Raw genomic sequence first — 57671 nt, 5'->3', positions numbered from 1 at the left:
TATCCTGTCAATATCCACGGCATCGCCTGCTGCCTCTAGAGCCTCAGCCAGCGCCGAGAGCTTTTCTGCTCCGATAATTCGCGCTGAGCTCTTAAGGGCATGAACCTTGATGGTGTAGTTTTTAATGTCCTCATCTTCAAGAAATTGCTCTATCGCTTCGTAGTTATCATCCATGGAGTCCTTGAAGGTTTGGGCCGCCTGCACGAAGTTCTCCGCAGAACCGCAGTTTTTCATTCCGGTCTTTACATCGATAGGCGCTTCCTTAAGCCAGCCCGGAAGCTCTTTTTCCTCATCGTCAAAATTATCCTTATCGCTCGAAGACGCTACCATGCAAACCTTATCCTCCGGCAGATACAATACCATCATAGCCTCCAGTTTTTCTGCCATGATGGGCTTTGTCATATAGTCATTAAAACCGGCCTCGATATACATATCCCTCGCCCCCGAGATCGCATTGGCTGTAAGACTTATGGCAGGCGTATTCCGGTTAGGATTATCCTCCTCACTCTTTAGCTTTGTAAGAGTCTCTATTCCGTCCATAATGGGCATTCTGTGATCGAGGAAAATGAGATCATATTTCTTCAGCCTTGTCTTCTCAAGGCATTCCTCACCACTCTCTGCCGTGTCAATCTGCACCAGGGTTTTCTTAAGGAGTCCCTCAACCACAGTAAGATTCATGGGTGTATCGTCGACCACAAGAACTTTTGCCTCAGGCGCAGTAAATTTCTCGTGATACTTTTCCTTATCGATAACAGCCCTCTTGTAGGCATCCATGTAATCGCCGATGGGCTCATCCTTTATTACCTTCTGAGTGATCGTAAATGAAAACTCCGAGCCCTCACCGTATTTACTTTGAACCTCGAGCCTGCTGCCCATAAGAGCAAGCAGCCTCTTCGTTATGTTAAGACCAAGTCCGGTTCCTTCGATGGTCCTGTTTCTGACCTCGTCAACTCGCTGGAAGGCATGGAAAAGTCTCTCAATATCCTCTTCCTTAATACCTATTCCGGTATCCTTAACCCGGACTGTGAGATCAATCAAATCCTCTGCGATTTTTTCATAGGTCACGATAAATGATACGCTGCCCCTCTCCGTATATTTGACAGCGTTGGTGAGAATATTCGTTATAGCCTGCTTGATTCTGATCTCATCTCCGAAAAGCACGCTCGGAAGATTCCTGTCCACATCTACTACAAGTTCGATACCCTTAGCCGTGATCCTTGGTATGATCATGTGCACAAGGTCATTAACAAGTGATGAAAAATCGTAGTCCACGGGAACGATGTCCATTTTTCCTGCTTCAATCTTGGAAAAATCGAGGATGTCATTGATAAGTCCAAGAAGTGTATTGCCTGCAGACTTGATATTCTGCGCATACTCCACTATCTCAGGATCTTTGCACTCGCGAAGAATCATCTCATCCATTCCCAGCACAGCATTTATAGGTGTCCTGATCTCATGAGACATATTTGATAAAAACGCAGACTTAGCTTCATTTGCAGCCTCTGCCTCGTGTACAGCCTCAACAAGCTCACCTGTCATAGCCTTCAGGAAATGGGCAAGTCTTGCCGAAAGTGGAATCAGCCCCTCCCTCTGTGCAAGGTCATTCCGCTTGTCGTTTATAGGCTTGTAGGTCGCCTCCCCTCCAAGTCCTTCTCTCATTCCGATAGCAACAAGCGCAGAGTTTAACAGTCCGCCTTTTCCGTTAAAGCGATAAATTTCACCCATACCAAGGCAGAGCACAGGTTTCTCATAGCGTCCCTCTGCATAGTAGTCTATCTCAAGATGATAATCATCCTGAAGGAAGTTAAGTCTGTTGCCGCAGATGATAAGATTAAGATATTCTGCACCAAAGGCCCTCATTCTCTCTGCCCCGGCCTTTGTTCCTTCAAGGATCCTGTCATATTGTCCAAATGAAAAGCGCACCTTCTCACCCTCAAGGATATCCGCTTCGAGGTAAAGCTCACCATTTTTCCCAAGTGTAGCAGGTGTTCTTCCTATGGTGATTCCGTCACGCTCCACCACAAGCGGAAATTCACCGATATTCATGACAAAATTCTTATTCTCATTTACTCCAAGATATTTCTTATAAACTTCAGCCGGCTTTACTCCGTCAAGACTTGTTGCAACAATAAGCCCCTTACTGAAATCCGTCGAGACCTCTATATCCATGGTTCTTCCTATAGGTTCCCACCCAAAGAGATAATCCACATAGGTATAGAGCTCTTTCCCGTGAAAAATGGCTATTGCCGCACCTCTGCCCATCTCTTCACCTGCTATTACAAAGGTATCCTCCTTGTTAATAGCGGAAAAATAGCCGTCTGTACTTTCTCTTTTATTCACCCCTGCTATCGCACCGTATATCGGAATATCCGGGAGTTCCTTGGAGAGCTCTCTTATAAGCACAGGCGATGGCGCACTTCTGCCTGCAAGAAGGATCTGAACCCCCTTGGCATATTCTATATTTCGTATAAATTCTGCTACTTTATGGGCATATTCAGATGCAACATCCAATATTTCTTTGTTGTCCTTATACACATCTGCGAAGTAACTGAGTACTGTAACGGCGGCGTTTTTCATCAGTGTAAAGGACAGCACAATTCCCTTCTCGATGTGATAAAGCGCATAAACCGTAGGAATCGAGGACATCCCGACAACTTTAAAATTCGGAAAAGAAACAGCAAGTTCCTTAAGAACCGCCTTTATCTCTTCCTCATCTATATTTCCAACCTGCATTTCAATCAGGCCAGAGTTATACTCATGTGATTCAAACTCCATCTTGATAAACGGAGCTTTCTTCTTGAGGTCATCCAGACTCTCAATGATTATATTCTTTTGAAACATGGGCATTCCTCATTTTGCTACATGGAATCAATCGCCGGGAATCTCTATGTTTATTCAATCATCTCTGCAAGCCTGTCTCTCTCTGCAATAACTTTTGTGATATATTCCGTGTAGTCCATGTCTTTGCCGGCACGAAGGAGCTCGGTCATCTCACTTGCAGGCTCATAGATAGGAGTAAGTGCAAGGTTTCCCAGTACCCCCTTAAGGGCATGAGCTGCCTCGAAGGCTGCCGGTATGTCCTTTTTTTCCAGAAGTTCCTGAAGCTCCTCATAGCGCTCGCGCTCCAGTGCTTCAGGGATGAGATCAAGATAAAATTCCTCATCGTCAAGGCATCTTGCAAGTCCTTCCTTTGTGTCGGCTCCAAACTCGTTAAGTATGTCAATTGTTAGCATTTTATACCTCCTATGCCAGTGCTTCTTCAACTTCGCGTGCCAGTTCCTCGTTTTCCTTCTCGATCAGTTTTTCGAATTCAGGTCCTGCGCAGGGCATCGAGAAGTAGAAGCCCTGGATTACATCGCAGCCTGCTTTTTTCAGAAGGTCGTATTGTTCCCTGGTCTCGACGCCCTCGGCGACAACCTTGACCTTGAGGGATCTGGCTACGTCCATCATCAGCTCCACCATCTTCATGTCCTTGTTGCCCTCATGAATGTTTTTAACAAATTGCATATCGAGCTTCAGGATATCGATAGGGAGCGAAGTAATCATGTTCAGTGAAGAATAACCTGTTCCGAAGTCGTCCATTTCAATGGCGAAGCCTCTTTCGCGAAGTCCCTTCACAACCTTTATGATCTGATCCGAGTTCTCGGTGTAGGCCGACTCGGTTATCTCGAGGTTCAGCATTCCCGGGGATATCCAGTTGTTCTGGACCACAGTGAAAATCTCTTCCTCGAGGTCCGGCGCTCCGATATCAACTCGGGATACATTCACTGATACGGGAATCTTGAGATCGTATTTGACCATCCATTCACCGATTTGTTTTGAAACCTCATCCCAAACATAGTGATCAAGTTTGTGAATTAGTCCGTTTTCCTCAAAAAGCGGAATGAATTTGTCAGGTCTAAGAAGCCCCAGTTCCGGATGCTCCCATCGTACCAGAGCCTCTGCGCTGTACAGGGAATCTCTCTCACCCTGTATTGCATACTTTGGCTGATAGTAAATCTTGAACTGTCCTTCTTCGATCCCGGCCTCCATATCGTTAATGAGACGCTCATTCAGTGTCTCCTTTTCATTCATTTCCTCGTCATAAACCGCAAGCTTCTCGTTATAACTACCGCGTATGCTGTTGCAGGCTACTCTCGCTCTGTCAAAGCGGTGTTCAACGGACAGGTCTCTGTTTACCTTTTTATAAACTCCCATCCTGAGGTAAACTCTGGAGTTATTGAGCAGGTCCTGAAGTCCCTCCTCTATTTTGCCTAGGAGTTCTGTCGGATCCGATCCGCTCGGAAGATAGAGCATGAATTCATCAGCTCCGCCTCTTCCTGCGATTCCACCCTTTTCCTCTGAGATGCGCTTTGCACTGTCCGCAATTTTTATAAGGACGTCGTCGCCCGCACGCCTTCCCTGTAGTTCGTTTATCAGGTGGAATCTGTTGATATTAAGGACTATGGCGTCCATGTCGTGATTGTTATAATGCAAATCTCTGAAATGGGAATATTCCATGAAAAAGTCATGGGTAAGAAGCCCCGTCAGTGAGTCATTCTGGGTCGCATGAATAAGACCTCTGCCCTCTCTGAATTCGATGGCTCTGTCAATTCTGGCTTTTATGACCGCAGGATGATCATAGGGCTTTGTTATGAAATCAGCGGCTCCAAGCTGAAAGCATTTGATTTCGGCTTGTTTTTCGGATGTACATACTATCACCGGGATGAGCTTTAATACTTTGTCCTCCCGCATAAATTCAAGCACTTCGAAGCCGTCCATATCGGGCATCATAAGGTCGAGCAGCACAAGCGAAAGGGTATCGCTGTTATCCCTTATAAGCTCAATTGCTTCGACGCCATCCCTGGCAAAAATGCCTTCATAATCTTTTTTGATTATGTTTTCAAGGATTTTCCGATTTATCGGTTCATCCTCAACAATGAGTATTTTTCTTTTTACATCAAGTCCACTATCCATAGTGTTTCCCCCGAACTGCACACATATTACCGATAACACTATTCTACCATGATATAGTTTCCAAGTAATTTAACTCCCTGTGAAATAAATATAAATTTTTGGAGAAATATACGCCCGTACAAAAATATATGTGTGATTTTTATCTCGTTGCTTAAGCATAATCGATAAAAATCACACATATATTTTTTTCGGGCTTAGGTTTTCCAAGAATTATCATTTGATGCCGCGTTTTTTTACAAAGAATAGGTAATACGCAAGGAACAGTAGAGAGGTGGCGCACCAGGTTACGCGATAGCTCATTTCTATCATTTCCACGGTTCGGTTCATGGGGAAAACAACCAGAATCCAGAGTACGCGGAGTATGCAGATTCCGCACAGGGTGATGATCATCGGAACGAAGGCATCTCCCATTCCCCTAAGGACTCCAGCAAATATCTCAACAAAGATATATGTTATATAAAACGGAGCGAGGTAGAATATCATCTGGACTCCGATATTTATTACGTTTTGATTCACCACAAATATCTTAAGAAGAACATCTCCGAACATACAAAAGAAAGCACTCATCGGAACCGTGATGATTGCTGCTATTGCCAGTGCCTGTCTGGTGCTCTTTCGCACTCTGTCATATTTTCCCGCACCGTAGTTCTGACCCGCAAAGGTGGTAGCTACTGTTCCGAGCGATCCGATGGTCATCCAGAAAAGTACGTCAATCTTCCCGTAGGCCGCCCACGCTGAGGCCACATCTTTGCCCAAACTGTTGATGGATACCTGAATAAGAGTATTAGACAGTGTGTAGGTCGTAGTCTGAAAACCGGCGGGTATTCCGATTTTTATAATCTTGTATAACATCGGAAAATCTAAGCGGATTTTCCTGATATCAAGTCTGTAGCTGTCGCTGCTCTCAGCAAGGAGAATGAGCACTATTGCAGCGCTTATAAACTGGCTGAGTATGGTTGCAACCGCAACACCTGACACTCCGTAGACGTCTCCTCTTCTGCCAAGTCCGAGGACGATCACGAAGAGTACATCGAGGATGATGTTCACGATGCAGCTTATTACCAGGACGATCAGAGGTCGTCTGGAATCTCCGACTGCTCTTAGTATTCCGGCGCCCATGTTGTAGACGAGGTTCGGAATCATTCCAAGGAAGAAGATTCTAAGATACATTGTGGCTGCTTCCGCCTGCTCTACCGGTGTATCCATCGCGCTGATGATCCATGGTGATATAGCCACGCCTATTATGGTGAAAATTGCGCCGCCGACTATAGAGAGGGCAATCGCGGTGTGGACCGCTTTTTCTATCTCTTCGCGCTTACCTGCCCCGTAAAACTGGGAGATTACAACTGTAGCTCCTGAAGACAGCCCAAGGAAAAAGCCCAGAAAAAGGTTGACCACCATCGCTGCGGATCCGCCGACCGCTCCGAGCGCATCGCTTCCCACAGTTCTTCCGACAATGATCGCATCCACAGTATTATAAAGTTGTTGAAAAAAGGCTCCAAGAAGAAGAGCAAAAAAGAAAGACAGCATGTTCTTCCATATAGAGCCTGATGTGATATTTTTATTTTTCATAGCCATAGTATACTAACACTTTATGCTGCCGAATGCATCAAAAAATATAAAGAAACAGACTCAAATATATTTACAGTTTTCGAGAAGAAAAGGCTGTATATGCTATTTGAGTCCGTTATATTAATTCATCCTTAGTCCACTATTTTATATAGATATTCTGTATTGTAGGTTAGAACATAGAGGTATTCCTCTTGTACTATAAAGTAATATGGCGCTGATTTTACTTTGATTTTCTTTTGCACTTTGCCGTTATTCCTGTTCAGGATATAGATATAATCCGGCTCGTCGGTAAAGCCGTAGCCGCAGACTATGCTGTCACCCAGAATCACGAAATTATAGGATCCGCAAACCTGATCGTCACTTCTCCAGAGTGTCTCACCTGAAACAGTATCAATAGCGACGATGTAGGATTTGTGCGGGTTGGCTGACGCATAGGTTCTGTGACCGAGTGAAACGTAAAGTATGTTGTCTTTTACCAGCGCATATTGAATAGACGGCTCCGTAAAATCAGCAAACATCCCTTCTCCCTGATTGGGAGGGCTGATGAATTCATCAAAGTAATAATTGCCGTTTAGTGTCGAGGTCGACTCGTCAAATACCGTGAGCGACATCTCGCCGCCTTCCGCATTGTTTACTACGCTGTACTTGTATGTTCCATCAGAATACGGAAAACTCTCGGGGAGCGGTATTCCGGTATCCTTGGACCACTCATTCTCATTAAGCCAGTCTGTGGAATTTGTTTTTACCTCGCTAAGTTCAATCGAAGGTTCTCCCGCATTGGTGCTGATTCCATCCGCTGTCCACGCGCTCCAGCCGGGGTTCTTTACAACTGCATGATACCACCAGTCCTCGCCGTAGCCTTCCTCTTCACCCTCTGCGCTGCTGTCGTTATCTGCATTTTCGATATAGGGCTCAGCATCGATTGTTTCTATCTCAGCTTCCTTCAGTTCCATAGCAATCCTTGTAATATCAGGGATTTCTCCATCCTTATAATTATCATAGGTGTCTGTGAAAACATCCGGATAATCAGCGAACTTGATATAAACTGCACGCGCGCCTGCCGCATAAGTTCCCATAGCATAGTCTTCAAAATTTATCTGTATGCCATCGAAGCCAAGTGTCCACGCAAGAGCTCTCGCATTGTCCTTTAGTCTGTCGGGAATTCCGTTAACCAGGTTTTCCCTGTCCCCGGGACAGTCTTTAAAATATTCTTGCAAGTCATCATTTTGTTTTTCAATCTCAGTTGCGATGATTTCCGGAAGATCATCTGTATTCTTAACTACGTCAGAAAAAGCAATCTCTTTTCCTGTGACCGGATCATAGTTGTAGTTCGTATAATCCGCGTATCCGTGGGCGCCCGCAAGAAATGTGTAGTTTTCTACAACAAAAGAAAATACCCTTCCGTCTGCCCTGATGGGATAGAGATTATGAACAAACTCGTACGGCAGTCCCCAGCCGCTTTCAAAAATCCCATCTATTTCCGGAGCGCTTTTTGTGAGATTCTCTTCGATATCTTTCTTGCCATCTTCGCCGAATTTCTCAAGTATTTTGATAAGCTCGGGATATTTATCCTCCACACTTCTCTCGAGTTCGATGGTGTAATAATTTCCGGTGCCATACTCGGTAGTGTCCTTCATGAGTGCAATCGGATGGCTCTTATACATGCAGTCAATCGGATTATCAAGGTCGGCTTCTGTGAAAGATGATTTTGGTTCTTCAGTAGCTGGTACATCTCCGGGGTCAACATCGTTGGTGTCTTCGTTGTTGCCGCTATTACTATTATTGCCGCTGTTTTCATCGGTCGCGCCATTATTATCTCCGCTGCCCTCCGCTGATCCGTCTCCGTTATCAGCCTGCGTCCCGGCTTTAAGTCCTCCGGCATTCTGTCCGGCATCTCCCGCGCCTGAAGAATTTGCATCACCTTTTCCGCATCCGGCTGTCACCACCAGCGCAGCTGCCATGGTAATTGCCAGCATTTTTCTTAGTTCTAATAAAGCTCTCTTTCGCATATCCCCCTCCGAATGTGAATGATTGCATTACTTTGAATGATTGCATTACTTTTTCCCGGTTAGTATTCTGTCATTTTAGAATCAATATTCTGCCATCTCAGGATTAAGGGCGTTCATGTAAATCCCGCCAAAATCAGAATCCTGCCAGGTATCCCCGCCTGTATCCCAGGCATCTATAAAGGCACCGGTATTTTCATCATAGGTTACATTTTTATAAGTAACATCTATTGTGCCGGCCAGTTCTTCTTCCTTGGAATAGTTAACGTTAACTATACCGTTTTTCCTATAGAGGATATTATCAACCTGATATCCTTCCTTCTCTATCTCCAAGGCCAGATCAAAGCCCACTATCTTCTCGAGTTCTTTTGCGGTTATCTCTTTTCCTCCATACTCCATGAAATCCTTCTTGTCACTGTCATAGTAGAAATAGTAGGGCTTCCAGGTATGTCCCGTCCACTCGCTGGAGTCCTCTTCGCCTTCGGTGTAAGTGCAGAATCCATCATAGGTGCTAAAGGACATCTGAATGTTCTGAAGGTCTGTCGCAGAATTGATGTCGCCAAACCTTGAAATATTGGACTCCTTCAGTCCTGACTCATCAATGTAATAAACATAAGACACCTCAGCCGTAACATAAGCTTCATTAAAGATGATGAATTTCCTGTTCCCGGCATCAACAACTCTGAAAACATTGCCATTTGTCATGGTAAAGGTTCCATCGTATATCTTTTTGCATTTTTCACCGCTGACATAGTATACCGCGCCTTCACACCACCCGAATTCATCATCAGGTCCTGCGCCAACATAAACCACGCCCTCGTATTTTCCATCTTCGTTGAAATCATCAATGGCGCAGCATCGCACATCCGCGGCATCAGCGTCGGTTTCTGTAATCACAGTATCCAGGAGTGCTTCCATCTCTTCCTCGGAGATAGTTGTGCTCTTCATTTCCGGCCCAGATGTCTTCGGAACCTTTTCATCAGATATATCAGCGGTACCATTTTTACCTGCATTTTTACCTGCATTTTTGCCGTCTGTATCCGTAGTTTTGTCATCTATACCCGCAGCTGTACTGACAATCTCAGCCTGCGCATTCAAAGTCTGTGTCGGCTCAGTATCACTTTTAGCCTTAAGTCCGCATCCTGAAAATAAGCCTGCCGTCAGCAATGTCATTGGAATAATCAAACATATAGTCATTTTTCCGGATTCATATCTGCCAGTCATCATCTACCCCCTCTCTTTACTGTTTTCCTATGCTTTTTACCTATCCTTTTATTTCACAGATACCCTAGCAACTGTTCATCTGTGGTTTTCATCTTTTTCTTCATTCCACAGATTCTACCTCAACCAACATCTGTGTTTCTCACTAATCCTTCAATCCCACAGATATCCTACCAACTGTTCATCTATGGTTTTCATTTTTTCCTTTATTCCACAGATATGGCCGCTACAGGCTTCTGTGTTTTCGACTTTTCTTCCTATTTCACAGATACCTCAGCAACTATTCATCTGTGGTTTTCATCTTTTCCCCTATTCCACAGATTCTACCTCAACCGGCGTCTGTGTTTTCAGCTTATCTCTCTATTTCACAGATATCTTGACAACTTAATCCTACATCTACATCAAGAAAAGCACGGAATCTCATCTATCTTGGTATTAAAAGCCTACCCCTCATGCCCAGATATCCGCTATATCTCTTCTATCTTGGCATCACAAGCACAGCCTCATACCCAGATATCTGCCATATCTCATCTATCTTGGTCTCAAAAACCAAAATCCGTACCCATATCTCTTACATATCTCAACTATCTTGGTACTACAAGCCAAATCTCATACCCAGATACTCACAATATCTACTCTATCTTGGTCCAACAAACCAAAATCCATACCCATATATCTTCCATTTATCAACTATCTTGGTATCACAGACCAATCTTCATGCCTAGATATCCGCCATATCTCAACTATCTTGGTACCATAATCCCAATCTCATACCCATATATCTGCCATATCTCTTCAATCTTGGTCTAACAAGCCAAAATCCATACCCAGATATCTTCCATTTATCAACTATCTTGGCATCACAAGCACAATCTCATACCCAGATATTCACTATATCCACTCTATCTTGGTACAACAAACAAAAATCCATACCCAGATATCCCACAATGCACAGATATCTTGGCTCAAGAGCCTCCACATACGTGAAAAACCTCCATATACGTAAAAGCCTCCACATACACAAATAGCCTCCCCACGCGCCACATTGTTCCTAGATTCTGAGCCGGAGGTAATAACCCAGCCACCGCATAGCGGCTTTGCCCTTGATGGCACGAAAAATAACTGCTACACTGCTGCTATCGACGGAAAAACCTATTGTTCCTGAGTTCTTCGCCGTCGGTGATACACCCACAGCAGTTATTTTTTGCGCTGTCAAGGGTGGCGTCCGCACACCTAAACACTAATCATTAATCACAAGCCCCAGTGTTCTTGCCTTAACCGCGAGCTCCAGCCTCGTGTGATAGCCCGTCTTCTGCAGCATATTTGAGATATGCATCTTCACCGTGGATGCTTCAACACACAGCTTCTCGGCAATTTCCTTATTAGAGGCACCGGTCACAAGTTCTCTTAGAATCTCGGTTTCTCTCTCAGTAAAATCAGTGCTCTGCGCGTTTCCGACCGTGACCTCCATATGTTTGCTTGGATAGACGGATTCGCCTTTCATCGTGCGCTCCATTATCTCGCGTATCGGCTGCTCCTGAACCTCCTTTTGCCAGAAGCTCTCGACTCCGATTTCCTTAGCTCTCTTTTCGTAGGAAAGCTCCGGCATGGATGTCACGATGATAATCTTTATACCCGGTTTTTTCTTCTTTATTATCTCTGCAGCCTCAAGCCCGCTCATGCTCCCCGGAAACAGTACGTCAAGTATCACAAGGTCTGCGTCATGCGCTTCAAGAAAATCAAGTGCTTCTGTGGCTGTGGCAAAAGAAGCTCGCATTTCATAGCCTTCCATGCCATCCACAGCGCTCTCGAATATCTCTCTGATCATCCTGAAATCTTCAGCAATCACAACCCCGTACGACACTGACTAATCCTCCTTGGGCAAAATAATCTCCATGCAAAATTCGGGTGATGTGTATATCTTCAAACTTCCGCCCACGCTCTCAATATCATGTCTGAGATTCCTTAGGCCACCCTTTTCCTCAATCTCTTTCTCCGGTTTCTTTCCATCATTTAAAAATGTAAGGATATAACTTCCGCCGGTTTCCTTAACCTTTATTGTAGCAAGTTTTCCGTCCGCGTGCTTTAACGTATTTCCAATATGTGCTGATATCGCAGAATCCACCACCGGAATGAGCTTAGTTTCCTTTGGCAGTTCACCGACTATCTGCAATTTAATGCCGAGCTTGTCAGCCTCCTTGGAAATCACATAATAGGGAAGCTCCCATTCTTCCTGTTCTTCGTTCAAAAGATGCCTGATATTATCCTTCCAAAGGTAAAGAAGTTCATCCCTGTCAACGCTCTGCGGCTCCGCAAGGTACCTTCTTGCTATGAGAATGCTCTGACCTATATTGTCATGAAGCGCAACCTTGAGCTGCAGCAGCTCACGGCTCATGGTCAGGTATTCTATAGTTCTAAGGAGCGCCTTAAGTCTGGTGTTTAGCTGCGCTGCCTTTGTTCGCCTCTCCTCAAGCTCCTGAGTAAGAGCATATTCTCTGCTGACATCGGCCGCAATTATCTCAGGTATTTCCTTATTTTTTATGAAAAGCTTCTGCTGCCTTATGCTATAGGTTCTGCCATCTGAGCATCTTACAAGAGGTGCTTTCCCCTCCGAAACAGCCATTGCAGTTTCTGTTTCATTCAGCCTGTTGCAGAACTCTTTTCCATCGGTAACCCCTTTTCCGAAAAGATCCACACTTATGTCCTGCATAGTCTGATTGACCATAAGCGGCATACCATCATTATCATTGTAATAACAAAGGCCTGTCGGAAGCATGTCAAAAGCTTCCTTCACCGACATTGCAGAAATATGTGTCTCCTGCCATTTTCCTATCATATATTGCTGTGCTACCGCGATGAGGAGAAGTAGTATCTGAATAACCAAAAGAATCGGAAGCGGAAGCTCAAGCTTTATCACATATAAACCTATATGGTGCATATCAAGAATCTGTAACAGCAGATTAGTAATAAGTGTCGCCACAATTGAAGCTACAATGTTTAGCCTGCTTCTCTTTAAAAACAGAGACCTTATCGTGTTATATATAAAAGTCATCAGAATAATATATGTTACAGCGAGTATCATTCCTCTTGAGGCTAACGAAAGATTTCCAAAGGTCATGCTTCCACCTCCTTTGAAACAGTCACATAGAAAGTATCATCTTCGTTTCGGATAGAAAGCCTGCTTCCAAACTCCGTAAGCTCGCTCTTCTTCCAGTCCTGAGTAATAGTGCATACAGGCGAGTCAAAGATTATGGTAATCTCAAAGCGTTCGTTTTTCTCAAGTCTGACCATGCAGGAATGGATGCTGTTCCATGCGTCTTCCATCAGTTTCTCAAAAAGATCGTATGTAAATATTATAAACGAAGATGGCATATCTTCCACCATGTATTCCATAAGTTCGCAGCTAATACCGTTAAGCCCCATATAGTCCATAGATTCCCTGATAGCCAGGCAGAGCTCCGCGGTTGAAACAGTGGGGCTCTCATCGGATATAAGCATAAGATTTCCCATACGCTTTATGAATGCACTTAAGAAAGTAGCATAAATCAAATTCGCCCTTGAAACAGTTCCGCTTTCGTCCTTTTCCAAAAGCTCATAGACACGTGCAGCCTGCGGCCTTACAGCATTAGCTATACTGTTGTAAAGTCTGTTCTTGGTCTCAAATCTCACACGCTGGGCTCGAACTTCATTCTCCTGTCGGATCAGATCATTTTCTTCCTCAAGCTCCTCGGTTACCTCCGAGATTTCTTCGTTCAGCCTGTTTATAGATGACATGTCTACAACCCAGTTTATGTATCCTCCCGAAATAAATTCCTTTTTTATTATATGATCCTTGTCCTTTTCATCGGGATTCCAATTTTTAGAAGTCAAAATTGCCCTGCCGTCAGCATCGCAGATAGCCGCATTTATTCCGGAGTAATCAAACAAAAGCTCATACCCAGTGTTTGCGGGAATAAAGCCTATCTGAATTCCACTTTCAAAAATCGTGATAAACGGGAAGCAGAATGCTTCCTGAAGATGATATATTTTTTGTCCAAAAAGAACCGGCGAACCGCCTACAACAATATAAATAACAAGCAGGGACATTCCTATCACAAGCCATATTGCAGGAATATACCAGGATTTTCTGGCTGATGAAATGCTGCATCTTTTCATGAAAACAACAAGTGAGCCTATACCCAGTACTGCCATCCATGCAAAGACAAGAGCATATCCCCATTTTCTGCTGTATTCAATAGGTTCCTCACCGTAGAAACTGAATACCTGCTTATGAAAAGAATTCGTCATGACAAATATCACCAGCATGACCTCTGCGACTATTAGTATCCGCTCAGCTATCCGGACACGCTTTATGCTTCTGACAGGCTCAGTGTACAGTGCAGCCATCATGCCAAGGAGCGGAATTGCCGTCATAGGAATATAGTAACCATACCAGATATATGTGCTTATAACAGGGCAATCATCAAAAAAATTAAATCTGGATACGCGCAGAACAAAAAGGATGACCATAAAGGCGCAGACATAGAGAAGTCTTTTTTTGATTGCACCATTAAGGATTCTGCGCCTGACCATCAGTCCCCAGGCGATGAACAGCATGCTGTACAAAATGGATGAAATATGATCAATATATGGATAAAACGGCCTATAGATTTCGAAAACAACAGCAGCTACAGCTATCCCGCAAAGGATAGCCAGCACTTTTTTATTTGTTAACCCAAATCTGTCCAATCACACCCTCCCCCGGCAATAATAGCCTTCCACAATATTGTATCACTAATACTTCGTCGATAAAATTTCGATATTTAGTATAGAATGATATATAACCATTGTAAAAGAATCTATTTTTTCTTACTACCGCCAAATGGTGGTAATTGGGTGATTAAACTGTTTTTTCATGCTATATCGAAATGCTCTTCAATCGAAGGAAGCTCATTCGCAGAGATTTCAAGCGTTACCTGGCCTTTTTCATATCCGGCGCGGATAATAGCCATCGCCCGGCCGCGGAATGTTACGGTTCTTCCATCGGTGTAATTATCCTCGGTTACCGGATTTGCTGAGCCAAACCCTGAAAGGACTGCAATATTATGCCTCTCCTCATTTCGCTCGGTCTCAGCATCATCCGTCAGTTTAGCTTCTATTGCAATTTCTGCATCGGGAATTATATTTCCTTCGCCATCAACAATTTCTATTCCGACGTAAATAAGATCGTGACCATCAGCCTTCATCTCTTTCTTTTCAGGAATAAGACGTATATGGTCAGGCTCTCCTGTAGTCGTTAAAACATCCCTGCTTACTTCCTTTCCGTCTAAGAAGCTTATTGCCTCAACTTTTCCCGGTTCATAAGTTGTATCAAAGAATGCACAATTCGGCATAGGGCGTTCAACAGATACAGGCTTTCTTCCGAGTGTTTTGCCATTCACGAATACTTCGACCTCATCCGCATTCGAGAATACGGCAAGTCTTACCGGTTTATCTTCATATCCTGCATAATTCCAACATGAAGCCAGTGCCGGGAATCCCCATAGTGTCATCATCTCGGTCTTTCCATAAGTATCAGGATGCATTGAAAACAGATGTGTTTTCCCGCTTCCCCAGACGATGCTTCTGTACGCACCTTGTGGCAGCATGTGTCCCGTAATATCAAAATCGGCATCATTGGCAAGACGCCAGGGATATGGTGATCCGCTCGGAGGCATAAGATACCAGCCACCTGTCTTTACACGCTCGTCATCGGCTTCAATATAATCAGCCTTTCCTATTCCGGCTTCTCCGATATAATCCCATGCAGTCCACGTGAACTCACCTATTACATAGGGCAGTTTTTCCACAAGAGGCCATCTAAAGCCTATTTCTTTAGGAAAATTCTCTGATCCCAGTATTACTCTTTCAGGAAACATCTTATGATCGCGCTCATAGATATCCTCCATGTAGTTGTATCCCACTACATCAAGTCCGTTGGTGAAGGGTTCCGTCATCGTCTCCCAGCTTCCGTCATTAAGACCATTTGCGGAATTCTGCTCCTGACTCTGATTTTTCATAAGTTTGTCATCCAGGCCACTCCAGAAGGAACAAATTCCGTTGCTTACAGGTCTTGATCCGTCCAGTCTTCTGATAGTCTCCGCAAGCTGCGTTGCAAGTGTATAGCCGTTATCAAGTCCCCCTCTCTCCGGTATCTCATTTCCCGTTGACCATAGGATAACAGCAGGATGATTTCTATCTCTTCGGACAAAATCAGTCAGATCCCTTTTCCAGTCTGTATCAAAGAACTGACTATAATCTCCACCTCTCTTTGCCATTCCCCACGCATCAAAGGCCTCATCGAATACATACATTCCGAGTCTGTCACAGGCCTCTATCAGAGCTGCAGATGGCGGATTATGCGCAGTTCGTACAGCATTGAAACCTAATTCCTTGAGCTTTTTTATCTTTCTTGCTTCAGTCTCATATAAAGAAACAGCGCCTAGAAGTCCATTGTCATGATGAAGGCAGCCACCTTTGAGTTTTACTGACTTCCCGTTAATCCTTAGTCCTCTTATTGCATCCGCAGTGATTGTTCGAACTCCAAAAAGAGTCTCAGCCTCATCAATCTCATCGGTTTCCTTTGGAATGAAATGCGTGCGGTATACTCCAAGGCTCTTAACACTTGTCTTTACTCTGTATAGATTCGGATTATCCGCATCCCAAAGTTTTGGATTATTTAAAATCATTGCCATTCTGGCGTTCTCTGTTTTTCCGGGATTTATCTGTATAATACGTTTCGTAGTAGTCTTTACAGCACCGGTATCCTCTTCACAAATTGACACATTAACTTCAACCAGTCTGTTTTCTGTCGTGAAATTTTGAACTTCCACATTGGCCTCCAGAAAAGCGTTTCCCTCGGCCACTTCCTTCGTAAATACAAAAACTCCGTTCTGAACAACATGCACCCTGGGCCCGCAGCAGATCATAACTCCTCTGTAAAGTCCTGATCCTGTATACCAGCGTGAGTTAACATGCATACTGGTATTGCAGTTTATCGTTATCCGGTTTTCCTCTCCAAAGGTTACGTAATCCGTAAGATCTACATAAAACGGAGCATAGCCATAGTGCCGGCTGCCAACCTTACACCCGTTTACATCAACTGTCACATTCATCATTGCGCCGTCAAAAGAAAGACCTGCGCAGCCTTTTTCCCATTCCTTGGGAATAAAAATGTTTTTAGTATAATTTGTGAGACCGCCTTTGAAATACCCGCTGTCAGACTTAGCAGGCGCATCCGGTGAAACCGGTGTTCCTATCATTCCATCATGAGGAAGATTAACTATTTCACCCGGGTCCTCCTCCAGCATTCCAAGTGAATCAATAAAGCTTCTTCTGAAAATCCAACTGTCATCGATGCATATACTCTTCATTTTATCCCCCAACCTCAGATTAATATGCAATGTCTGTTTTCTTGCTTTATATAATTATCCTAAATTATCAGTCAAAGCAGTCCTCGCCAAATCTGACTCTTGCGTAGGCCTTGATAGCTTCAACGCACTTTTCAAAACCAAGCTTACCACTGTCGAGACAGAGGTCGTAGTTCAAAGCATCGGTCCAGACATGGCCTGTGTGATATTCATAATAGTCTGCTCTTGCTTTGTCAATCTGAGCAATATATTTTTCAAGGTCCTTTCCCGTAAGGGGCTGAACCTTGCCTGCTTCCTGCATGAGGAAGTCCTGATCAGCATGAACAAATACGCTCATGACATTGTCGTAATCCTTCAGCACAAAATCTGCACAGCGTCCGATGATTACGCAGGGCTCTTTCGTTACGGCAAGCATCTTAAGTGCATTTGCCTGATAGCTGAAAATGTCCTCATCAGAAGCAACATTATAATCGCCGGGCTTTTTTACTTTTCCGTCATAAACCTTGGGGCCCAGAGCAATCTTGTTCTTCCAGTTGTTTCGTACTTTCTCGTCGGCATCAACAAAATAGCTTTCGTTTATTCCACTGATGTCTGATGCAACCTTGGAAAGTTCCTTATCATAATAGTGAATGCCAAGCTCTTCGGCGAGCATTTTTCCTACGGTGCGTCCGCCGCTTCCGTACTGTCTTGCGATGGTGATGACGATATTCTTCATGTTTATTCTCCCAGATATGCCTTCTTAATTGCTTCGTCGTTGAGAAGATCGCTTGCAGGACCTTCCTTGACGATGCTTCCTGTCTCGAGGACATAAGCTCTGTCGGCGATAGTTAATGCTTTTCTCGCGTTCTGCTCAACAAGGAGTACGGTAACGCCGTCCTTGTTCACGTCCTCGATGATACTGAAAATCTCATTTACAAATATCGGTGAAAGTCCCATTGAAGGTTCATCCATTAATATTATATCAGGATGTGACATGAGTGCGCGACCCATTGCAAGCATCTGCTGCTCACCGCCTGAGAGCGTTCCCGATATCTGGTTCTGTCTCTCCTCAAGTCTCGGGAATCTCTTGAATACCATTTCAAGGGTTGACTGAAATTCCGCAGCATCGTTTCTGGTATAGGCTCCCATTTTCAGATTCTGTAAAACGGTCATATCCGCGAAAACGCGTCTGCCTTCAGGTACCTGCGCCATTCCCAGAGATACGATTTTGTGCCCCGGTGTTGTCACAAGATTTTTATCCTTATAGATTATCTCACCCTCCGAGGGCTTAAGAAGTCCCGAGAGTGTATGAAGTGTTGTTGTTTTTCCGGCGCCGTTTGCACCGATAAGAGCTACGATTTCTCCCTTATCTACATGAAAAGAGATGCCCTTGAGGGCCTTTATAACGCCGTAGTTTACGCTTAAGTTTTTTACGTCTAGTAGTGACATGTTATTCTCCCAAATACGCCTTAATTACTTCCGGATCCTGCAAAACTTCTTTTGTCTCGCCTTGTTTTAATACCCGTCCGAAGTTGAGTACTGTTAGCTTCTCACAGATTCCGGACACGAGCTTCATATCATGCTCGATCAAAAGGATCGTCATGTCGAATTCCTTGCGGACAAGGGCGATGGTCTCCATGAGCTCTGCTGTCTCGTTGGGGTTCATACCTGCCGCGGGCTCATCGAGAAGAAGGAGCTTCGGTGATGTTGCCATAGCTCTTGCGATCTCGAGCTTTCTCTGCTTACCGTAAGGGAGGTTGCTTGCAAGGACGTCCCTCTCCTTATCAAGATCGAATACCTTGAGGAGCTTTAACGCCTCCTCGTCCATTTCTTTTTCCAGCTTCCTGTATTTTCCGAGATGCAAGACACTTTCAAGTGTGCTGTACTTAAAGCGCTCGGTCAGTCCCACCTTAACGTTATCGATAACCGACATCTGGTGAAACAGTCTGATATTCTGAAAAGTTCTTGCGATTCCGGCGTGATTTATCTCGATGGTATTTTTCCTGGTGATGTCCTCACCGTCGAGGCGTATAATACCCTCGTTCGGCTTGTAAACGCCTGTAAGAAGGTTGAATACCGTGGTCTTACCTGCACCGTTCGGGCCAATGAGTCCGTAGAGCTCGCCCTTTTGTATCTCAAGGGAAAAGTCGTCAACAGCGCGAAGTCCGCCAAATGCAATACTTAAATTGTTAACCTGAAGTAATGTCATAATTACGCATTCCTTTTAATAAATTTGTGAGCTACTTTTTCTCTCCACTCTATCGCTGCGGGTGCCCAGTTAAAGAGCATCATCGCAATAAGCACGATTGAGTAGATCAGCATTCTGTAGGTGTTAAGACCTCTGAGCATCTCGGGAAGAAGGTACAGGATTGCAGCCGCAATGACCGAGCCCCTGATATTTCCGATTCCGCCAAGCACAACGTATACAAGAATCATGATTGATGCGTTGTAGCCAAAGTACTGTGAGGTCGCCGTAAGTGACGTGATATTGTGTGAAAAGAGCACGCCTGCGGCACCTGCAATTGCAGCCGAAATTGTGAAGGCAAGCATTTTATACTTGGTGACATTGATGCCTGCGGATTCAGCCGCGATGCTGTTGTCACGAACCGCCATGATCGCACGTCCGTCCCTCGAGTTCATGAGGTTTAGTACCACGAAAAGCGAGAGCAAAAGTACAACAATTGCGATGGTAAAATTCGCATCTCTGGGGGTACCTGTGATTCCCATGGCTCCGTTTATTATTACCTGTCCGTCTGGCTCCATTCCGAGATCCATTACATTATTCAGTGAAATGTGAGGTCCCTTTGAATCAACACCGAAGTAGATTGCATTTATAACGTTTTTGATAATCTCACCAAACGCCAGAGTGACGATGGCGAGGTAGTCTCCCTTAAGTCTTAGTACGGGAATTCCTATTAAAAATCCGAACAGCGCAGCAAATGCGATTCCCACAACAAAAGCGAGGAAAAATCTCGGCGCTGCCGGCAGAGTATTCTGAGTCAGTTTTGAGAAAACAGCACTCGCAAACGCACCTATACACATAAATCCGCAGTGACCTATACTTAACTCTCCGAGGATTCCGACGCAGAGATTAAGCGCAACAGCGATAACCGCGTAATAGGTCATGGGTACGAGTAGTCCCTTCAAATGGCTTGAAAGGTTGCCGGTTTTCATAAGGATCTCCATTATCAGATATAACGCGATCACGATTCCGTAAGTTATAAATTGGTCTTTGAATTTTTTCTTTGTCATGGCGGTTACACTTTCTCTTGAATTTTCTTTCCTAATAATCCTGTAGGTTTAACGAGCAGCACTACAATGAGGATTCCGAAAACAATCGCATCCGAAAGCTGTGAGGAGATGTAGGTTCTGCTGAGGATCTCAACGATACCAAGCACCAGTCCTCCGATCATTGCACCGGGAATTGATCCGATTCCGCCAAATACCGCTGCCACGAAGGCTTTGATTCCGGGCATCGCGCCAAGGTAAGGTGAAAGCGACGGATATGCTGAGCAAAGAAGTGCTCCCGCGATAGCAGCAAGAGCTGAACCTATAGCAAAGGTAAGGGAAATTGTTTTGTTTACGTTTATTCCCATGAGCATAGCTGCGCCCTTGTCCTCGGCAACAGCAAGCATAGCCTGTCCTTCTCTTGTCTTGTGGATGAAAAGCTGAAGCACGATAAGGATTACCACACTTGAAAGGATGGTAATTATTGTTACTCCCTGGATTTTCAGATCACCACCTGCAAAGGAAAGTCCCTGCCATGAAACAACCGATGAAAATGATTTGATATCCGCTCCGAAAATAAGAAGAGCCAGATTTTCAAGAAAATAACTGACACCAATTGCAGTTATAAGAACAGCCAGAGGAGAAGCTGCGCCTCTCAGGGGCTTGTATGCCACCTTCTCCGTTGTGATTCCGAGCAGTGTACACAGAATCACTGCGGCGATAAGTCCCACGACGGTATTGCCACTAAAAGTGGAACAGATTGTAAAAATGACATAACATCCCACCATGATGAAATCACCGTGTGCGAAATTCAGCATTTTGGCAATTCCGTATACCATAGTGTAGCCAAGGGCGATAATAGCATAGATACTCCCCAGACTAAGTCCGTTAATCAGATAGATCAAGAAGCTCATATTTCCTCCAACAAAGATTTGTAAATATGGAACGAGGAATGCCTTTGACAGCATTCCTCGCCACCTCGCGATATGAAAATTATATCAAAAAATAATCTTTTATAACACTATTATTCTGCTGTAACGTAAGCGCCGTCCTTAATAACAACAGCCTTAGGCTCCTTGTTGGGCTCGCCGCTTGCATCCCATGTCATAGTGTCTGATGTAAGACCTGAAGCTGTGATTGTAACAATCTTGCCCTTTACAGCCTCGCAGAGATCGCTGACACTCATATCAGGTGTAGCACCTGCCTCTTCAAGGCACTGCTTAATGATGTAAACTGCATCGTAAGCGTCTGCTCCGAACTGGTTAGGTGTCTCGCCGTATTTTTCCTTGTAGTTCTTAACGTAGTTAACTGTGAGATCATCTGTTGCATCAGCTGCGAAAGGTGTAAGAAGCATAAGTCCTTCTGCAAGTGATGTATCGAAGTTCTCAACTGTAAGGATACCATCCATACCGTCTACACCGAAGAATATAGGAGCATATCCCATTGTGTTAGCCTGTGTAAGGATAAGTGATGCCTCTGTATAGTAGATAGGAAGGAACAGAAGCTCTGCGCCTGCGTCCTTAGCCTTCTGAAGCTGAACTGAGAAGTCTGTCTTGGAATCAGCTGTGAAAGCCTCAGCAGAAACTACGTCAAATCCCTGATTAACAGCTTCCTGTGCAAATGTCTGATAGATACCTGATGAATATACATCTGAGCTGTCGTAGATGATGGCAACCTTAGATGCAAGCTTGTGGCTTCCGATGTACTGTGCGGAAGCAAGACCCTGGTTAGGATCTGAGAAGCATACACGGAAAACATTGTCATAAGCTACGCAGTCAGCAGCTGAAGCTGAAGGTGTAAGCTGGAACATGTTGTCCTCATGTGTGTTCTCACTAACTGCGAGTGAGCAAGCACTTGTTGTTGAACCAACAAGGAACTGCATACCCCAGTCCTTAAGTGTGTTATAAGCGTTTACGGACTTCTCTGCGTTAAGCTCGTCGTCCTCGCCCTTCATCTCAACCTGATAGCCGTTGATACCACCGTTAGCGTTGATCTCATTTACTGCAAGCTCTACCGAGTTAACAACAGCAAGACCATATGCAGCAGCGCCACCTGTAAGAGGTCCGATTGAACCGATTTTAAAAGTAGCTCCGCTTGCTGAACTCTCAGTAGCTGTGCTCTCTCCTGTAGATGCTGTGTTTCCGCCTGCATTGCCGCCGCAACCTGCAATTGTTCCTGCAAGAAGTGCTGATGCTGCAAGTAAACTGATCACACTCTTCATCTTCTTCATAATTTGTCCTCCTCGTTTTTACGAATATTACATATACTATGTTACGCAAATTAATAGTTGCTTATACATGTATACAATGTAATTAGTTAAAACTTTACAGTATTAAAGTAATTATGTCAACTACCATTTGGGCCGGCAGCGATTTACGAATCACCTTATCATGCCAACCGCTTCCTGAATTGAAGAAACTCCGATGATCTTAATATCCTTGAAAGCGCTCTTAAGCTTTGCCTCTGCGGACTTTGGAACAAGGCAGGTCTTAAAGCCCAGTCTTGCAGCCTCTGATACTCTGATGTCGGGCATATTGACCGAGCGCACCTCTCCCGAGAGTCCGACTTCACCGAAGGCAATCACATCATCGGGGATAGGTCTGTTGCGGAAGCTCGACACAATTGCCATGCACATCGAAAGATCAAGGGCCGGTTCAATGAGCTTCATTCCGCCTGCGAGGTTTATATAGCAATCGTATGATGAGAGTTCAAGTCCCACTCGTTTTTCGAGAACTGCCATAAGCAGGTTCACGCGGTTGTAATCGGTTCCGTTCGCCTGGCGCCTTGGGAAATTGAAATTGGTGTGGCTTACCAGCGCCTGAATCTCTATGAGAATAGGTCTTGTGCCCTCGATGGAGCAGGTAACCACTGAGCCGCTGGCGTTTTCCGGTTTTCCTTCCAGCATGAACTCTGAAGGATTCTCGACTTCCGCAAGTCCCTCCTGCCTCATCTCAAATACCCCGATCTCATTTGTTGAACCGAAACGGTTTTTCACAGCTCTCAGGATTCTGTAGGAGGCATGTCTGTCACCCTCGAAGTAGAGCACTGTATCCACCATGTGCTCGAGGACTCTGGGACCTGCCACGGTTCCTTCCTTTGTCACATGTCCAACAATGAAAATCGAGACCCCAAGCTGCTTAGCAATACGCATAAGAACAGCCGTTGACTCCCTTACCTGGGATACACTGCCGGGAGCAGAGCTCACGTTTTCATTGAACATCGTCTGAATTGAGTCGATAATGACGACATCCGGATTCTGCCTTCTTATAGTCTCCTCAATTGTTCCAAGATCTGTTTCACACAGCAGCGACATGTCGTCTGTAAATTCGCCTATTCTGTTTGCACGAAGTTTAATCTGCTGGAGCGATTCCTCTCCTGAGATATAGAGAACTTTTCTCTTATCAGCAGCAAGAAGCCTTGCCGTCTGAAGAAGCAGGGTTGATTTACCGATTCCGGGATCGCCGCCCACAAGTGTAAGAGAGCCCTTAACCAGGCCTCCTCCGAGAACTCTGTTAAGTTCACCGATGTGGGTGTCGAATCTGTCCTCTTCATTAAGAGTGATTTCCGAAAGCTTCATAGGCTTATTCTGCGCCTCGCCGCTTCCTGCAATACCGCTTATGTTTCTCTTGGATGTTTTTCCTGTCACCGAGGGCTTTATTGTCTCCTCAACGAAGCTGTTCCACTCCTTACAGCCGGGACACTGTCCCATCCATTTTGCAGACTCATAGCCGCAGCTCTGACAGAAAAACACTGTTTTAATCTTTGTTGCCATAATTTATTTCATTACCTTTTCTTTTAAATTTGTGTTTTTGAGAAAAAGTAAATATTTGCGGTTTTTCAGCACTTTGGTATACATTTGGGACCTGTTTTGCATGGATTTTAACAGAAAAGTAAATGAGAAGGATTTTTAGAGACTTTGGTACCCATGATTTCTCAAAACAGGGATACCAAAGTAGAAAAATCGACTTCATATTTACTTTTCAAGATAAATTCCATGTAAAAAGCTCCTAAAAGGTATACCAAAATGCCGGAAATCGTGTTTTATTTACTTTTTCTTTAAATCCGTAGCTAAATTATCATATAACTAAATATAGTTTATCTAAATAACGATAATATCAGTCTGTCATACTCGGGATAGATATATGCTAACACATTCTGGTGAGTATAAACCATCGGCTCTGTACTGGGGAATGAATGCGTCAGCCGCCATACATATACACCTATCGTTATGCATCCAACTATTATCAGCGGATATTTCAAAGAATTAAAACTCTTCCCCTGAACATATCGCTGATAAGCTCCGATTATCAGGACCACAATCCAAAACGGATACGAGGGATTATACTGCATCGCCCTTATCGGATGGAGCGTGATGAAACTGATAAGAGCTCTCGTCATCCCGCACCCGGGGCACGGAAAGCCTGTCACAATCACCATGGGGCAGAAACGATGAAAAATCAAAGTAACCGCAAACCATGCAAACACAATTACCAATATCGGAAGGCCATTATGCCGGATATCCTCTTTTATGCGATTTTTAATGAGTGCCATTTTTTCTCTCGGCATATAATATCCTTATATTTCATAGTGTTTAAAATACATTATAGTGTTCATTCTACACCAATCTTGCATCATATATAAAGAGGGCCGCATCTGCAGCCCTCTTTCATATTTTATTTATGAATTTCTACTTTTGATGAAGCGTTTCCAAGCGGAACACTGAAGCTCAGCTTGCCTCCTACTCCTGTTTGCATCGGTCCGATATTTTTACCGTCCACAAGAATGTGGTAATCAGTATTCTCCTCCAGTCCGACTGTTATCTGTGCATCTCCCGGTCCTTCAACCTCAAAAGAAACACCGTCCTCCTTTTCCTTGAAGTGTGTAACCGTTGTCCCCGGAACTGATTCATATAGGAACATCTCATTCTGCTCAAGCTTGGTAATGTCCTTGAAGGTCTTAACCTTTAAAATATTGCCCTCATACTCGAAATTGTCGAGCTTTTTCTTCTCCGGCAACTCATAATTACCAAAGCTGAAGGTTCCATCAGCTTCCGTCCTCAGCAACTGCTCTACGACAGCCATTTTCTACCTCCTGTTTTGATTACTCCGGGCATCAGCGGCATTTGAGGAACTGCTGACGTCCTTTGTAATAGTACAAAATGTTTTTACTGATATAATTATAAAGCATCCGAATCAATAATTATATTAAATATTTATGAATCATTTGGTTTTCTTGGAGACAGTTTTCTTAGCCGCGGGCTTCTCCGCATCCTTCTGCGTAAATACTACCTTTTCATCCTTAAGGCCGATCGTAACCTTGCTGTCGCGCTTAATCTTGCCCTTCAAAAGCTCCTCTGCCATCGCGTCCTCAATAACGGACTGAATAGCTCTCTTAAGAGGTCTCGCACCCATCTTGGAATCTGAGTACTTCTTTACAAGGAACTGTTTTACAGCCTGTGACATCACAAGGTCGATGCCAAGCTGGTCCTTACATCTCTTGGAGAGATTCTTGCTAAGCAGGGTAACGATTTCCATCATTTCCTTCTCGTTGAGAGGATGGAATACCATGATCTCATCGATACGGTTTATGAACTCGGGTTTGAAAAGTCGTTTAACCTCCTCCATAACCCCGCTCTTCATGTTTTCATAATCCTTCTTCTCATCGGAAGCGGTGTCAAAACCAAGTCTCTTGGGCTCAACGATTCTCTGGGCTCCGACGTTTGAAGTCATGATAAGGATCGTATTCTTGAAGCTCACCTTGCGTCCCTTAGCGTCAGTTATATGTCCGTCGTCAAGCACCTGCAGCAGCACATTGAAGATGTCAGGGTGTGCCTTTTCTATCTCATCAAAGAGGATTACGGAATAGGGATGGCGTCTGACCTTCTCTGAAAGCTGGCCGCCCTCGTCATAACCCACATATCCCGGAGGTGAACCGATCATCTTGGATACGGAATGACCTTCCATGTACTCCGACATATCAACTCTTATAAGAGCGTTCTCGTCGCCGAACATTGCCTCTGCAAGAGCCTTTGACAGCTCTGTCTTACCTACACCGGTGGGTCCCAGGAAAAGGAAGGAACCTATAGGTCTGTTGGGATCCTGAAGGCCTACCCTGCCTCTTCTGATTGCCTTGGAAACCGCAACAACTGCGTCCTCCTGGCCGATGACTCTCTCGTGAAGGATTTTCTCAAGCTTGAGGAGTCTCTCGGATTCCTTCTCCGCAATCTTCTTAACCGGAATCTTGGTCCACATAGCAACAACTTCCGCGATGTCATTCTCGGTAACGATGTAGTCGGAATCCTTCTCTCTCTTATTCTCAGCGTTCTTCTTACGGTTGTACTTCTTGATAAGGGCTTCCTGTTTGCGATGCACTTCTCCGGCACCTGCGAAATCCTCTTTCGCCAGAAGATTCTCAATCTCAGAATCCATCTCCCTAATCTGCTGCTCCATCTCACGGATACCCGAAGGCGCTCCGGTTAAGCGAAGCCTTACTGCGGAAGATGCCTCATCTATAAGGTCGATGGCCTTATCCGGAAGGTTTCTGTCATTTATGTAACGGCTGCTGAGATCAACCGCTGCCTGAATTGCTTCAGGTGTAATTTTCACATGATGATGCTCCTCGTACTTGCCCACAATTCCGTTGAGGATTGCAAGAGATTCGTCTCTGTCGGGCTCCTCGACGTTTACGGGCTGGAAACGTCTCTCAAGAGCGGCATCCTTCTCCACATACTTGCGGTACTCAGTGATGGTGGTCGCACCGATCATCTGGATCTCGCCTCTCGCAAGTGAAGGCTTTAAGATATTGGATGCGTCGATAGCACCCTCAGCACCACCCGCACCGATAAGTGTATGCATCTCGTCAACAAAAAGGATGATGTTGCCGTCATCGATAACTTCGCGAATAACTCTCTTGATTCTCTCCTCGAATTCTCCTCTGTACTTTGAACCTGCGATCATTCCTGAAAGATCCAGTGTCAGAAGACGCTTATTCTGTACTGTAAAGGGAACATCTCCTGCCACAATTCTCTGGGCAAGTCCCTCAACCACCGCCGTTTTTCCTACACCGGGCTCACCGATAAGGCAGGGATTGTTCTTGGTTCTGCGGCTGAGTATCTGGATCACGCGCTGAATCTCATTATTTCTTCCGATGATGGGATCAAGCTTGTTATCTGCTGCTAGTGCTGTAAGATCGCGGCTGTACTGCTCAAGAGTTGAGGCCTTTTTCTTGGAATTGTTTTTCCTTCCGAGGTCTTCTTTTACCAGATTGGCGTCCTCACCCATTGCTGCCAGCGTCTCCGCATATATCTTCTGGATAGACACATTCATGGTGCCGATAAGGCGCACCGCAACATTCTCGCCTTCCTTAATAAGTGCGAGAAGGATGTGCTCTGTACCGATTCTATCTGCATGGAATCTGTCCGCCTGTCTCTCGGCCTCCTCCAGAACATTCTCGGCTCTGGGGGAAAAGCCCTCCTTATCAAGAAGCGTCAGATTGCCGCCCTCAACGATCAGGTCCCTTATGATGTCCATCATCTTATCTTCATTGATGCCGTTATCGATAAGGATTCTGGAAGCCACACAGCCTCCGGTTTTTATAAGTCCTATGAGAAGATGCTCGGTACCCACATAGTTGAGCTTTAAGGTTCTCGCTGTCTTCCTTGCGAGCTTAAGCGCTTCCTGGGCCTTCTCTGTATATTCTTTATTCAAGTAAACTCCTTCCTGTTACCTGTATCAGGGTTCTCTTATGAAAAAATGTCCCGTGGGTAACCTGTTCAAGTATTTTTTCTTAGAATTGTTTGATGAGATATTCATCACTCATACTGCTCGTAGATGCTGTCAACGAGCTCGTGAATCTCATTCCTGGTGACGCCCTTGCACATGGCCCTCGCCAGAACGACGCTTAGCATGTCATGCGCCTCATCCAGTGCCTCGAGCTTGTTCAAGTCGATTGCAATGATGGCACCTCTTCTCCTGTCAATCTTGACGAATCCCTCCTGCTGCAATATGGAATACGCCTTATTGACGGTATGCATATTTATACCAATCATCTCAGCAAGCTGTCTCACACTGGGGAGCTGCTCACCCTCCCTGAACTGAGACGTGGCAATTCCCATAATAATCTGATTGCACAGCTGTACATATATCGCTTCATCACTGTTAAAATCAATCTGAATTACCATTTTCGCCTCCTTTTCTGTGATACATCTAGTATAACAAAGAGGGATTTAAAGTCAATATAAAAAACCGCACGGCGCGCCGTGCGGTAAAAGAATACTTCGTGTAATTAGTACCTCGTTAAGTATTTAGGATTTGTCATCATCATCCAGATCCAGGAATTCAAACTCGAAATCCTCATCATCAAGAAGGAAGTTACGCGAGCCTCTACCCTTATTATTAGGTGTGATGGTCTGTCCCGGTTTGGGTTGTTCTGCACGCTCACGTGAAGGTGCGGGACGCTCCGGTTTTACTTCAGAAGCCGTTCTTCCTGACGGTCTGTCGGGTGTAAGAAGAGAAGCTGCGGAACCCATAGGTGCGCTCTTTCTGGGAGCTGAAGGGCTTACTGTTCTCTTGCTGTCAGCTACTGTTCTGCCGTTGCTGCCGCGATCTGTCTCACTTCTTTCAAAGAACTTCTTAGCAGGTTTCTGGGACGGAATATCGTCATACTTGTGCTTCTTCTGAGCTGTTCCCTCATCTTCTTCATCTTCGTAGTACATGTAATCACGAAGCTTGTAGATGAGAAGAAGAACTCCGAGAACCAGAATAGCAATTACAATTGCCATACCGATAAGGGCACCCTTAAGCTTCTTAACCTGTGCTTCAAGTGCCTTGGACTGCTGTCCTGCCTTAGCATAATCAAGAAGGTCGCTAAGCTTAACCTGTGTTCCTTCAACATTATCATAGAGGTACCAAACTTCGGTGCCTGTTCCGTCATCCTTATATGCAAGTGAAAACTCGCCGTTTCCTACAACTGCAGGCTCTGCTGCGGGCTGCTCTACAGGCTGTTCTCCCTCTACGGGAGCTGCTTCTGCACCCTCAGGTGCTGCTTCGCCCTCTGCCGGCTGCTCACCATCTGCGGGAGCTGCCTCGCCTCCGTCAGCTGCTGCCGGAGCACCTATCTGAAGAAGGTCTGAACGAACAAAACCTGTTCTTCCGCTGGTTCCAAACTGTATCTGGTACCATTTATTATTGTCAGTTCCTGTAGCCTCACCGGTTACGGTAACTGCATCGCCGTTCTTAACTGTTCCTACTGAGCTGTATCCTGTACCTGCTCCGCTTCTGACATTTGCACTAGCAACAGTAATTGTAGCTGTCTGTGCATCTACAGCTGTAACCTGTGTCTCAGGCTGAGCTGCTGTTGAAGTTGCCGCATCTGTGCTCGGTGTAGCTCCTTCCTTGGAAACCAGGTCACTTCTTACATATCCGAATTCAGTATCGTTAATGTAAATTCTGTACCATACATATCCCTGAGAATCAGTGGTCTCATCAACGATATCAACCTTGTCCCCAGAATCAAGACTTGATACCTGTGAAGATAACGTACTCGCCTCGGATCTGACCTTAACATTGGATGAGGTTATGGTTCCTGTGGCAGCGAGTGCTGATATCGGCATGCTAAGCGCCAATGCTCCTGCCGTCAGAACGGAAGCTGCACTAATCATCACATTTCCAATTCTATTCCTAAACATACTTTTCTACCTCCGGTAACAAGTGCAGCTTATATATCTGCACATAATTATTCAATTCAAATATCGAAAAACTCAATATTTGGTGTCATTATAACACATAACCACTACATTTACAGCCTATTTGTAATATTTTTGAAATATTTTAGTGAAGGCTTGGCAGATTGACCCCGCCCGCGGTATGGGTGACGTAAATTTGCAGTTCTCGGACGAGGAAGATGATTTGTAAAACAAAAAAAAGAATTTATACCGATTTCTTTGAACAACGTGAAATGAGGTATAAATTCTTTTTGAGTTTTTACAAATCACTCCGCAGACGAAAACGCAAATTTACGTCACCTATACCGCGGGCGGCACTATAATCAAGCCTCGTCTATGGCTTTTCCGATGTCGTGGCGCATGTACTTGTTATCGAAGTTAACCCACTCGGTTGCTTCGTAGGCCTTCTTTCTGGCCTCGGCAAGAGTATCTCCCTTAGCGGTTATGCCAAGAACTCGTCCGCCGTTTGTCACAATTTTGCTGTTCTCATCGAACTTCGTTCCGGCATGGAAGCAGTAGTAACCATCCTTGCCCTTGAAGTTCTCAAGGCCTGTGATCTCCTTACCCTTCTCATAGCTTACAGGGTAGCCGTCGGATGCAAGAACCACGCAAACTGCTGCCTTGTCCTCAAACTTAAGATCAAGCTGATCGAGAGTTCCATCGATAACCGCCTCGCAAACCTCAATCATATCAGTCTCTAATCTAGGAAGAACAACCTGTGCCTCGGGATCACCGAATCTTGCGTTGTACTCGAGAACCTTAGGGCCGTCTTCGGTGAGCATAAGCCCAAAGAAAATAACTCCCTTGAACTCTCTGCCCTCTTCTCTCATGGCATCAACAGTTTTCTGGTAGATGTGTTCCTTGCAGAACTTATCAACCTCCTCTGTATAGAAGGGGCTAGGTGAAAAGTTGCCCATTCCACCTGTGTTAAGACCTGTGTCGCCGTCTCCTGCCCTCTTGTGATCCTGTGCAGAACTCATAAGTTTGATTGTCTTACCGTCAACAAATGAAAGAACCGAAACCTCACGTCCTGTCATGAATTCCTCAATAACCATACGGTTTCCGGCATCGCCGAACTTCTTAGTCTCCATGATCTCGCGAACACCGGCCTCGGCATCCTCTTTTGTCTCACAGATGAGAACGCCCTTTCCGAGTGCAAGACCGTCAGCCTTAAGTACGATGGGGAACTTTGCGCTCTGTAAATACTCAAGCGCTTTTTCCGGATCATCAAAGGTCTCGTAAGCAGCTGTGGGGATGTCATATTTCTTCATAAGGTCCTTGGAAAATGCCTTACTTCCTTCAAGAATTGCTGCATTTTTCCTGGGTCCGAATACTCTGAGGCCCTCTGCCTCGAAAGCATCAACGATTCCGCCAACAAGCGGATCGTCCATTCCTACTATAGTAAGGTCGATCTGCATGTTCTTGGCAAATCTTACAAGTTTGTCGAACTCCATGGGTGAAATGGAAACACACTCAGCAAGTTCTGCAATTCCGGCATTGCCGGGTGCACAGTAGAGTTTATCAAGGTGTTTACTTCTTGAAACTGCTTCTGCTATAGCGTGCTCACGGCCGCCTCCGCCAACTATTAATACATTCATTTTATATCTCCTCCGGGTCGTAACCTTCTATAACAACCTTACCGTCAGCCACTTTCACCTTACCGTTTGCGATAAGGTCGATAGCCTTGGGTAGAATCTTCCATTCAGCCTGCTCCATAATGCGCTGCTGCAAAGTTTTCGCAGTGTCGTCAGGTCTTATCATGACAGGTTTCTGCAGAATGATCGGGCCTGTGTCGGTGCCTTCGTCAACAAAGTGAACCGTTGCTCCGGAAACCCTGACTCCGCGCTCGAGCGCTTTTTCATGAACCTTAAGTCCATAGAAACCGGTTCCGCAAAATGACGGAATGAGCGAAGGATGGATGTTGATTATCCTGCCGCTAAATGCCTTGACGATCTTCTCGGGTATCACCACAAGGCAGCCCGCAAGAACGATAAGATCAGGATTCTCTGAAATCAGAAGATTGTAAAAAGCTTCATTAAAAGCATCTCTGTTCTCAAATTCCTTCGGAACAAGAACCTCGGTTTTTATTCCGTGCTTAGCTGCTCTCTCGAGAGCGTAGGCATTTCGGTTATTTGAAAAAACCATGCCGATTTTCGTATTTGTAATCTTACCGCTCTCCACAGCATCAATTATCGCCTGAAGATTGGTTCCGCCGCCGGAAACAAGGACTGCAATGTTTAGCATATCTCCACTCCCTTGTCGCCTGCTTCTACAGATCCAACGATCCATGCCTTCTCGCCTGAAGCCTTGATTGCCTCAAGGGTCTTGTCAGCATCTGCAGGATCTACAGCGATAACCATTCCAAGTCCGCAGTTGAAGGTGTTGAACATCATCTTCTCCTCAAGATTGCCTGTCTTCTGCATAAGCTTGAAGATAGCAGGAACCTCGTAGCTGTCCTTCTTCACTACTGCCTTGCAGCCATCGGGAAGCATTCTCGGGATGTTCTCATAAAAACCGCCGCCTGTGATGTGGCTGCAGCCCTTAACCTTAACGCCTGCATTTTTAATGCTCTTGAGCATCTTCACATAAATCTTGGTAGGTGCAAGAAGCGCCTCGCCGAGTGTACATCCGAGCTCATCGTAGTACTTCTCAAGGCTCTCCTTAGTCATGTCGAATACTTTTCTTACAAGTGAAAAACCGTTGGAATGAACGCCGCTTGAAGCTACGCCAATAAGTGTATCGCCGGCTTTAATGGTGCTTCCGTCGATCATGTCCTCTCTGTCTACAACGCCGACTGCAAAGCCTGCCACGTCGTACTCATCCTCGGGCATGAGTCCCGGATGCTCAGCTGTCTCACCGCCGATTAGTGCACACTCAGACTGCTTGCAGCCCTCAGCAACACCCTTAACGATTGCTGCGATTTTCTCCGGATAGTTCTTTCCACAAGCGATGTAATCAAGGAAGAACAGCGGCTCACCACCCGCGCAGATAACATCATTTACACACATTGCAACAGCATCGATTCCGATGGTGTCGTGCTTATCAAGAAGAAATGCAAGTTTTATCTTTGTTCCAACTCCGTCGGTTCCGGATAAGAGTACCGGATCCTTCATATTCTTAATGTTTGCAAGGGAAAAGGCTCCTGAAAAGCCACCGAGGCCGCCAAGGACTTCGGGTCTCATGGTCTCCTTTACATAACCCTTAATCATCTCTACAGACTTGTAGCCTGCTTCGATATCGACACCTGCGTTTTTGTAGTTAAGCTCTGACATGTTTTCCTCCATTAATAATTCTTATATCCAACCTCCTGAAGGTGTGCGTCCTTTGCGACAACCGCTTCCTTCAGGCCTTTTGAATAGTCCTTAAGTTTTCCCAAAAGCTCTGCATCACTTGTTGCAAGAATCTTCGCAGCAAGAAGACCGGCATTTACACCGCCATTAATAGCCACAGTAGCAACCGGAATGCCTGAAGGCATCTGTACAATACTGTAGAGCGAATCTCTTCCGCCTAATGAAGTTGTATGCATGGGAATTCCGATAACAGGCATAGGAAAAATTGCGGCGCACATACCAGGAAGATGTGCTGCCATTCCTGCTCCGGCAATGATGACTTTAAAACCTTTATCTTCTGCGCTCTTCGCATATTCGAAGAACTCTTCGGGCTCACGATGTGCTGAAATAATATTCATCTCATACGAGATTCCCAGCTCATCAAGCACCCCTGCTGCCTTGGCCATGACCGGCATATCCGAGTCAGAGCCCATAACGATCCCAACTTGTGCCATATCTCTCCTCCAAAATAAAATGGTACAAAAAATTAAAAACGTAACCACGGAAATCCTACCATAAGATGTACTGTATAATCAACTATGAGAATGCGCTAAACTTTCCGTTTTTAAAATGGTTTTCTTGAGCTTTTTTTCCAATAAACGATAGCTCCCCAAATGCTCAAGAAAAGATTTCTCGTCTCCGTTTTCTATATCCCTCTCCATTGATAGAGCAAGCTCTGCAAGCTGCACTGCTCCGATCAGCCTTGCGGCGTCCTTGGCAGCGCGCACACCGGGCAGAAGTACCGACACTTCCTGAAAGGTGAGCATCTTTTCAGCCCAGTCGAAGGTGCTGTTCTTTGAATACTCGTATAAAACCTCCCTATAAAAAGAAAGGTCGTTCAAAAAATACTGCATCGGCCCTTCGATATTTATACCTTTTATGCTCTTTGAGAAATTTCTCCATTCGTCCTTTTCACCATCGCATCCGATTATGCCGTATTTCATAAAAATGGCTCTGACATCCTTCGAAGGTATCGGTTTTTTCAGGTACTCGGAAAAACCGGCTTCCTTATAAATATCTCCGTCAACTGCGGAATCGTTTGCGGTTACCATGACTACAGGCGTGGAGGGACACAGCTTTTCCTTCTTAATAATCGCCATGGCCTCAAGTCCATCCATCACCGGCATTAGATGATCCATGAAAATAAGGTCAAAGGTTTCGCGGCGCACCAAATCGACCGCTTCCTTTCCATTGGAAGCAGTCATCGAATCCACTCCAAACATTCCTACGATTTCTGCAAGGAGCTCAGCATTCATTTCGGCGTCATCAACAATCAAAACCTTAGCCATTATTTCTGGTTTCTCCAAGCATGTACAAAAGTCCGAAGGCCGCACTTCCATGGATAGCTGCCATAGATGCGGATTCTTTCTGAACAATTATCTCTTCAAAGGACATTATATTGTTTACCCATTTCTTGATCTCCTCAATTTCCGCGGATGAAAGATCGCTATGGGTTATAAACAGCCTGCTTCTGTCAATAGGTGCAAACTTGGTCAGCTGATCCTCAATATAGGCTTTGCGGCATTTTGCAACAGAACCAATCATCATTCTTCCAAGACTTCCTCTGCCGTCACGGAAGAGAACCGCCGGCTTAAGCATGAAGACTCTGCTGAAACCTCCGACTTTTCTTTTGATTCTTCCCATCCTGATAAGGTAATCAATATTGTCGATAAGGAAGCTGGTGTGTATACGTTTCTTTATAATATTAAGCTGCTCTACGCAATCCTGAACGTTTTTCCCCTCTCTGGCAAGACGTATTGCCTCAAGCACAAGAAATCCTATTCCACTTGAAAGGCTCTCGGAATCAATCACCGTGACCTTATCAAAAGAAGCTGCAGCCTCTTTTGCCACATGATATGCTCCGCCCGCTTTGCCGGACATACTGATATGGATGATATTCTCCGCATCCGAAAGGTGAGAAGCAAAGAAATCTTCATACTCCTGAATAGATGGAATATCCACAAAGAGCTTGTCTGCTCCGCCCTCTTTCATGTACTTTAAAACTCCCTCAGTCTCTGCTTCAACTCCGTCAAGAAACAGTCCGTTCTGCGTTCTGATATAAAGCGGAATAATGGGTATCCTGAGTTCAGCAATCATTTCCTTGGGTATATCAACAGCACTTTCTGTTGTTATCAAAATCGGAAGCTTCTCTCTGCTTGAAAGGAGCTTTTGATCCTCGGGATCAATATAAGTGGGAGTTATCCTGTGAACCTTATCTCCCGGAAGCACGCGAAGAAGCGTATTTTCAAGCATTTCTCCCGATACCGGTTTAAGCAGGTAACCGTCAAAGCCCGCAGCTCTGTACCTCGCCTGATCATCAGCCGACGAATGCGCTGTCAAAACAATGACAGGCGTCTCTCTGTTCAGTCCACCGATCTGTGAGCGTATCTGACGAAGGCTCTCCACCCCATCCATCTCAGGCATCTCGATATCCATGAAGATGCAGTCATATTCTGCATCATTACATCTTGAAAGACATTCTGCGCCGCTCTCTGCCTGGTCGATAACCATCTTGGTATCCTTCAGAAGTTTGACAGTGACGATTCTGTTCATCATGTTGTCATCAACAACAAGAATCCTGCAGGCGGGAGCCTCGAAGCTCTGTCTGTAGAACTGTCCCATTTCGCGCTTTTTAAGAGTCTCCAGCGCCATCTCACCTATAGGCTCATCCCTAACAATTTCCTGCGGAATAGATACGGTAAAGGTCGATCCCTTTGTATAGATACTGTTGACCTGTATCTCGCCGTTCATCTGTTCCGTCAGCTGTTTCACAATCGCAAGACCAAGTCCCGTACCGGAAATCCCCTTGGTCTGCTCGACATTTATTCTCTTGAACTCATCAAACAGATAGGGCATGTTATCTCTCTTAATACCCATACCTGTATCTTCTACTGAAAAAATGATAGATATCTGCTTGTTCTGAAGCGGTTTCCATTTTACGGAAATCTTAACGCTTCCTTCATTCGTAAACTTAATGGCATTACTAATGAGATTGATAAGAATCTGCTCTATTCTCATGTCATCTCCGATAAGTTTTCTGGGGATTGTCTTGTCCACGTCAATGTAAAGAGCAAGACCTTTTCTCGAAGCGCTCTCCCATACCATATTGACTGTCTCGGACAACATTCCGGCAAGGTCATATTCCGCGGGAACAATCTCCATTTTTCCGGATTCAAGCTTATTCATATCCAGAACGTCATTTATAAGAGATAGCATAAGTCTGCTGGCACTCTTTATATTCTCGGCATTCTCTGCAATCTCATCGCTGTTTGCACTTCTAAGGATCAGCTCATTGAATCCAAGAATTGAATCTATGGGCGTCCTGAGCTCATGGCTGACATTTGAGAAGAATTTGTTCCTGGTCTGGGACAGTTCTTCGATTTCCTTCTTCTGCTGCTGGATAAGATCATTTTCCGATTGGTAAACCTGATTCTGGAAAAGAACTATTATCGTAATCAGGAAACTCACAAGCACAACACTTGCAAAGGAATCAAGGTGCGCCATCTCCAGCGTATGCTGCGCCACCTTTTCAGGAAATGTATAGGCAATATAGTAGGAGATACCGGTCATTATCGCACCGATTACAAGAAGTACATATTTTCTTCTGCCTTCAACAGTAATTCCTATATATGCAAAGCCGAATACGAACCAGATCGGGGATCCGCCGTAGATTCCACCTCCGTATATGAATGCTGCCGGAAGCATTATAACCACAAGCACCACAGCGATTATGGTCGCTCCCGTCTGCACTCTGTGCTTTTTTATAGAGACAACAACTATTCCTATAAATGCAACAAGGCACAGCGAAATAATGATGGTATTTCTGATATCGTCCTCAACAAAAATACCTATAAAAATAAGGAGGAACATGGAAAACAGACCGATCACCGGAATAACCGAGAACAGTCTCTCCTGAAGTGTCTTGTTATGATCACTTGCAGCTTTGAACAAGCGCTTTAAAATCATGATGCATTACCTCCGTAAACACGAATAATATCGTCTTTTACAGCGCCTATCTGTCGTTTTAAATCCTCGTGGTTTGCAATAATATATGCCTCCCACTTATCCTTTGCAGCTCTCTCGATCTCTCCCGCTTTTCTGGAAAGATCGTCTGCGCCGATTATTCTTGAAGACAGCTTAAGTCCCGAGAGCTTTATGCTGTAATTCTCCCAGTCTCTCGCGTCATAGAGTTCCTGCGCCTGTCCCGCAATAGCGTCTGCTTCCCTGGCAAATTCAAGCAGAACTTCTTCGAAAAACTCGCTGCTTCCGCGGCAGATTTTTACACCCTGTTCGGCATTTAAAGTAACAAGTTCACTGCTTCTGCTAATGCCTGATCCGCCCTCTGCCTGTACCACTTCCTCATCATCTCTCTCAACGGTGACATACTCCCACATCGTTGAAGGAAGCAGCTTTTTAAGGATTCTCTCAAGCTCCGATATCTCGATAGGCTTTGCAAGGAATTCATCAAAGCCCTCCTTCATGAACATTTCTCTGACGCCACTCACGGCATTTGCGGTAAACGCAATAATTGCGGTGTGATCGTCGGGTCCAAGGTTATGTCTTATCATCTTCATAGCCTCAACGCCGTCAACTTCGGGCATCATATGATCCATGAAAATGACATCATAGCTCTTTTTCTCACACAGATGTACAGCTTCCATTCCGCTTAGCACAACATCCGCGTCCATTCCGTACCCGGCGAGAATTCCCTTCGCAACAAGCAGGTTCATCTCCTCATCATCAACAACCAGCGCATTTACGCCGTTGAATACAAGTTTCTTTCCACTGGTCTCGGGATCGAATTCCCAGACTGTCATCTTTCTGTTAACGGCATTTACAATTGAATGGCTGAAAATAGGCTTTCTGATAAAGGTAACCTTGCTGCCGGCAGGTATTCTGTAACCTCCCGAAACTGACACAATAACCGAAACGTCGGGCTTCATGTTTTCATAGAAATCCTTATTCTCCTGATATTCTTCCTCAGCAATAAGGATATGGGTTATCTGGTTTGCAGCGCACAGCTTCTTAAGTTCCTCAAATTCGGACGCTCTGTGAATCGGAACTGACAGCCCTTTAAGGGTGTGCATTATCATTGTGTTGTAATACTCTCTGACTGCAGGACTCTTATACTTGTCATTTCTAAGATAGCAGGCAAGCTCGAGTTTTTCGGGATGATCAAGGATAACGCTGGGCTTATCGTCCACAACCTTCTGGGGTATACTTACAGTCACCCTGGTGCCTTTTTTCACCTCGCTCTCAAGTCTCACGAAGCCGCCCATCTGCTTTACAAATCCGAACACGATTGAAAGACCGAGTCCGATGCCCTCAGCCCTTCTGCTTCGTCCCGAATCTATTTGATACATTCCCTCTATAACGCGAAGTCTCTCATCATCTGTCATTCCGATACCCGTGTCCGTAACTTCGATACACAGATTAGCTCCGTACTCCTTTTTTCTTGCAAAAAGATGTAAATTCACGCAGCCGTTTTTATCGGTAAATTTCGCAGCATTTACCATGAGATGTCTTATGATTCTCTTTATTCTGCCCGCGTCTCCTATCATTCTCGCAGGGAGATTGACATCCATATCAATGACTATCTCACAGGTTCCGCTTCTGAAGGTTCGAAACTCTGTCGCTATGTCGTTAACTATGGAGGAAATACGGTACTCCTCTTCGGAGAGAAGGAGCGAGCCCGTATCTATCTCGGTGTAGTCCAGGATGTCCTCAATCCTTGAAAACAGTCTTTTACCTGCACTCTGAATTGCATTTAAATCGGCCTTCTTTTTTTCTTCCTTCTCATCTTCGAGCATAAGACCTGACAGACCGGTAACAACGTTTATGGGCGTTCTCAGTTCGTGTGAAATGTTCGCCATGAAGTCCTCGGACTTCTGCTTCATGTCATTTAGTTCCAACTCAAGGTCATCGGCCATTTTCTTGGAAATCGAGAACATTTCACAGATGTATCCGCCCACCCTGTCAGCCAGAACCACCGACAGGATATTCAGAATCAGTATCGAAACAGACAGGTCACTGAAATTCTCCATACCGGTCGCCATGAGAATCATGTGATAGGCAAAGAGCATTACATACATCATGAATAAAATCCTGAGCGCAGGCTTTTCCTCGGTAAGTGAGAACAAAAGCATCGCCAGAACTATTATTAGTGTGGAATTATAAAATTCGGAAATATGGGAACCGTAAAAGAATGTAGATAGTGCCACGAAACCGGCAAAAACATATATCCGGAACTTATACTCAAACTGTCCGGACACATAAAGACTCCAGCAGATGACAGTTCCGATAAAGATAATCGGAACTGCCCAAAACTCCCATTTATTTAGTACTGATACTAAAGCGAGGCCAACAGAATACAAGCTATAGCAAAGCAGTATTACGATCTGTATACTCTTGCGTATTTCCTCATTCCGCTTGTTTCTGTCCATAAACTGCACCTCACAATACAGAAAAGTACAACAGCAACCCTACCCATATGAGCGCCAGCACATTGAGTATTATCCCCAGATTCGGAAAAAGCTTGAATATATCCCTCTCCATCCTCGACATAATGCCAAGGACCAGACCTGCAATTGAATAAACCAGACAAAACATCACGGCCACCGCGTATTTTGCTTCTGCCTGCCCGCCATTCCTGTAGCTTAGAATGACGGCATACACGATTGTGGCTACGGAAATCAGCCCCAGTGCAGCTGAAAGGACTCCTTTTTCAGGATGCTTCTTGTCGGTAAACACGTACCTGCCGCGTCCAAACGACGGAAGCTTAATATTAAGTTTTCGCCTCTTTTTTCTCTCCTCCATATATCAGTTAGCCGGCAGATACCCCTGCTGCGCCATACTCCTTGTAATACTCATCGATGGCCTTCTTAATCTCTTTGTTTATAATAACCTCGCCATCAAAATTCTTGCCATAGAGGTGTTCAACCACTTCTGACATTGAAACGATCGCACCGGCCTCAAAGCCATATCTGTCTGTTATCTCCTCAAGTGCGCTCTTGTCGGAATCCTGTCCCTTCTCCTGTCTGTTGAGAGAAACCATCATTCCGACTATATCAACCTCTGCCTGCTCTCTTATGATCGGAACTGTCTCCTCGATGGACTTACCTGATGTGGTAACATCCTCGATGATCATAACTCTGTCCCCGTCTCTGAGTTTGGTTCCGAGAAGAATTCCCTTATCGCCGTGATCCTTGATCTCCTTGCGGTTTGAGCAGTATCTGATCTCTCTTCCGTAAAGCTCGCTTATGGCGATAGTGGTTGCAACCGTAAGCGGAATTCCCTTATAAGCAGGTCCGAATAATACATCAAATTCAAGACCGAAATTGTCATGTATTGCTCTTGCATAATACTCGCCGAGCTTCTTGAGCTGAGCTCCTGTAACATAAGCACCGGCATTCATGAAAAACGGAGACTTGCGTCCGCTTTTTAATGTGAACTCTCCAAACTTAAGAACGTTGCTGTCCACCATAAATTCAATAAATTCTTCTTTATACCTCTCCATTTTGAGCATACTCCTTTTATTGTATTGCTATGTGCATTGTATCACATTGAAATAAGCATAAACAATTAACTAAATATTAAAGATTTGTAACGATAAAATGCGTATTTTTCTTTTATTTATTGAGTGCGCAGGTCATTACTTTAATGCGTTCTGTATGTCTTCCTTCATGTCGAGAACGGCTTTTCTAGCTGCCTCTCCTACGGCTTCTTTTGCGGGATCGCCGTATTTCTCGTTTTTCCATGCAGCGATGATTCCTCTGGAGGAATTTACGATTGCTCCGAGGCCGTCCTTATCAAAGAAGTGAACAAGGTCTGAGCCCTTTCCGCCCTGTGCTCCATAGCCCGGAACAAGGATGAAAGCATGAGGCATGATGTCGCGAAGGACCTTGCCCATCTCCGGATAGGTCGCACCTACAACGGCGCCGACATTACTGTAGCTGCCGTCCATAGAATCCTGTCCCCACTTTTCAACAAGCTCTCCGACTGTCTCGTAGAGGGGCTTGCCGTCCGCTATTTTATCCTGAAGCTCACCGCTTGAGGGGTTTGAAGTTTTTACAAGTACGAAGATTCCCTTGTCAAACTCGTTGCAAACGCTGATGAAGGGCTTAACACCGTCTGATCCAAGGTAAGGATTTACAGTTGCAAAATCGGCATCGAATCCTTTGATGAGAGTATCTCCCACTTTGGATGCTCCGAGGTGTGAGAGCGCATAAGATTCTGAGGTTGAGCCTATATCGCCGCGCTTTACATCAGCTATAACAAGGAGTCCCTTTTCATGACAGTAATCAATTGTCTTCTTATAGGCGATGAGTCCGGGAAGTCCGAACTGCTCATACATTGCAACCTGCGGTTTTACGGCCGGAACCAGATCGCAGATGCTATCAACTATCTCTTTGTTGAATTCAAAGAAGCTGTCAGCTATCGCCTCCGCTGTGTATCCTTTTTCATTAAGAGCCTTGTCCAAAATTCTCTTCGGAATGAAGTCTGTCTTGGGATCAAGTCCTACAACAATTGGTGCCTCAGTCTTTTTGATACCGTCAATTAAGTTTTTAATCATGGGAACTCTCCTTGTGAATAATCTTGTAGATTGCGTTTTTATCTCTCGACAGTATACATGATTTTGGGAGATAAGTTAAGTATCCGGTATGCTTTTATAAAGCTTGTGTTTGTGCTGATTCCTGCATCAGTGGCGCTCATCCGTGTTTTCAAAGCGTTCGCAGAATCTTGCTGAAAACGCAGGGGCTTCTTCCCCCATAGTGAGGTGGGTGATATCACCTATTCTCAGGGTTCTGAAAATAGCTATGCCTTTTTCGCGCTCCTCGGTGACGATCTCTGTTACGGATGTAGGCGCCATCGCAAGGAACTGCATGGTGACAAAGGGTGACACTCCCCACAGATGTGACAGCATGATTGCTGTAATTCCGAAGTGGCAGAAAAATCCGATAACCTTGTCATTGTTTTCCCTAACCTTGTAAACGCTGCCATCGCGCTCGTATCCATAGTCTGAAAGAAACTTATCAAAGCTGTCTATGACATAATCATAAATCTGTGGCATGTCAGTACTCTTTACGAATTCGGAATCTCTCCACGCTTTCGCATCAAACAATTCAGGATGATTCATATAATATGAAGGAATGATGTCCCAGACTATGCGCTTATCATACTCTCCTGTGGTTTCATTTTTATGAAGTTCGTTCGGAAAGGCAAGTCTTGTCTCTTCATCTGCCTTATTTGCATCAAACAGCGCAGGGAATTCCTTGAGCCAATCTAAAACCGCAGCCTCTTTCCCTAATTCCTTAAGTGAATACTCCGCGGTCTGCCTCGCTCTTCCAAGCGGCGACACATATACATCATCCAAGTGAAAGGACTTAATCTGCGCAGCCAGAAGCTCTGCCTCAACCTTTCCTTTTTCTGTAAGTCCGTCTATCTGATAGTCGGGATCACCATGTCTGAAAAATAAAATTCTCATCGTTTTCTTCCAATCTATTTTGCTGTTTATTTCTTCCTAAAAATCAAGTGATTGAAGAAGGCAATCTTTTTATATTCTTCCTTCTTGCCCGCTTCCGTTTCCAGATCAAGCATAGACTCATACCACTCATCTGTAAACTTGATGTCGTTATTGGAGGACAGTCCAAAGAAGGTTCGCACACCAAACATAGCTGTAAGTTCTGCTTTGTCTGCAATTGATGCTGTAAGCGTTTCGTTGTTGTAGACATTCCGGGTTCCGAATGCGCAGTTCTCACTGCCTTCCTGCGTTAACAATTCAAGGGCTGCCTTCGGATTATCATTCAGTACTGCGTACATCATAACTCTGCCGGGATCATTATGTTTTACTACAGACAGCATTCCACCTTTTTTCAGAATCCTGACAAACTGCTGCAATAAGGCCTCTCTGTCATCCACATATTCGAGAACGTTGTGGCAGATAACAACATCATCGAGCATCTTTAATTTTTTATCACTCGGAATATTCAGTTGTATGTATATCAAATCGTAGAACATCTTTCCCCAGGGCTGCTCTACTGTTTTTCTGTAATTGTCGATTGCTGCTGACATTTTTCTCCTCCATAGTATTCTATCTTAAGCCATGTCTTGCAAGCCGAATGTTGTTGAATTTTTTTAGATGTGCTTATCGACCCCATTTTTTTATTAAAACGTCGACAACCTCTTCTCCTTGGGCACATAATAAGGGCTGTCCGGATCAACATCATAGGTCTCGTAAAACTCATCAAACTGGCCAACAATATAATTTATGCGTTCCTTATAAGGAAGGTGTGTATCCTTCACCGCCTCCTTTAAGCCGTCCTGTGTGTAGTAGCAGGCATTTTCTCTTGCGTAGGCTTTGAAAAATGCGTCATAATCAGGATTATCTCTTTCCCCGAGAATTCTGAGGCAGCATTCCATTCCCATTAAGTCAGCGAAGGCTTCCTGGCAAACCAGTTTCCCGTCAAGCTTTATGCCATCTCCGACTTCCATCCCATCGAAAAATTCTTCAATTTTCTTAGTCCGATTCGAATACTCCTCGTATTCTTCTTCAGACATCCAGGGATCATAGTAGCCCTCATAGTCAAAGCTGCTGCCCATTGGATCATAAGCATGGGATAACTCATGTGCCAAAGTAACTCCCAGAAATGCAAGCGTCTCCTCATATGAATAGTCAGAAGCATCTTCCAGATAGCCGTCTGCGACAATAATGCTGTTATTATACATATTGTAAAATGCATTGACCTGTATAAATGAGGCGCCAAACAGTTCCTTATCGGTTTTATCTGTTAATAGCTGTTTATCACGAAAATCATACATACTTGTTTTTAGCGCTATATAATTAGCAAGTGGATTTTCGGACAGTTCCACATCGGATAAGTCGTCAGTGTGACCATTTTCACCTATGTATTCCTTCAGATAAAAAATCTTGTGGTTCGCCTGCTCCTTGCCATGCACAGAAAGCCAGTCTGTATCGGCTATAATGGACCTCATAGTTGTTTTTTCATCTTCTATCATCTCTTTTACGTTATCGATAGTCTTATCATCAACATATTTTTCTTTGAACGTTTTTTCGATTGTATAGCCTCCCGCCTGAAAAATGGCATATCTAAGGCATGTCTCAAAATCAGGAGCCTTAGCATACGGATAAAGTTCGAAGAAAGTTACGCCGCCATCTTCCTTATCAAGTCTTGAAAGCTCTACTGCAGCGCAGGCAAGCATCTGATCTCTGATTTTCGGAATATTCTCATCTGTATAAAATTCATCCAGAAAGCTCATGTAGTCCATACATGAGTAGAAGTCTTTATCCCTCCCAAGGGCATCCTGTTTGCTCAGGATATCCAGAATCGGAAACTGAACGTTTTTCTCTTCAAGCGTTTTTCTTCCAATAAATCCAACAAGTGTATCCCCGGACAAACCATCGTGATAGTCGACAACCAATTTGTCCATCTCATCAGTATTACTGATAATCTGTTTAGCTCTGTCCTCTGAAAAGCCGAGGTCAATCAGATATTTTTCTACTGCAGTCTTTTGTTCATCTGTCAGTCTGCCAGTGCCGTTTACCGTCTGAGGATCGATGTTATTTGTTATATCACCTTTGATAAAATCAACTCTTCTTGACATTCCGAGATTATAACGCCCCCAGTATTTGTCAGTAAAAAGCGCGTATAAATCATCACGGTTGCCCGCGGCGTCAATCAGGTCGAGTATACTTTTGATTTCTTTTTTTGCATCCGTTCCTTCCCACTTTGCATCCAGAATCTGATTGTAAACATAGAGCACTTTGTAAAAATCACTGTCTTCCGGAAGTGATGAAATATCCGTTTTGAATATTTCCACCATTTTGTCGTCAAGAACCTCTGTCCTCTCAGTAATAACAGAGTAATAACTATACCCGTTTTCTTCCAGTTTGGCTTTGGCTTCTTCTTTCCACTGAGCGTTTACCAAGTCATCGAAATCGTAAACGGATTCTCTTTGTGATTCTTTTGCTGATTCATTGTTCTTATTATCTTGTAATTCTGATGTTTCACCGGTATCCGCAGGTTCCCTAGAATTATTTTTCTCTTCTATCTCAATTTCGTCTTTATTTTCTGCGGGCGAGGTGGTTTCGTTTTCACTTTCTATGATTTCTTCCGGCTGAGTAGCCTTATTTGAAACAGATGCTGCGCATCCGGTAACTTGCGCGGCAATAGATACACTTAAAGCAGCCGTCACTAAACAGGCTACCACCCTTTTAGTGCGACAATTAGTCATTCTTTTCATACCGTTTCCTCCTTAATTTGTTCCCCCAAACAATTATAGCAATATTGGTGGAATCTCTCAAATTGGAGACAGGGCTGTTTAAACGTGGATTCGACTATAGCTCCACTTTAGGCACTTAAAAATCCAGCCTCACAACAAATCTGATTCCGGACGTCTGATTTGTTGTTCCGAATATATCTCCATACAACAAATTTAACTACATCTATCTGATTTATTGTGTCTCATATTTTTGCAAACAACAAATCAGGTTTCATCTGTTTGGTTTGTTGTGTCTAGTTTTTTTCCAAACAACAAATCATGCTGTACTGCTTGGTTTTGTTGCATTGATATTTCGTTCAAACAACAAATCCAACAACTATCTCTTTATTTATTGTTTCTTTATTTTTCCAGTACAACAATTGTGTCTGATATACTCTTATTTATTGTATCTCCAGGTTTTTCTCACAATAAATTCGTAATGAATTCTATCATTTGTTGTATCTATATTTTCTCGGAGATCATTCCCCTCCTAAGAATCCTGTCAATCCCCGTAGATCTCTGTTAATCTCCGTAGATTTCTGTTAATCTCCCGTAGATTTCTGTCAATCCCCGTAGATCCTCTGTAAAGCTCCTCATAAATCAAGTGTAAATAAATACGCTTAACCGTATTTTTCGCCACTTAAATCACATGTATTCATATTTATGCTTGACACCGTTATGTTTATGAGTAAAATATAATCTTGTTGTTCTTCGAGCGATTGGTATGCGTTCAGCATGCTATTTTCACAATACTTTTTACAAATTTGGACTCAAAATATATGGCCAGATAGTTTGAACTCCAAAACATGTAACCCCGCTACTGTGAATAATGAGGATAAAAAAACGAAAAGAATTGAGGACTAATTATATGCAAATAAACACAAATAATATTTACGATTTGATAATAGAAAGAGAAAAAAATCTAACACAAGAAATTGAAAAGCGAAAGAAACGTTTGAATAAATACCCTGAAGGTGATCTCAAAATCATCAGAAATCGTAATAGTTATCAATATTACAAGCGTAACAAAGGGGAGCCTAACGGTGAATATATTCACAAAGATAAACCCAAAGGAATAGACGAGGGTGTTCCCTTTCATATCACTGCCAGAGGCGAACAGGTAAGATCAAAGGCAGAAGAAATGATAGCAAATGCCCTGTTTTCCAGATCCATTCCATACAAATATGAATGCCCTGTAACGCTTTATAATGGAGAAATCAGACATCCCGATTTTACAATCCTAAATACTCATACCAGAAAAGTTGTGTTGCTTGAACATCTTGGCAAAGTTGATGACACGGATTATATTTCCTGGAATCTTAAGAAGCTTAGAGATTATGAAAAAACCGGAATCTATCTTGGTGAAGAACTACTCATCACAATGGAAACCCAGAAGATGCCTCTTACCACGCAAAACATTGAAGATTTTCTTGATAAGCACTTTGGAAAAAAGAAGTAGGGCAACAAAGCAAGATGGACTTCAACGCTTTGTTGTACTTACAAAGACTCAAAGCAACAAATCGGCTGGCTATTCCTATATTTGTTTCACTTAAAATTCACCCAAACAACAAGTTAAACTGAGGCGCCAAGATTTGTTGTACGCACAAAAATAGCAAGCAACAAACCAGATGATTATGCCTATATTTATTGCACCTGCAATTTTTCCAAACAACAAACCAAACTGAGACTCCGAGGTTTGTTGTCCCAACAATAACCCCAAACAAATTCAAACAACAAATCACTCTTTTTCCGGACCGAAGAAGAATTCATCAATACTCTTTATAAGCTTTGCCTTAGGCATTGTCTTAAGCAGGTATTTTTCAGGGCGAAGGGCGGCCACGCTGACAACACTCTCCTTGTCGCTCTTGGAAGTGAGGAACATAACAGGAAGAGCCTTCAGGCTGTCGCTTTTTCTTATCTCCTGTAGAACCTGGGGGCCATCCATCTGCGGCATCATGTAATCAAGAAGCACGAGGTCGACTTCATTACTCTGGAGGAAGTTCAGCGCGATCTTTCCGGAGCTTGCCATGTAAACTCTGTACTTCACAGACAGCCAGGTCTTGATCATTCTGAGCATTGTTCCGTCGTCGTCCACAACAAGAATCTTCTTTTTCTGATCTTCGGATATCTCGTTACTCTGAACAGCTGACATGAGCTGATCCGAGAGTTGCTGCACATCAAGAGGTCTGAGGAAAGTTTCAGTGACCTTTATATTGGACAGGAACTTTGAAGCATAATTAAGCTCATCGATATTCCCGACTTCATAGAGAAAGAACCTCTCTCTGTCAATTGCTTCATCCAGATATTTAAGCGGCTCAATGCCATTTTTCTCCGGATTGGAAGTATCGATATCCCCCAGGTATAGCACATACAGCTGTGGTTTATCCTCTACAGTTCTAAGCGCGGCCTTGGTAAACTCGCAGTGAACTATCTCAAATCCGTCTTTCTCCAGCCCCTTCGCGATAGCATTTACCATAAAACTTTTGGATGCTCCAATAAGAAGTACTCTTTTGTCCATATTTTCCCCTCATCCGTCAGCTTCTCTGACACCTTCCCCCAAGGGGGAAGGCTTTTATTTTTCCCTCCCCAAGGGGAAGCTTCATAGTTCAATCATAAAATCTTCAAAAGTCCATCCCTATCAACAGCAGCGAGCAGCCTTTTGATTTCCTTGTAAGTCCCCTTGAAATCATCGGGCATGCGGTAGTCGTCCATCATGGAGACGACGTCGTCGGCGCTGTCAAAATAACTGCCTTCCACAAATTCCTTAAGGCTTCGAAGAGCTCCCTTTAATTCCTCAGGTTCTATCAGAGGTTTGTTCAGGTCTTCCTCGGTTTCCGCGGTAGCTTCATCAATAAGCGGCTTCAGGAAATCGATGTACTCCCTGTAATTCGCCAAAAGCTCGGGAGTTCTTCTCTCTATCTCATCCTTGTCTTTCTTATTTCCGCACTGCTCCAGATAAGCGGCGAGATTTGATAGTTCAATCGCACCTATGACTCTTGCCGAACTCTTAAGGCCGTGCACATAGGTTGTGTAATTTTCCAGATCATCGAAGTGCCAGGCATCCTCGATGGATTTTGAGTTATTCTCTATAGCAAGAGCAAAGTTTGTGGCAACCTTCTTGAGTGCAGAGGGGCCACCGCAGTTCTTTACACCGGTCTCGTAATCTATACCCTTGATATTGGTCATGACTCCGATGGCCTCAAGATCCTCGGCACCTATCTCCTCTGCCTCTATCACGGAATTAAATTCCTCATCATCAGGTCTGATTATCAGTTCCTCAGGCAGAGTTTTTAATATAGCATCTTCCAGTCTTGCGGAATCAACAGGCTTCGGAATATACCCCGCAAAGCCTTCCTTCATATACATTTCCCTCGCGCCGCTTATTACGTTTGCAGTAAGCGCAAATACGGGAACATCCTTATTCAGGTTTTCATCCAGTTCCTTCATCGCCCTGTAGGTTTCGACACCGTCCATCTTGGGCATTCTGTGGTCCATGAAAATAATGTTGTACTTGTTCTCGCAGACCTTCTCAAGAGCCTCGAAACCACTCTCAGCAACGTCTACCTGAACCTGGGTCTGTTTTAATAAGCCCTGTATAACCGTAAGGTTTGCAAGTGTATCATCGACAACCAGGATCTTCGCCTCAGGTGCATGGAAGCTCTCGTGGTAGGTATCCTGTCCGAGCAGCGTCTCCTCGTAGGTCGCTTCAAAGTCACCGATAGGATTCCAGTTGAGCACCTTTTGTTTTATGGAAAAAGAGAACTCACTGCCTTTTCCGTACTCACTGCTGACAAGAAGTCTTGAATTCATAAGGGACAGGAGCTGCTTTACAATATTCATTCCAAGACCGGTTCCCTCGATGGTCCTGTTTCTGCTCTCTTCAATGCGCTCAAAGGGTGCAAAGAGCTTGTCCATATCCTCTTTGCGGATTCCGATTCCGGTATCCTTCACACTGAATCTAAGTGAGATGTTCTCATCATCTATCTTGGTGTAATCAACACTAATGGTAACGCTGCCTTCATTAGTATATTTTACGGCATTGGTTATCACATTCATTGCACACTGTTTTATTCTGATCTCATCTCCGAAAAGTATGCAGGGAATATCGGTTGCAATGTTGGTCTTAAGCTCAAGATTTTTCCCCTGTACCCTCATGTGTGCGGTATTTACGAGATCGTTGATAAGCGAGCTGAGGTCGTACTCAACAGGTATTATCTCCGTCTTTCCGGCTTCAATTCTGGAAAAATCGAGAATATCATTTACAAGTCCGAGCAGCAGCTTACCCGAACTGTTTACATTCGAAGCATACTTTAGTATCTCAGCGTCCTTACTCTCCCTGAGTATCATCTCATTAAAGCCGAGCATAGCATTTATGGGCGTTCTGATTTCATGCGACATACTTGAAAGGAAATTGTTCTTCGCCTCATTCGCCATCTGCTGAGCACGCAGTTCATCAGCAAGTGACCGCTGCGCCTGAATCATCTTGATATAGCTGACCATGGTCTCCGCGGTTTTGTTGAAATTCGAATACATATACTCAATTTCATCATCCGTGCGTATGTTCAAATTCTGCAGTCTTCGTAGATTTTCGTCGAGTCCTTTTGCGCCAAGGTCATAGAAGGACTGCACGGAATCCGCAAGCCTCATTATGGGCCTCGTTATTCGAAACTGTGCATACTGATTGGCTATAACCGCCATCGGAATAATGACTATAAGTATCAGAAGTATCAGTTTGGTATCAAAAATGAGAGTGTCATTATTGAGTGTTAGCCGCAGGTATCCTGTCTGCTTTACACTCTCTATCTGACTGACAACCTGCTCTAGATGGATTATATTGGTCATTTTACTCCAGTCGGTAGACTGCGTAATTTGATCAACCTGCTTAATAATTCCGGACTCAAATGACTGCTTCATATTGGGAATAAGCGTATTGGCATATATTACAGCCGCAATTCCCAGCGCTACTGCCTGTATTGAAATGATCATGGATACAGATATGCTGAGCTTTGACTTTCTGATATCAGCCATTTTTCTGGAAAGCTCATCCACATCACTTCTGTAATAAACTCCGCTGAAAAACAGCGCCTTTAATTTATTGGAACCTTTTCCGAGAATCAGATACAAAATTGCCACAGTAATAAAAGCTTCCGGGAACTCATTCAGGAAAAACCAAATATTTCTCGTCGGCATAAACTCGATAAAGCGTCTTCCTGCCAGGATCCCAAGGCAGCCTCCCCATATGCTTCCGTAAAAAAGCATATAAAAAAGCATTGCCAATAATGCTTTGCGCTTCTTTGCAAACATTCCGCTCATGGAAAAGTAGTGAGTGGTTGCCGCACCAACAAGATAAATACCGGTAATAAAGGCGAGTTCCTTGTTGACTACGGTTTTTACACCAAAAAGAATAAAGCATGAAAAAACAGCGGGAGTAACACCCTCTAGTCCCGCAAAAATAAGAAGCGGTGAAAATTTAAACAGGTACACGCTAAAGAACTGTAATCCCAAAAGCTCATCACCGTTATCAATATGCAAGTTGTTTTTAATTGTGATTACTGTTGCAAAAGCAAACAGAACTATCAGAACTATATGCCTGATATAAAAATTGCGGTCACGCTTACGCATAATTACAGTATCCTCTTAAGACGGTCACTGTTCGGAATATCTGACTACTGTTCCCTTTCCTGCATTTTTCGCCATGCAAAGCGCCATGTCTGCCTTGCGGTACAGATCATGGTATCCTCTTCCCTGATCCGGATGAATAACATAACCGGCAGAGACTGTAAAAGTAATCTTGTCATCGTGGAATCTCAAACTGAAAATATTGTCACAAAGATCCACGATTCTGTCTTCTAAATTCACCGGCTGAATATTTTCAAGGAAAATCAGGAACTCATCCTGATCTATATGACACACGATGCCATCTCTTCCAAAGAAGTCATCCAGTCTTGCGGAGATTCTTCTTAAGACCTCATCGCCGGCAAAGCTTCCAAACCTATCGTTTATATCCCTGAAATTATCCACATCAAACATTATCAGCGCCGACTTCCCACCATGATGCCTGTAGAGTCTGTTCCTGATAAGCGGAACAGCGGTATGTCTGTTGTAAAGGCCGGTGAGTGAATCGCGCTCCGCCATCTGCCTTACAAGGTCCTTTGATCTCTTATACTCATCTATGTCGTAGGACAGGAAATATGCAACAATACCCCCCTCTTCCTCAATCACCTGATAGATGGTATGTGTCCACCTGGGAGCCATCTTTTTATCAACTATTCTGTGAAATTCAATTTCATCAAAATTTATCCCGCTATGATAAGCCAGGATCAGCCTGTCCTTACTAAAGAAATCCGCGACGTTTCTCTTTTCCTCATCTATAACTGTGTTCTCGACAATATCATCTATCATATCCTGGTAAGATTCCTGCTTGTGATATTCCTTATCAAGTATCTTGCGCTTACTGCTAAGGTGGAGTCTTATGAGTTTATCGTCAGACAGATTTGCAACTATGAAAAATGAATGCTTCTGGAACTGAGAATAGGAGTTGTATTCAAGAAGTGATACAAAGCCTCTTGCTGCCAGAGTAAGATAAACAGGTGACTGTGCCATAAAATGTTCATCCTCGATAGTGCCGATTCTGTCTATTTCCTCCTCGTCGTCCTCATCATTTTTCAGTTCAACTATATTCTTGTTGTGTGAAAGCGCGTCATCATCCTCTTTCAACGCATTTACGGAAGGTCTGGCATTTTCGGTAGCTTCATCGAGATAATCGATGCATTCCGCTTTGGTCATTGGTCTTCCGAAGAAATACCCCTGCGCTTTTTCACAGCCGACTCTCTTTAAGAAATCCCACGCCTCCATAGTTTCCACGCCCTCTGCAAGGGTCTGGATTCCTATCTCTTCTGCCATGTTGATGACATTTTCCCAGATAGCAGTCTCCTTTGGATTGGATCCAAAGTTCTGCAAAAACTTCATGTCGAATTTAAGGACGTCAAATTCATAGTCCTTTAGAAGATTCAGTGATGAATAGCCGCTTCCAAAGTCATCCATCCACACCTGGTAGCCGCCTCTCCTGAATTTATCTATTGTTCCCTTCAGTACGTCCTGATTGTCGTCAAGGGCACTCTCGGTAACCTCAATATGTATGAGGTTCTTAGGTATTTTATTTATGCTGACCGCGTCATTAACCAGGCGGTACATATCCTTTTGATGAAAATCGGTTCGGGAAAGATTAATGGATACAGGATGCGGTTTGAAACCATTTTCCATGTATTCCCTGATATCCTCGCAGACCTGCCTTATCACATAGGCGTCAAGCTTGTAGATAAGGTGCGCATCCTCGAGAATCGGTATGAAAACTCCGGGCATAAGGAATCCGTGCTTAGGATCCACCCAGCGTGCGAGCGCTTCAAAACCGCATACTCTTCCCGAGATAACCCTTACCACGGGCTGATAGTAAACCTGAATATATCCGTTCAGAACCGCATCGCTTATATTGTGAATTATGTAATGTTCCAGATCAAGCTGGTTTCCCAGTTCTCTGTCATAATATCTGTAGATATTGTCATAGTTGGCTTTTATGCTGTTGCAGGCAATTCTCGCCTTGTCGCAGGCCATACTGATGTCCGTATCGTCGGGTTCAAGCTCATAAATTCCCGCATGAAGATCAACTCCCGCATCGGGATTGTAGCTTATAACCCTTCTTCTGAGGTCTTCAATTCTCGCCTCTATTCCTGAAAAATATGCAAGTGAAACGAAGTGGTCATCAGAAAATCTTGCCACCATAAGTTCCGGAAAAATCTTCTCAATATGCTTTGTCAGATTCTGAAGGAAGCGGTCACCGGCCTCAAAGCCATAACGAGAATTGTAGCTCTTAAAATTCTGCACATCAAAATAGATGATAGCAAATTCCCGCTCGGTCTTCGTGCGGCCATCCATCAGACTCTGCGCATTTTTCCTGAAAGAATAAAGATTAGGAAGTCCGGTTAACTGATCAATCTCTTCGTTCTTTAGCATAATATCCCCACTAAGGTATCAAACTTGCTTCAGTGCATAATACTGATTATTTTTATTTACTATTACAGGTGCATTGGCAAATGCCTCATCCCCGATATAGCACCTGTCCTTTTCTTCATCACAGGTAAATTTTCTTCCGTCAGGATCTTTTTTCATAACTTCTTCAAGTGCCTGCTCAAGTGTTTCGTCAGGCTTACACAGATAGATATTCATAGCATCCTCCCTTATACATCATTTTTATTCTACAACGAAAATTAAGCTTAAAGTGCGTTTTTATGATTTTTTAAGAGTATTTAAAGTATTCCTTTACATTCCAAGAAAAATGAATCAAAATAGGAACGATTGCGATTTTTGATAGGAGCATTAATTTATGGATTCAGTAAAAATAAAAAAACTTGGCATAATGACGCTTGGTGTTTTCTTTATGGGCTTTTTCCTGTCCTTTTTGATTGAAGTAAATCTTGGAACCGATCCCTGCACCTTCATGAACCTTACTATTTCAAGGCGTCTTGGAATTTTATTCGGAACATGGCAGGTACTGCTCAATTTGGTACTCTTTATTTTTGTGGTTCTGTTCGACCGTCACCAGATCGGTCCCGGCACCATCGCGAACATGGTATTCATCGGATACATTTCTGATTTTTGCAGATGGATATGGAAAAAGACCATCCCCGAATTTGTTTTCCGGGAATGGCCCTACAGAGCTGTTGTATTTATAGTGGCACTACTGTGCTTTGTAATTGCGGCATCTCTTTACATGAATGCCGACATGGGCGTTGCGCCCTATGATGCGATACCGAATATTATCAGTGATCGCTTATTAAAGACCGTCCCCTTCAAGTTTGTCCGCATCGGTTTCGACGGTACCGTTCTCCTCATCGGTTTCCTTCTCGGAGGCCGCATCGAGATCTGTACTGTTCTCATGGTCTTCCTGCTCGGTCCCACCATCAGTGCTGTCGGTGGTTTCCTGAACCGGAAGGTCTTCAACTTCTGATTTCTTATCATCATTCTTATCTTCCTGAAGACTCTTATCAATGAGGTCTTCGGAAGTGATAAGCTTGATGTCCTCGGGAGTGGGATTTTCAAGCTTCGCGATTCTTCTGGCCTGGTTGGTCACGATTTCCTCGAAAAGGTTTCTAACCTCACGCGCATTAGCAAAATTCTCAAGCCTGGTGAGTTTTCTCTGACTGATCATCTCACGTATGTGCTTCTTGGCATCCTCTTCCACCTCGTATTCATACTTCTTGAGGTTCATGTTGAAGATTTCTTCAAGTTCATCCACAGAGTAATCCGGGAATTCAATATACTTGTTGAAGCGGGACTTAAGGCCGGGATTGGAGTTTATAAAGTTCTCCATCGGTTCCGTGTAACCTGCAACGATAACAACAAGATCATCTCTGTGATCCTCCATAGCCTTGAGGATCGTATCGATAGCCTCCTGACCGAAGGCATCATTTTCCTGGGAAAGCGCATAAGCTTCATCTATGAAAAGTACTCCGCCGAGAGCCTGGTTGATCTTCTCTTGAGTCTTAAGAGCTGTCTGTCCGACATAACCTGCAACTAGACCAGAGCGGTCAACCTCGACGAGCTGTCCCTTGGAAAGAACACCAATCTGCTTGTAAATCCTGGAAATAATGCGTGCAACTGTTGTTTTACCTGTTCCGGGATTACCTGTAAATACCAGATGTAGTGATACAGGTACGGACTTCATACCTTCGTCTCTTCGTAGCTTCTGAACCTTGGCAAAATCGGTAAGTTCCTTAACATCGTGCTTGATGGAGGAAAGACCTATCAGCGAATTCAGATCTTCCATCGGATCTGTCTCGGGTTCCTCAGGTTTCTGCTCCTGCTTCGGAGCCGCATCTCCGGTTGACACAGCTGTAGGTGCCGGCGGAATGGGCTTGTTCTTGTTTTCGAAAAGTTTTCTCGCCTCTTCAAGCGCCTCGTTCGCATCCTGATAATGTTCGGTTTTTCTGCCTGCATTTCCGGATTCAGGCTTAGCGGGGCTTTTTTCCTCAGGGTACTTAGGACCTATGTTCTCTTCACCTTTTTTCAGATTCTCAAAGTCCCTGCTGACCTTCCTTCTTATGCTCTCTTCCTTCTTCGGATCGTCAAATACCGGCGGTTTTCCGTCTCCGCCTGATCCCGGGCCGAAGAAGTCGTTGTAAATATCTCCCATGAAATTGTCTGACATCGTAATGCTCCTTGTAACTTACTGATACCACTCTGATACGTCACATCTGTTTGCAACGCCGTAGCCTGTACCGTTTGATGTAAACTGCCATGCAAATTTATTGCCCTGGTCATATCCGCAATATCCGCGGTAATCTGCTACCCAGAGAGGGTACTGCAGCTGACTCATATCAAGTCTGTTATTGTACCACCAGGTTGATGAATAAACACCACCGGTGATGCCTCTTGCATAAAGCTGAGAAACCGTAGCCTTTACTGCGGCTGTTCTCTGAGCAACGCTCATATTATCCGATCTGCCGGAGCCTGTGCCACTGCTCTCAACATCGATAAATACAGGCATCGATGTATTAAGTCCGCTTATGGTATTGGCAATCCAGTTAGCTTCCTCCGCACCCTCTGCTTCGTTTACAGCTGTGGTAAAGAAGTAGAAAGAGTAAGGAATTCCGTACTGCTGGCAGTTATAAACATTATTTCTGAACTTGGAATCCTCTACAAGAGCACCGCTGCCGTATCCGCGATAACCCACACGGATAATAACTCCGTCGCAGCTGTTCTTAAGCTGCTTCCAGTCATTAACGGTATTATGGCTTGAGATATCCACAAGCTTACCGGTGTTGTATGTGAGTGAACAGATGCTGCCATTATTATTGTTTTCCTTGGGTGCATCGGGATCGATAACCAAAACCTTGCAGCTTGCTACCTTATTGTTGGAGCCTGCCCTGCAATAGATCTGGCAGTCGCCATATCCCTGCAAAGTAACAAGTCCTCTCTCATCAACCGTAGCAACATTTGTGTTTGTGCTTCCCCAGAGAATAGGTACATTCGAATACTTCGAAGGTTTTACCTTTGCAGTAAGCTGGAAGGTCTTTCCTTCATAGTTTCTGGTCTTAAACTTTTTACTCTTAAGATTCAGCTTAACGCTGCTAACTTTTACTTTTTTTGCGACGGTAAGGTGAAGAACGAATTTCACTCCATCCTTCTTATTGGTAACCGTGATGTCACACTTACCCTTCTTAAGAGTGGTTACAACACCCTTCGTAGTTACGGTTGCAACCTTTTTATTTGATGTTTTGTACTTGAACTGTGATTTGTTCTTGGAAGTCTTGATGATAGCTCCGTATCTGGTAGCTGCAATGGCAAATTTCATGCCCGGCATGACACGGACTTTCTCAGACTGAGCATTCTCCGCATCCCCGTCAGATACCTCGACAAGCAGCGGATTGAAAACAGCTTCGGACTCATCCTGCTGTTCAATAGATATTTCTTTTGTATATATGCCCGAATAATTGATCTTCGCGGCACTAGCGTTCATAGCAGGTACTGCCGTAAATACAAGCGCTGCGGAAAGTATACCAGCAAAAATTCTCTTAGATAATTTCATACACTCCTCCATATTAAACAAAACAACATACCATAAAAATTATACCACAAAAAGCGGCTGCCTAGATAGACCAATCTAGGTAGCCGTAGGGTTGTTTCATGAAGAAGTTTTTGTGCAGGAGAATGCCATAATCAGGTGGAGTAGTTGCTTTTTGAGATGTTATTATCCTATATTCAGCATAAAAAAGCGCATAGTTATCCCTATGCGTCATCAAAAGGAGTAAAGGTATTGTTATTCTCAAAAATCAATACATACTGGGAATTGGTTCAAAAATAAACTTTGCCACACATGTAAGATCCGAGTCCACTTCATCCATTATATCTATCATCTGTATCCGGTTCACAGGATCTTCTAATTGCATCAGCCTTGCTACGTTATATGATATTTTTCGCAAAACGGATAAAGCAT

Annotated in this window: 41 protein-coding genes and 2 pseudogenes (1 of these 43 running past the window's edge); 1 reads left to right on the top strand and 42 read right to left on the bottom strand. The window is 44.2% G+C overall.

Translation table 11 applies throughout. The features are described from left to right. The 36 genes and pseudogenes from BLR42_RS09775 to BLR42_RS09600 form a co-directional block, all read right to left on the bottom strand. A protein-coding gene (locus tag BLR42_RS09775; RefSeq protein ID WP_170832705.1) for an ATP-binding protein crosses the window boundary here: on the bottom strand, positions 1 to 2841 show its 5' portion. The gene continues 300 nt to the left of window position 1, outside the view; 2841 of the gene's 3141 nt are visible here — the first part of the coding sequence; its start codon is at positions 2839 to 2841; its stop codon lies off the left edge, out of view. A gap of 50 nt (positions 2842 to 2891) precedes the next feature. Next, on the bottom strand, positions 2892 to 3233 hold the full coding sequence (locus BLR42_RS09770) for an Hpt domain-containing protein (RefSeq protein WP_091868618.1): 342 nt from the start codon (positions 3231 to 3233) through the stop codon (positions 2892 to 2894). A gap of 10 nt (positions 3234 to 3243) precedes the next feature. Beyond that, positions 3244 to 4956: a two-component system response regulator gene (locus BLR42_RS09765; protein ID WP_091868616.1), complete on the bottom strand. Its 1713-nt coding sequence runs from the start codon at positions 4954 to 4956 to the stop codon at positions 3244 to 3246. Between the two features lie 213 nt (positions 4957 to 5169). Further along, positions 5170 to 6528 (bottom strand): MATE family efflux transporter, encoded by a 1359-nt coding sequence (locus BLR42_RS09760; protein ID WP_091868670.1) that lies wholly within the window; start codon positions 6526 to 6528, stop codon positions 5170 to 5172. A gap of 131 nt (positions 6529 to 6659) precedes the next feature. Beyond that, the gene (locus tag BLR42_RS09755) at positions 6660 to 8537 is read right to left on the bottom strand and encodes a polysaccharide deacetylase family protein (protein ID WP_091868613.1); all 1878 of its coding nucleotides are present in this window, start codon (positions 8535 to 8537) and stop codon (positions 6660 to 6662) included. Between the two features lie 81 nt (positions 8538 to 8618). Beyond that, positions 8619 to 9761, bottom strand: coding sequence for a hypothetical protein (locus BLR42_RS09750; RefSeq protein WP_139165136.1), 1143 nt, complete (start codon positions 9759 to 9761; stop codon positions 8619 to 8621). Positions 9762 to 10995: 1234 nt separating this feature from the next. Continuing rightward, positions 10996 to 11619, bottom strand: coding sequence for a response regulator transcription factor (locus tag BLR42_RS09745; protein ID WP_242879294.1), 624 nt, complete (start codon positions 11617 to 11619; stop codon positions 10996 to 10998). 3 nt (positions 11620 to 11622) lie between these two features. After that, positions 11623 to 12873 carry a sensor histidine kinase gene (locus BLR42_RS09740; RefSeq protein ID WP_091868609.1) on the bottom strand — a complete coding sequence of 417 codons (1251 nt, stop codon included), beginning with the start codon at positions 12871 to 12873 and terminating at the stop codon, positions 11623 to 11625. Next, positions 12870 to 14483 (bottom strand): LTA synthase family protein, encoded by a 1614-nt coding sequence (locus tag BLR42_RS09735; RefSeq protein ID WP_091868607.1) that lies wholly within the window; start codon positions 14481 to 14483, stop codon positions 12870 to 12872. Before BLR42_RS09735 ends, BLR42_RS09740 begins: the two co-directional genes overlap by 4 nt. A gap of 164 nt (positions 14484 to 14647) precedes the next feature. Next, the gene (locus BLR42_RS09730; protein WP_091868605.1) at positions 14648 to 17146 is read right to left on the bottom strand and encodes a glycoside hydrolase family 2 TIM barrel-domain containing protein; all 2499 of its coding nucleotides are present in this window, start codon (positions 17144 to 17146) and stop codon (positions 14648 to 14650) included. A 67-nt stretch (positions 17147 to 17213) separates the two neighbouring features. Next, positions 17214 to 17858, bottom strand: coding sequence for a cytidylate kinase-like family protein (locus tag BLR42_RS09725; protein WP_091868603.1), 645 nt, complete (start codon positions 17856 to 17858; stop codon positions 17214 to 17216). A gap of 2 nt (positions 17859 to 17860) precedes the next feature. After that, positions 17861 to 18571: an ABC transporter ATP-binding protein gene (locus BLR42_RS09720; protein WP_022763034.1), complete on the bottom strand. Its 711-nt coding sequence runs from the start codon at positions 18569 to 18571 to the stop codon at positions 17861 to 17863. Between the two features lies 1 nt (position 18572). After that, positions 18573 to 19331 carry an ABC transporter ATP-binding protein gene (locus tag BLR42_RS09715; protein WP_022763035.1) on the bottom strand — a complete coding sequence of 253 codons (759 nt, stop codon included), beginning with the start codon at positions 19329 to 19331 and terminating at the stop codon, positions 18573 to 18575. A 2-nt stretch (positions 19332 to 19333) separates the two neighbouring features. Continuing rightward, positions 19334 to 20374, bottom strand: a complete 1041-nt coding sequence (locus BLR42_RS09710) for a branched-chain amino acid ABC transporter permease (RefSeq protein WP_091868601.1) — start codon at positions 20372 to 20374, stop codon at positions 19334 to 19336. Between the two features lie 5 nt (positions 20375 to 20379). Then, positions 20380 to 21264, bottom strand: coding sequence for a branched-chain amino acid ABC transporter permease (locus BLR42_RS09705; protein WP_091868599.1), 885 nt, complete (start codon positions 21262 to 21264; stop codon positions 20380 to 20382). Positions 21265 to 21374: 110 nt separating this feature from the next. After that, positions 21375 to 22571, bottom strand: a complete 1197-nt coding sequence (locus BLR42_RS09700; RefSeq protein WP_091868665.1) for an ABC transporter substrate-binding protein — start codon at positions 22569 to 22571, stop codon at positions 21375 to 21377. Positions 22572 to 22730: 159 nt separating this feature from the next. Then, positions 22731 to 24122, bottom strand: coding sequence for a DNA repair protein RadA (gene radA / locus BLR42_RS09695; protein ID WP_091868597.1), 1392 nt, complete (start codon positions 24120 to 24122; stop codon positions 22731 to 22733). A 323-nt stretch (positions 24123 to 24445) separates the two neighbouring features. Then, on the bottom strand, positions 24446 to 24916 hold the full coding sequence (locus BLR42_RS09685) for a DUF2752 domain-containing protein (RefSeq protein ID WP_091868592.1): 471 nt from the start codon (positions 24914 to 24916) through the stop codon (positions 24446 to 24448). Positions 24917 to 25023: 107 nt separating this feature from the next. Next, complete coding sequence (locus tag BLR42_RS09680) at positions 25024 to 25431, bottom strand: endosialidase (RefSeq protein ID WP_091868590.1); 408 nt, start codon at positions 25429 to 25431, stop codon at positions 25024 to 25026. Positions 25432 to 25569: 138 nt separating this feature from the next. Beyond that, positions 25570 to 28056 (bottom strand): ATP-dependent Clp protease ATP-binding subunit, encoded by a 2487-nt coding sequence (locus BLR42_RS09675; RefSeq protein WP_091868588.1) that lies wholly within the window; start codon positions 28054 to 28056, stop codon positions 25570 to 25572. Positions 28057 to 28160: 104 nt separating this feature from the next. Further along, the gene (locus BLR42_RS09670) at positions 28161 to 28529 is read right to left on the bottom strand and encodes a GntR family transcriptional regulator (protein ID WP_022763044.1); all 369 of its coding nucleotides are present in this window, start codon (positions 28527 to 28529) and stop codon (positions 28161 to 28163) included. Between the two features lie 948 nt (positions 28530 to 29477). Beyond that, positions 29478 to 29657: pseudogene (locus tag BLR42_RS24220) on the bottom strand (SH3 domain-containing protein); the annotation flags it as partial. A 99-nt stretch (positions 29658 to 29756) separates the two neighbouring features. Next, positions 29757 to 29960, bottom strand: a pseudogene (locus BLR42_RS24215) (SH3 domain-containing protein); the annotation flags it as partial. A 434-nt stretch (positions 29961 to 30394) separates the two neighbouring features. Next, positions 30395 to 31669, bottom strand: coding sequence for a phosphoribosylamine--glycine ligase (gene purD / locus BLR42_RS09660; protein ID WP_022763046.1), 1275 nt, complete (start codon positions 31667 to 31669; stop codon positions 30395 to 30397). Between the two features lies 1 nt (position 31670). Beyond that, entirely contained in the window at positions 31671 to 32315 is a 645-nt protein-coding gene (gene purN / locus BLR42_RS09655; RefSeq protein ID WP_091868584.1) for a phosphoribosylglycinamide formyltransferase, read from the bottom strand. Beyond that, positions 32309 to 33343, bottom strand: a complete 1035-nt coding sequence (gene purM, locus BLR42_RS09650; RefSeq protein ID WP_022763048.1) for a phosphoribosylformylglycinamidine cyclo-ligase — start codon at positions 33341 to 33343, stop codon at positions 32309 to 32311. Before purM ends, purN begins: the two co-directional genes overlap by 7 nt. Positions 33344 to 33354: 11 nt before the next feature. After that, positions 33355 to 33855: a 5-(carboxyamino)imidazole ribonucleotide mutase gene (gene purE, locus BLR42_RS09645; RefSeq protein ID WP_091868582.1), complete on the bottom strand. Its 501-nt coding sequence runs from the start codon at positions 33853 to 33855 to the stop codon at positions 33355 to 33357. A gap of 78 nt (positions 33856 to 33933) precedes the next feature. After that, positions 33934 to 34689 (bottom strand): response regulator, encoded by a 756-nt coding sequence (locus BLR42_RS09640; RefSeq protein ID WP_170832703.1) that lies wholly within the window; start codon positions 34687 to 34689, stop codon positions 33934 to 33936. Further along, positions 34682 to 37366 (bottom strand): DegV family protein, encoded by a 2685-nt coding sequence (locus BLR42_RS09635; protein WP_091868578.1) that lies wholly within the window; start codon positions 37364 to 37366, stop codon positions 34682 to 34684. The genes BLR42_RS09640 and BLR42_RS09635 overlap by 8 nt, the downstream gene beginning before the upstream one ends. Further along, positions 37363 to 39843, bottom strand: a complete 2481-nt coding sequence (locus BLR42_RS09630; RefSeq protein ID WP_091868576.1) for a hybrid sensor histidine kinase/response regulator — start codon at positions 39841 to 39843, stop codon at positions 37363 to 37365. Before BLR42_RS09630 ends, BLR42_RS09635 begins: the two co-directional genes overlap by 4 nt. A gap of 10 nt (positions 39844 to 39853) precedes the next feature. Further along, positions 39854 to 40216 (bottom strand): DUF6142 family protein, encoded by a 363-nt coding sequence (locus tag BLR42_RS09625; RefSeq protein WP_091868575.1) that lies wholly within the window; start codon positions 40214 to 40216, stop codon positions 39854 to 39856. Positions 40217 to 40223: 7 nt separating this feature from the next. Next, positions 40224 to 40916, bottom strand: coding sequence for an orotate phosphoribosyltransferase (gene pyrE / locus BLR42_RS09620; protein WP_022763054.1), 693 nt, complete (start codon positions 40914 to 40916; stop codon positions 40224 to 40226). A 135-nt stretch (positions 40917 to 41051) separates the two neighbouring features. After that, on the bottom strand, positions 41052 to 41972 hold the full coding sequence (pyrF, locus tag BLR42_RS09615; RefSeq protein ID WP_091868573.1) for an orotidine-5'-phosphate decarboxylase: 921 nt from the start codon (positions 41970 to 41972) through the stop codon (positions 41052 to 41054). Between the two features lie 126 nt (positions 41973 to 42098). Continuing rightward, positions 42099 to 42884: a histidine phosphatase family protein gene (locus BLR42_RS09610; protein ID WP_091868571.1), complete on the bottom strand. Its 786-nt coding sequence runs from the start codon at positions 42882 to 42884 to the stop codon at positions 42099 to 42101. Between the two features lie 26 nt (positions 42885 to 42910). Then, on the bottom strand, positions 42911 to 43471 hold the full coding sequence (locus BLR42_RS09605) for a class I SAM-dependent methyltransferase (protein WP_091868569.1): 561 nt from the start codon (positions 43469 to 43471) through the stop codon (positions 42911 to 42913). A 93-nt stretch (positions 43472 to 43564) separates the two neighbouring features. Then, complete coding sequence (locus tag BLR42_RS09600; protein WP_091868567.1) at positions 43565 to 45661, bottom strand: M13-type metalloendopeptidase; 2097 nt, start codon at positions 45659 to 45661, stop codon at positions 43565 to 43567. Positions 45662 to 46547: 886 nt separating this feature from the next. Between BLR42_RS09600 and BLR42_RS09595 the strand changes: the two genes are divergently transcribed. Continuing rightward, positions 46548 to 47138 carry a hypothetical protein gene (locus BLR42_RS09595; protein ID WP_091868564.1) on the top strand — a complete coding sequence of 197 codons (591 nt, stop codon included), beginning with the start codon at positions 46548 to 46550 and terminating at the stop codon, positions 47136 to 47138. A 279-nt stretch (positions 47139 to 47417) separates the two neighbouring features. Here BLR42_RS09595 and BLR42_RS09590 read toward each other — a convergent pair whose 3' ends face one another. The 6 genes from BLR42_RS09590 to BLR42_RS09565 form a co-directional block, all read right to left on the bottom strand. Further along, a complete protein-coding gene (locus BLR42_RS09590; RefSeq protein ID WP_091868561.1) occupies positions 47418 to 48197 on the bottom strand; it encodes a response regulator in 780 nt (259 codons plus the stop codon). A 92-nt stretch (positions 48198 to 48289) separates the two neighbouring features. Beyond that, positions 48290 to 51301: an ATP-binding protein gene (locus BLR42_RS09585; RefSeq protein ID WP_091868558.1), complete on the bottom strand. Its 3012-nt coding sequence runs from the start codon at positions 51299 to 51301 to the stop codon at positions 48290 to 48292. Positions 51302 to 51325: 24 nt separating this feature from the next. Next, on the bottom strand, positions 51326 to 53689 hold the full coding sequence (locus tag BLR42_RS09580) for an EAL domain-containing protein (protein ID WP_091868556.1): 2364 nt from the start codon (positions 53687 to 53689) through the stop codon (positions 51326 to 51328). Between the two features lie 18 nt (positions 53690 to 53707). Then, on the bottom strand, positions 53708 to 53902 hold the full coding sequence (locus tag BLR42_RS09575) for a hypothetical protein (RefSeq protein WP_091868554.1): 195 nt from the start codon (positions 53900 to 53902) through the stop codon (positions 53708 to 53710). 607 nt (positions 53903 to 54509) lie between these two features. Continuing rightward, on the bottom strand, positions 54510 to 55883 hold the full coding sequence (locus BLR42_RS09570; RefSeq protein WP_091868552.1) for an AAA family ATPase: 1374 nt from the start codon (positions 55881 to 55883) through the stop codon (positions 54510 to 54512). Between the two features lie 18 nt (positions 55884 to 55901). Further along, positions 55902 to 57263 carry a GH25 family lysozyme gene (locus BLR42_RS09565; protein WP_170832702.1) on the bottom strand — a complete coding sequence of 454 codons (1362 nt, stop codon included), beginning with the start codon at positions 57261 to 57263 and terminating at the stop codon, positions 55902 to 55904. Positions 57264 to 57671: the final 408 nt, after the last annotated feature.

The organism is Butyrivibrio sp. INlla16, from assembly GCF_900104155.1.
Classification (GTDB): Bacteria; Bacillota; Clostridia; order Lachnospirales; family Lachnospiraceae; genus Butyrivibrio.
The sequence above is the reverse complement of the archived record's forward strand: the minus strand, read 5'-3'. Positions and strand labels throughout refer to the sequence as shown.

Excerpts from the sequence above, each read along its gene's own strand:
- BLR42_RS09770 (WP_091868618.1), bottom strand. The coding sequence starts at position 3,233 with ATGCTAACAATTGACATACTTAACGAGTTTGGAGCCGACACAAAGGAA.
- BLR42_RS09765 (WP_091868616.1), bottom strand. The coding sequence starts at position 4,956 with ATGGATAGTGGACTTGATGTAAAAAGAAAAATACTCATTGTTGAGGAT.
- BLR42_RS09760 (WP_091868670.1), bottom strand. The coding sequence starts at position 6,528 with ATGAAAAATAAAAATATCACATCAGGCTCTATATGGAAGAACATGCTG.
- BLR42_RS09755 (WP_091868613.1), bottom strand. The coding sequence starts at position 8,537 with ATGCGAAAGAGAGCTTTATTAGAACTAAGAAAAATGCTGGCAATTACC.
- BLR42_RS09750 (WP_139165136.1), bottom strand. The coding sequence starts at position 9,761 with ATGATGACTGGCAGATATGAATCCGGAAAAATGACTATATGTTTGATT.
- BLR42_RS09740 (WP_091868609.1), bottom strand. The coding sequence starts at position 12,873 with ATGACCTTTGGAAATCTTTCGTTAGCCTCAAGAGGAATGATACTCGCT.
- BLR42_RS09730 (WP_091868605.1), bottom strand. The coding sequence starts at position 17,146 with ATGAAGAGTATATGCATCGATGACAGTTGGATTTTCAGAAGAAGCTTT.
- BLR42_RS09725 (WP_091868603.1), bottom strand. The coding sequence starts at position 17,858 with ATGAAGAATATCGTCATCACCATCGCAAGACAGTACGGAAGCGGCGGA.
- BLR42_RS09720 (WP_022763034.1), bottom strand. The coding sequence starts at position 18,571 with ATGTCACTACTAGACGTAAAAAACTTAAGCGTAAACTACGGCGTTATA.
- BLR42_RS09715 (WP_022763035.1), bottom strand. The coding sequence starts at position 19,331 with ATGACATTACTTCAGGTTAACAATTTAAGTATTGCATTTGGCGGACTT.
- BLR42_RS09710 (WP_091868601.1), bottom strand. The coding sequence starts at position 20,374 with ATGACAAAGAAAAAATTCAAAGACCAATTTATAACTTACGGAATCGTG.
- BLR42_RS09705 (WP_091868599.1), bottom strand. The coding sequence starts at position 21,264 with ATGAGCTTCTTGATCTATCTGATTAACGGACTTAGTCTGGGGAGTATC.
- BLR42_RS09700 (WP_091868665.1), bottom strand. The coding sequence starts at position 22,571 with ATGAAGAGTGTGATCAGTTTACTTGCAGCATCAGCACTTCTTGCAGGA.
- radA (WP_091868597.1), bottom strand. The coding sequence starts at position 24,122 with ATGGCAACAAAGATTAAAACAGTGTTTTTCTGTCAGAGCTGCGGCTAT.
- BLR42_RS09685 (WP_091868592.1), bottom strand. The coding sequence starts at position 24,916 with ATGCCGAGAGAAAAAATGGCACTCATTAAAAATCGCATAAAAGAGGAT.
- BLR42_RS09680 (WP_091868590.1), bottom strand. The coding sequence starts at position 25,431 with ATGGCTGTCGTAGAGCAGTTGCTGAGGACGGAAGCTGATGGAACCTTC.
- BLR42_RS09670 (WP_022763044.1), bottom strand. The coding sequence starts at position 28,529 with ATGGTAATTCAGATTGATTTTAACAGTGATGAAGCGATATATGTACAG.
- purD (WP_022763046.1), bottom strand. The coding sequence starts at position 31,669 with ATGAATGTATTAATAGTTGGCGGAGGCGGCCGTGAGCACGCTATAGCA.
- purN (WP_091868584.1), bottom strand. The coding sequence starts at position 32,315 with ATGCTAAACATTGCAGTCCTTGTTTCCGGCGGCGGAACCAATCTTCAG.
- purM (WP_022763048.1), bottom strand. The coding sequence starts at position 33,343 with ATGTCAGAGCTTAACTACAAAAACGCAGGTGTCGATATCGAAGCAGGC.
- purE (WP_091868582.1), bottom strand. The coding sequence starts at position 33,855 with ATGGCACAAGTTGGGATCGTTATGGGCTCTGACTCGGATATGCCGGTC.
- BLR42_RS09640 (WP_170832703.1), bottom strand. The coding sequence starts at position 34,689 with ATGGCTAAGGTTTTGATTGTTGATGACGCCGAAATGAATGCTGAGCTC.
- BLR42_RS09635 (WP_091868578.1), bottom strand. The coding sequence starts at position 37,366 with ATGATTTTAAAGCGCTTGTTCAAAGCTGCAAGTGATCATAACAAGACA.
- BLR42_RS09630 (WP_091868576.1), bottom strand. The coding sequence starts at position 39,843 with ATGGACAGAAACAAGCGGAATGAGGAAATACGCAAGAGTATACAGATC.
- BLR42_RS09625 (WP_091868575.1), bottom strand. The coding sequence starts at position 40,216 with ATGGAGGAGAGAAAAAAGAGGCGAAAACTTAATATTAAGCTTCCGTCG.
- pyrE (WP_022763054.1), bottom strand. The coding sequence starts at position 40,916 with ATGGAGAGGTATAAAGAAGAATTTATTGAATTTATGGTGGACAGCAAC.
- pyrF (WP_091868573.1), bottom strand. The coding sequence starts at position 41,972 with ATGATTAAAAACTTAATTGACGGTATCAAAAAGACTGAGGCACCAATT.
- BLR42_RS09610 (WP_091868571.1), bottom strand. The coding sequence starts at position 42,884 with ATGAGAATTTTATTTTTCAGACATGGTGATCCCGACTATCAGATAGAC.
- BLR42_RS09605 (WP_091868569.1), bottom strand. The coding sequence starts at position 43,471 with ATGTCAGCAGCAATCGACAATTACAGAAAAACAGTAGAGCAGCCCTGG.
- BLR42_RS09600 (WP_091868567.1), bottom strand. The coding sequence starts at position 45,661 with ATGAAAAGAATGACTAATTGTCGCACTAAAAGGGTGGTAGCCTGTTTA.
- BLR42_RS09595 (WP_091868564.1), top strand. The coding sequence starts at position 46,548 with ATGCAAATAAACACAAATAATATTTACGATTTGATAATAGAAAGAGAA.
- BLR42_RS09590 (WP_091868561.1), bottom strand. The coding sequence starts at position 48,197 with ATGGACAAAAGAGTACTTCTTATTGGAGCATCCAAAAGTTTTATGGTA.
- BLR42_RS09585 (WP_091868558.1), bottom strand. The coding sequence starts at position 51,301 with ATGCGTAAGCGTGACCGCAATTTTTATATCAGGCATATAGTTCTGATA.
- BLR42_RS09580 (WP_091868556.1), bottom strand. The coding sequence starts at position 53,689 with ATGCTAAAGAACGAAGAGATTGATCAGTTAACCGGACTTCCTAATCTT.
- BLR42_RS09575 (WP_091868554.1), bottom strand. The coding sequence starts at position 53,902 with ATGAATATCTATCTGTGTAAGCCTGACGAAACACTTGAGCAGGCACTT.
- BLR42_RS09570 (WP_091868552.1), bottom strand. The coding sequence starts at position 55,883 with ATGTCAGACAATTTCATGGGAGATATTTACAACGACTTCTTCGGCCCG.
- BLR42_RS09565 (WP_170832702.1), bottom strand. The coding sequence starts at position 57,263 with ATGAAATTATCTAAGAGAATTTTTGCTGGTATACTTTCCGCAGCGCTT.